Origin of the sequence: Dietzia sp. CQ4, from assembly GCF_014145125.1 — a bacterium.
In the GTDB taxonomy this organism is placed as follows: Bacteria; Actinomycetota; Actinomycetes; order Mycobacteriales; family Mycobacteriaceae; genus Dietzia; species Dietzia natronolimnaea.
Window position 1 is genome coordinate 1 of record NZ_JAALDZ010000033.1, and the last position, 42273, is coordinate 42273.

At 70.0% G+C, this 42273-nt stretch carries 40 protein-coding genes and 2 pseudogenes; 21 read left to right on the forward strand and 21 right to left on the reverse strand.

Going from position 1 to position 42273, the window contains the following annotated elements:
• Positions 1-180, reverse strand: a pseudogene (locus G6031_RS02265) (hydrolase); the annotation flags it as partial.
• A gap of 53 nt (positions 181-233) precedes the next feature.
• On the opposite strand from G6031_RS02265, the gene G6031_RS02270 reads away from it, so the two are divergent.
• The gene (locus tag G6031_RS02270; protein ID WP_182652311.1) at positions 234-1226 is read left to right on the forward strand and encodes a pseudouridine synthase; all 993 of its coding nucleotides are present in this window, start codon (positions 234-236) and stop codon (positions 1224-1226) included.
• Here G6031_RS02270 and G6031_RS19150 read toward each other — a convergent pair.
• From G6031_RS19150 to G6031_RS02290, 3 genes are all read right to left on the reverse strand, one after another.
• Complete coding sequence (locus G6031_RS19150; RefSeq protein ID WP_347238430.1) at positions 1165-2361, reverse strand: SRPBCC domain-containing protein; 1197 nt, start codon at positions 2359-2361, stop codon at positions 1165-1167. The genes G6031_RS02270 and G6031_RS19150 overlap by 62 nt on opposite strands.
• A gap of 3 nt (positions 2362-2364) precedes the next feature.
• The gene (locus tag G6031_RS02285) at positions 2365-2706 is read right to left on the reverse strand and encodes a metalloregulator ArsR/SmtB family transcription factor (RefSeq protein ID WP_182652312.1); all 342 of its coding nucleotides are present in this window, start codon (positions 2704-2706) and stop codon (positions 2365-2367) included.
• Between the two features lie 65 nt (positions 2707-2771).
• Entirely contained in the window at positions 2772-4535 is a 1764-nt protein-coding gene (locus G6031_RS02290) for a lipase family protein (RefSeq protein WP_241737149.1), read from the reverse strand.
• Positions 4536-4707: 172 nt separating this feature from the next.
• On the opposite strand from G6031_RS02290, the gene arfB reads away from it, so the two are divergent.
• Complete coding sequence (gene arfB, locus G6031_RS02295) at positions 4708-5151, forward strand: alternative ribosome rescue aminoacyl-tRNA hydrolase ArfB (protein WP_182652314.1); 444 nt, start codon at positions 4708-4710, stop codon at positions 5149-5151.
• Positions 5152-5194: 43 nt separating this feature from the next.
• On the opposite strand, the gene G6031_RS02300 is transcribed toward arfB, so the two are convergent.
• On the reverse strand, positions 5195-5971 hold the full coding sequence (locus G6031_RS02300) for an isocitrate lyase/phosphoenolpyruvate mutase family protein (protein WP_182652315.1): 777 nt from the start codon (positions 5969-5971) through the stop codon (positions 5195-5197).
• A 327-nt stretch (positions 5972-6298) separates the two neighbouring features.
• On the opposite strand from G6031_RS02300, the gene G6031_RS02305 reads away from it, so the two are divergent.
• The 4 genes and pseudogenes from G6031_RS02305 to G6031_RS02320 form a co-directional block, all read left to right on the forward strand.
• Positions 6299-8533, forward strand: coding sequence for an NADP-dependent isocitrate dehydrogenase (locus tag G6031_RS02305; RefSeq protein ID WP_182652316.1), 2235 nt, complete (start codon positions 6299-6301; stop codon positions 8531-8533).
• Between the two features lie 149 nt (positions 8534-8682).
• Positions 8683-8889 (forward strand): dodecin, encoded by a 207-nt coding sequence (locus G6031_RS02310; protein ID WP_182652317.1) that lies wholly within the window; start codon positions 8683-8685, stop codon positions 8887-8889.
• Positions 8890-9109: 220 nt separating this feature from the next.
• Positions 9110-10225: a N(5)-(carboxyethyl)ornithine synthase gene (locus G6031_RS02315; RefSeq protein ID WP_241737151.1), complete on the forward strand. Its 1116-nt coding sequence runs from the start codon at positions 9110-9112 to the stop codon at positions 10223-10225.
• A gap of 33 nt (positions 10226-10258) precedes the next feature.
• Positions 10259-10753: pseudogene (locus G6031_RS02320) on the forward strand (nucleoside deaminase); the annotation flags it as partial.
• Positions 10754-10812: 59 nt separating this feature from the next.
• Here G6031_RS02320 and G6031_RS02325 read toward each other — a convergent pair.
• Positions 10813-11481 (reverse strand): mismatch-specific DNA-glycosylase, encoded by a 669-nt coding sequence (locus G6031_RS02325; RefSeq protein WP_182652319.1) that lies wholly within the window; start codon positions 11479-11481, stop codon positions 10813-10815.
• Positions 11482-11566: 85 nt separating this feature from the next.
• Here G6031_RS02325 and G6031_RS02330 point away from each other — a divergent pair, with 85 nt between their 5' ends.
• On the forward strand, positions 11567-12139 hold the full coding sequence (locus G6031_RS02330) for a YdeI/OmpD-associated family protein (RefSeq protein WP_182652320.1): 573 nt from the start codon (positions 11567-11569) through the stop codon (positions 12137-12139).
• A 166-nt stretch (positions 12140-12305) separates the two neighbouring features.
• Here the strand turns inward: G6031_RS02330 and G6031_RS02335 are convergent, their stop codons facing one another.
• Both G6031_RS02335 and G6031_RS02340 read right to left on the reverse strand, forming a co-directional pair.
• Positions 12306-12833 carry a DUF1877 family protein gene (locus tag G6031_RS02335; RefSeq protein ID WP_182652321.1) on the reverse strand — a complete coding sequence of 176 codons (528 nt, stop codon included), beginning with the start codon at positions 12831-12833 and terminating at the stop codon, positions 12306-12308.
• Positions 12834-12972: 139 nt separating this feature from the next.
• A complete protein-coding gene (locus G6031_RS02340; RefSeq protein ID WP_182652322.1) occupies positions 12973-13920 on the reverse strand; it encodes a LysR family transcriptional regulator in 948 nt (315 codons plus the stop codon).
• 125 nt (positions 13921-14045) lie between these two features.
• Between G6031_RS02340 and G6031_RS02345 the strand changes: the two genes are divergently transcribed.
• Together G6031_RS02345 and G6031_RS02350 are read left to right on the forward strand one after the other, a co-directional pair.
• Positions 14046-15038, forward strand: coding sequence for a putative oxygenase MesX (locus G6031_RS02345; protein WP_182652323.1), 993 nt, complete (start codon positions 14046-14048; stop codon positions 15036-15038).
• Between the two features lie 20 nt (positions 15039-15058).
• Entirely contained in the window at positions 15059-16096 is a 1038-nt protein-coding gene (locus tag G6031_RS02350; protein WP_182652324.1) for a methionine synthase, read from the forward strand.
• Positions 16097-16166: 70 nt separating this feature from the next.
• On the opposite strand, the gene ychF is transcribed toward G6031_RS02350, so the two are convergent.
• Positions 16167-17246 (reverse strand): redox-regulated ATPase YchF, encoded by a 1080-nt coding sequence (ychF, locus tag G6031_RS02355; RefSeq protein WP_182652325.1) that lies wholly within the window; start codon positions 17244-17246, stop codon positions 16167-16169.
• Between the two features lie 99 nt (positions 17247-17345).
• Between ychF and G6031_RS02360 the strand changes: the two genes are divergently transcribed.
• Together G6031_RS02360 and G6031_RS02365 are read left to right on the forward strand one after the other, a co-directional pair.
• Complete coding sequence (locus G6031_RS02360; protein ID WP_182652326.1) at positions 17346-18860, forward strand: AI-2E family transporter; 1515 nt, start codon at positions 17346-17348, stop codon at positions 18858-18860.
• 11 nt (positions 18861-18871) lie between these two features.
• A complete protein-coding gene (locus G6031_RS02365) occupies positions 18872-19363 on the forward strand; it encodes a DUF6542 domain-containing protein (protein WP_179525648.1) in 492 nt (163 codons plus the stop codon).
• Positions 19364-19393: 30 nt separating this feature from the next.
• Here the strand turns inward: G6031_RS02365 and G6031_RS02370 are convergent, their stop codons facing one another.
• Complete coding sequence (locus G6031_RS02370; RefSeq protein WP_179525649.1) at positions 19394-20374, reverse strand: 4-hydroxy-3-methylbut-2-enyl diphosphate reductase; 981 nt, start codon at positions 20372-20374, stop codon at positions 19394-19396.
• A 72-nt stretch (positions 20375-20446) separates the two neighbouring features.
• Between G6031_RS02370 and G6031_RS02375 the strand changes: the two genes are divergently transcribed.
• The 3 genes from G6031_RS02375 to G6031_RS02385 are packed head-to-tail and all read left to right on the forward strand — an operon-like array spanning position 20447 to position 22364.
• Positions 20447-20830, forward strand: coding sequence for a hypothetical protein (locus G6031_RS02375; protein WP_182639912.1), 384 nt, complete (start codon positions 20447-20449; stop codon positions 20828-20830).
• Complete coding sequence (gene xseA / locus G6031_RS02380) at positions 20827-22134, forward strand: exodeoxyribonuclease VII large subunit (RefSeq protein WP_182652327.1); 1308 nt, start codon at positions 20827-20829, stop codon at positions 22132-22134. Before G6031_RS02375 ends, xseA begins: the two co-directional genes overlap by 4 nt.
• Positions 22134-22364 carry an exodeoxyribonuclease VII small subunit gene (locus G6031_RS02385; protein WP_179525652.1) on the forward strand — a complete coding sequence of 77 codons (231 nt, stop codon included), beginning with the start codon at positions 22134-22136 and terminating at the stop codon, positions 22362-22364. Before xseA ends, G6031_RS02385 begins: the two co-directional genes overlap by 1 nt.
• A gap of 77 nt (positions 22365-22441) precedes the next feature.
• Here G6031_RS02385 and G6031_RS02390 read toward each other — a convergent pair whose 3' ends face one another.
• Positions 22442-23005, reverse strand: a complete 564-nt coding sequence (locus tag G6031_RS02390; RefSeq protein ID WP_179525653.1) for a DUF4245 domain-containing protein — start codon at positions 23003-23005, stop codon at positions 22442-22444.
• Between the two features lie 147 nt (positions 23006-23152).
• Here G6031_RS02390 and glpX point away from each other — a divergent pair, with 147 nt between their 5' ends.
• Both glpX and G6031_RS02400 read left to right on the forward strand, forming a co-directional pair.
• A complete protein-coding gene (gene glpX / locus G6031_RS02395; RefSeq protein WP_179525654.1) occupies positions 23153-24163 on the forward strand; it encodes a class II fructose-bisphosphatase in 1011 nt (336 codons plus the stop codon).
• A 65-nt stretch (positions 24164-24228) separates the two neighbouring features.
• Positions 24229-25632, forward strand: coding sequence for a class II fumarate hydratase (locus G6031_RS02400; protein WP_179525655.1), 1404 nt, complete (start codon positions 24229-24231; stop codon positions 25630-25632).
• Positions 25633-25734: 102 nt separating this feature from the next.
• Here G6031_RS02400 and G6031_RS02405 read toward each other — a convergent pair whose 3' ends face one another.
• The 4 genes from G6031_RS02405 to G6031_RS02420 form a co-directional block, all read right to left on the reverse strand.
• Positions 25735-27090, reverse strand: a complete 1356-nt coding sequence (locus G6031_RS02405) for a PhoH family protein (RefSeq protein ID WP_179526279.1) — start codon at positions 27088-27090, stop codon at positions 25735-25737.
• Positions 27091-27336: 246 nt separating this feature from the next.
• Entirely contained in the window at positions 27337-28578 is a 1242-nt protein-coding gene (locus G6031_RS02410; protein WP_182652338.1) for an acetyl-CoA C-acetyltransferase, read from the reverse strand.
• Positions 28579-28594: 16 nt separating this feature from the next.
• A complete protein-coding gene (locus tag G6031_RS02415; RefSeq protein WP_182610334.1) occupies positions 28595-29047 on the reverse strand; it encodes a MaoC family dehydratase in 453 nt (150 codons plus the stop codon).
• Positions 29044-30198 (reverse strand): acyl-CoA dehydrogenase family protein, encoded by a 1155-nt coding sequence (locus tag G6031_RS02420; RefSeq protein WP_179525657.1) that lies wholly within the window; start codon positions 30196-30198, stop codon positions 29044-29046. Before G6031_RS02420 ends, G6031_RS02415 begins: the two co-directional genes overlap by 4 nt.
• A gap of 113 nt (positions 30199-30311) precedes the next feature.
• Here G6031_RS02420 and G6031_RS02425 point away from each other — a divergent pair, with 113 nt between their 5' ends.
• Entirely contained in the window at positions 30312-31331 is a 1020-nt protein-coding gene (locus tag G6031_RS02425; protein WP_182652328.1) for an acyl dehydratase, read from the forward strand.
• Between the two features lie 8 nt (positions 31332-31339).
• Entirely contained in the window at positions 31340-32098 is a 759-nt protein-coding gene (locus G6031_RS02430; protein ID WP_182652329.1) for an FCD domain-containing protein, read from the forward strand.
• 34 nt (positions 32099-32132) lie between these two features.
• On the opposite strand, the gene fabG is transcribed toward G6031_RS02430, so the two are convergent.
• Genes fabG through G6031_RS02445 form a run of 3 tightly spaced genes read right to left on the reverse strand, consistent with a single transcriptional unit; the run spans position 32133 to position 35237 of the window.
• On the reverse strand, positions 32133-32873 hold the full coding sequence (gene fabG / locus G6031_RS02435; RefSeq protein WP_182652330.1) for a 3-oxoacyl-ACP reductase FabG: 741 nt from the start codon (positions 32871-32873) through the stop codon (positions 32133-32135).
• Entirely contained in the window at positions 32860-34044 is a 1185-nt protein-coding gene (locus G6031_RS02440; protein WP_182652331.1) for a CaiB/BaiF CoA-transferase family protein, read from the reverse strand. Before G6031_RS02440 ends, fabG begins: the two co-directional genes overlap by 14 nt.
• Positions 34041-35237, reverse strand: coding sequence for an acyl-CoA dehydrogenase family protein (locus tag G6031_RS02445; RefSeq protein WP_182652332.1), 1197 nt, complete (start codon positions 35235-35237; stop codon positions 34041-34043). The genes G6031_RS02440 and G6031_RS02445 overlap by 4 nt, the downstream gene beginning before the upstream one ends.
• A gap of 124 nt (positions 35238-35361) precedes the next feature.
• Between G6031_RS02445 and G6031_RS02450 the strand changes: the two genes are divergently transcribed.
• From G6031_RS02450 to G6031_RS02460, 3 genes are read left to right on the forward strand one after another with little or no spacing between them, the layout of a single operon-like run.
• Positions 35362-36612: a CoA transferase gene (locus G6031_RS02450; RefSeq protein WP_182652333.1), complete on the forward strand. Its 1251-nt coding sequence runs from the start codon at positions 35362-35364 to the stop codon at positions 36610-36612.
• A complete protein-coding gene (locus G6031_RS02455) occupies positions 36609-37796 on the forward strand; it encodes an acyl-CoA dehydrogenase family protein (protein ID WP_182652334.1) in 1188 nt (395 codons plus the stop codon). The genes G6031_RS02450 and G6031_RS02455 overlap by 4 nt, the downstream gene beginning before the upstream one ends.
• Before the next feature lie 14 nt (positions 37797-37810).
• Positions 37811-38914, forward strand: coding sequence for a zinc-binding dehydrogenase (locus G6031_RS02460; protein WP_182652335.1), 1104 nt, complete (start codon positions 37811-37813; stop codon positions 38912-38914).
• A 213-nt stretch (positions 38915-39127) separates the two neighbouring features.
• On the opposite strand, the gene G6031_RS02465 is transcribed toward G6031_RS02460, so the two are convergent.
• From G6031_RS02465 to G6031_RS02475, 3 genes are all read right to left on the reverse strand, one after another.
• A complete protein-coding gene (locus G6031_RS02465) occupies positions 39128-40270 on the reverse strand; it encodes a thiolase family protein (RefSeq protein WP_179525666.1) in 1143 nt (380 codons plus the stop codon).
• A gap of 73 nt (positions 40271-40343) precedes the next feature.
• Positions 40344-41549, reverse strand: coding sequence for an acyl-CoA dehydrogenase family protein (locus G6031_RS02470; protein WP_182610103.1), 1206 nt, complete (start codon positions 41547-41549; stop codon positions 40344-40346).
• Between the two features lie 39 nt (positions 41550-41588).
• The coding region (locus G6031_RS02475; RefSeq protein WP_182652336.1) for an SDR family oxidoreductase at positions 41589-42273 on the reverse strand (685 nt) is incomplete at its 5' end.

Genomic DNA, 42273 nt, shown 5'->3' on the forward strand with positions numbered 1-42273 from the left:
GAGCGCGCGGACCGCGGGGGCGCGCCGGCTCCACCGGTCCGGCGGGCGGGCCACCAGGGCCGGGACCGGACGGCGGACGTTCCAGCTCATCACGTGGATGTCCGGTTCGGTCACCGGTCCGATGAGGTACGAGGGCTCGGGCCGCGCGGCCGGGGCGACGCCGGGGTCGTGCGGTGCCATCGTGCGGTCCTCGAATCCGGGGCGGGTGGTGGATCCCCAGTGTATTGGGGAGGATGGCGGTCGTGCCGATGCCCTCGCCCCTGCCCGTGAGGGACGGGGTCGGCCCGACGCGGCTCCGCGTGCCGACGGCCGGGCCGTGGGCGACGATCGCCGAGTACGTGGTCGAGAGGTTCGATCACCTCGACGCTGCCGACCTGCTCCGCCGCTTCGCCGACGGCGATGTCGTGGGCGCCGACGCCCGCCCGGTCGGCCCCGCGACGGCCCTCGGTTCACACGAGTTCATCTGGTATCACCGCGAGGTGCCGGCGGAGGACCCGCTCCCCGTCCACGAGGAGATCGTCCACGTCAGCGACGATCTGGTCGTGATCGACAAGCCCCACTTCCTCCCCACCACCCCGACGGGCAGGTTCCTGCGCGAGTCCGCGCTCGTCCGTCTCCGCGTCCGGCTCGACAATCCCGACCTCACCCCGGTCCACCGCCTGGACCGCGCCACCGCCGGGCTGGTGATGTTCTCGGCACGCCCGTCCACTCGGGGCGCCTACCAGACACTGTTCGAACGACGAGAGGTCGCCAAGGTCTACGAGGCGGTCTCGGCGCGGCCGTCGGGCTGGGATCCGAGCACGCCGGAGATCTCCGGACGCCCGGTCCCCCTCGTCCACCGCGATCACCTCGAGAGACTGCGCGGCCACCGACGGGTCGCCGTCCGCCCCGACCTCCCGCCCAACACCGAGACCCTCGTCGACGTTCTCGGTGCCGGCAGGAGCGCTGCCGGGCGCCCGGTGCTGCACACGATCCTGCGCCCCCGGACCGGCCGGTTGCACCAGCTGCGGGTGCACCTGGCGGCACTGGGGATCGCGATCCTGGGTGATCGCCGGTACCCCGACCTGCTACCGGAGATCCCGGATGATCACTCCCTGCCTCTCCAGCTGCTCGCGAGGGAGCTGGCGTTCACCGACCCGCTCTCGGGTGAGCCCCGGCGATTCGTCACACGCCTGAGGTTGTCCGAGGCCCCGGTGTACGGCGACGCCAGAAGCTCAGGTGGATGACCCCACTGGGCGAGGTGGTGGACTCGATGTGGAATCGCTCCTCGAGCCCCTCCACCCCGTCCCACAGCCGTTCCCCCCGGCCCAGGATGACGGGCACCACGACGATGTGCATGTGGTCGATCAGGTCCGCCCGGAGGAACTGGCGGATCGTGCTCGCTCCCCCGCCGATGCGGACGTCCAGGCCACCTGCCAGCTCGCGCGCGGCGTCGAGCGCCGCGGCGGGGTCGGCGTCCATGAAGTGGAACGTGGTGCCCCCGTCCAGCTCCAGCGTCGGCCTGGGGTGATGGGTCAGGACGATCACCGGGGTGTGGAAGGGCGGGGTGTCCCCCCACCAGCCACGCCACGTCTCGTCCGCCCAGGGGCCCCGGGTGGGGGAGAACTTGTTGCGGCCCATGATCTCCGCGCCGATACCCGTGTTCCACCGGCTCGCGAACGCCTCGTCGACCCCCACCGAGGCCTCGCGGTCCCCGTGGAATCCCATGTCCTGGAAGGTCCGTGTCGGTAGCGCCCACTCCAACAACCGGTGCCCGGCGTGACCGAAGGGCGCCTCGAGGCACTGCCCCTCCCCCGTACCGAACCCGTCCAGCGAGACGGAGAAGTTGTGGACCCGGACCAGTTGCCTCCGCACTCCCGCTTCCCCTTGCGCGTCGGCGAGCTCGGCGACATGGGCCGCCAGGTTGGCCAGGGTCTGCTCGCCACCCTCGACGGCGTGGTACTCCTGCGCCGCGCGATCGCGGAGCTCCCTCGTCGGGAACACCGTGCGGAACTCGACACGGGTCCCCCCGCCGTCGATTCGGAAGTCCAGGACGGACTCGAACGCCTCCGGATCCTCCGCGGACTCGCCGTGCAGTAGCGCGATCCGCTCCGGGGGGACGATCTCGCGCCAGGTGATCCACTCCTGGTAGTCGGTTCCGTCCGGGCCGTGCATGACGAAGTCCCACACGCCGCCCTCGCGGAACTCGAAGGACCGGGTGGTGGTGGTGAACCCCTCCGGTCCCCACCACCGCGCCAGGTGCTTCACCTCGGTGAACGCGCGGAACACCAGCTCTCGCGGCGCGTCGATGTACCTGGTGATGGCGATCTCGCGGTCCGCGGTCTCCGGCCCTGTCGGGTCACCCCGCCTGCTGTCCCCCATGGTCTACTCCTCCTCCTCGGCCCGCGCCATCTCGCGGACGTAGTCGTCCAACCTGTCGAAGCTCTCGTTCCAGAACCGCTCGAACCCGCCGACCCACTCGTGGACGGACCGGAGCCCGCCGGGGTCGAGGTGGTAGATGCGCTGCTTGCCCTCACGTCGGTCGCGCACCAGGCCGACCTCGCGGAGCACCCGCAGGTGCTTGGAGGCACCGGGCTGGGTGATCCCCAGTTCGAGCGCGACCTCGGTCGCCGGCCGCTCGCCCTCTCGCAGCAGGACCAGGATCTCCCTGCGCTGGGGTTCGGCGATCGCGTTGAACACGTCCGAGGTCGTCGCTGCCCGTGCCATGGGCGCAAACATATTCCTATATAGGAAACTGTCAATGGGGAGCCTGTTCCCCCGCCTGCGCCCGCTCAGCAGGTGGGTGTGGGCGCCGCCCGGTTCCAGCGATCGAGGGTCCAGCTCACGAGTTGCGGGGTCAGCGGGGAGTCCGCGGCGACCAGCCCGTTGTGATCGCGGCCGGGGTAGGTCCGGTAGTCGAGCGGCTCGCCGTCCGCGCACCGGTCGTCCACCCAGTCCTGCTGCATCGCCGGCTTGACCAACGGGTCGGCCAGCCCCTGGGCGATCAGCACCGGCGCGGGCCACGGCCCGGTCGGCGAGTTCTCCTTCAACGTCGCCCCCAGGTCGCCGTCGAGGACCGCGTCGGGGAACACCTGCTCAGGGATCTGGGTGCCCCGCACGAGGGCGGCGATCGCGTCCTTCTCGTTGAAGCACAGGTCGCCGATCCTCTCCACGCCGTGCGCGGTGCCCGGGTTGAGGTGCCCGGCCAGATCCAGCTCCGGGTAGACCTCGTTCCACGACTGCGCGATGTAGGCGGAGACCGTCTTGCCCCCCACCTCGTCCTTGCTCAGCTCGGCGAGCGTGTAGAGGTCCGTGGCGGGAGCCATCCCGGCGATGCCCAGCAGGGTCAGCTCGGGAGCGTAGTCCTCGGCGATCTGACCGGTCCACAGCGCACCGTGCCCGCCCTGCGAGTGCCCCCAGACAACGGTGTCGCTGCTCAGGGTCACCCCGTCGAGTTGCTGTGCCGCACGGGAGGCGTCGAGGACGTTGCGCGCCTCCACCTGTCCCACCAGGTACGGGTGCATCCCCGGGGTTCCCAGACCCACGTAGTCCGAGATCACCCCCGCCCACCCGTGCTCGGTCACCATCTCCGTGAGCGCGGCGCCCGCACCGTCGGAGAACGGGGTGGGGCTGAGGGACGGCGCGCAGCGCGGGACGATCCCGGTGGTCCCGTGCGCCACACTGAGCAGCGGGAGCGCATCCGTGCCCCGGTCGGCCGGCGCGATGACCGTGCCGCTGACGGCCACCACGGTGTCGTCCGGCGCTGTGCTGGTGTAGAGGATGCGCCAGGCGTCGGCTCCGGCGGGGACCCCGACGCCGAGCGTCTCGGCCCGCAGCAGCACACCGGGCTCGGCGGGCAGCGGTTCGGTGGAGGTGTAGAAGTCATCGGGCGCCGGGCGGTCGTCACCGCGCAGCAGCAGGGCGCTGCCGACGGCGAGCGCGGCCACCAGCAGGAACACCGTCACCGCGAGGATGGTCCGCCCCCACCTGCGGAGACGGCCCGATCCGGCCCGCGCGGCGGCGCGTTCCCGGCGGCGGTGGAGCAACGGGTCCAGGAGGCCGCGGAGCCCCACGAACACCAACCACGCACCCACGCCGAACGCGATCAGCTCGATGGCCAGCACCGGCCAGACCAGGCAGAGCACACCCAACAGCCCCGCGGCGGCGCCACTGAACACCCCCGCCACCCGGCGGTCGGTCTCGCTGCGGATCGCCGCGACGACCGTGTGGACACCGTGCACGATCAGCGCGGTGACCATGACCCACAGCAGGCTGCGGATACTCGCCGACTGCCAGACGAGCACCACGATCCCGGCCGCAGCCGTGGCGACTCCGGTGAGGATCCGCGCCCACCACCGCGAGTGTCCGGCGCCGTCGACGCCGAGCACCGTCGCCAGTCCGACGACGACGAGGCCGGCACCCGCCAGCCTGACGATCTCCGGGAGGGCGAGGTGGGCGAGGATCAACACCGAACCCGCGGCGATCGACACCATCGCCAGGACGATCCCGACGACCCGCCTGGTCCGACCGGACCGATCGTCACCCATCTCGCTCATCGTCATCCCCTCGCGGTGGGCTCAGGTCGTCGCACCGACGGCGCGGACCGCCCCCGAGTGAAGATATCCGTTATCCCGGCCCGTCCTGCCGGAACCGGCTGACACTCCTCGGACGACCCCACCCGTGCGGTGGAGCGGACCGGCGTGGGGCCGCGGGGGCAGACTGGGCGCCATGGACGACCTGAGAGTGGCGCCCGGCCCGGGCATCCCCGACGGCCTCCGCGTGCCCGCGGGAGAACTCCTCGAGCAGTTCTCGCGCTCCTCGGGGCCTGGCGGGCAGGGCGTCAACACCGCGGACTCCCGCGTGCAGTTGAGCCTGGACCTGGCCAGCACCACGGCGCTGAGCGACGTCCAACGCACCCGTGCGCTCGGCCGACTCGCCCCGTCACTCGCCGGCACCGTCCTCACCATCGCGGCGTCGGAGCACCGGTCCCAACGGCAGAACCGTCGGGCCGCCCGGGACCGGCTCGCGACCCTGCTCCGTGACGCACTGGCGCCGGAGGCCGTCCGGCGGCCGACACGGCCCACCTACGGATCGAGGCTGCGGCGCCTCGACGCCAAAAGCCGGCGCTCGCAGGCCAAGGACGGCCGCAGGCGCCCGAGCGCCTCGGACTGAACTCTCGACGCACCGCCTGCCGGGGCGGTCGCTCCGCTGCGACCTACTGGTCGGAGGTCATCCAGTGGGACAGCTGCTCGGTGGACACCTTGGTGAGCCACATCTGCCACAGCGGTCCGAAGGACACCCGCCGCACCCCCAGGTTCCTGAGGACGGCCAGGTCCCCTGCGCCGTGGCCCTTCACGGGATGAGCGGTCACGTTGACCGGGATCGAGACCGCCCCGACGAGTCTGGTCACCTGGTCGGCGGACGTCAGCCCCACCGGGTAGACCGAGCGCGCGCCGGCCTGCTCCATCAGCACGATCCGCTCGGCCGCCTCGGCGAGCGGATCGGAGAAGACCTCTCCGCCCAGCTTGACCGCGTCGGTGCGGCCGTTGATCACGAACGGCACACCGGCGTCGTCCGCCGCGCGGCGGGCGCCGGCGATGTAGTCGGCGTGCTCGTGCTTGTCCCGGACCCGGTCGCCCTCGCCGTGGACCACATCCTCGATGTTGGCCCCCACCGCCCCTGCCTCGAGCAACCGCGAGATCAACTCGTCCGGACCGAGCCCGTACCCGGACTCCACGTCCGCGCTCACGGGGATGTCGACCGACTCGGCGATCCTGCGCACCACCCCGAGGTACTCGCCGAAGTCCATCCGCTCACCGTCGGCGCTCCCGATGGCGTCGGCGACCGGGTGACTTCCCACGGTGAGTCCGTGGAACCCCACGTCCGCGGCGGTCCGGGCACTCCAGGTGTCCCAGACGGTCGGGAGGACCACCAGGTCGCCCGAGTCGTGTAGAGCGGCCAGTTCCTGTGCCCGTGCACCCACATCGGTCATCGTCGACGCCTCCTCGGCAGTAGCGGTCGTCCCTCGACACTAGGCCTGATGGGACGGACGCGACACCGCCGGAACGCGCCCGCCCCGCGGGGACGGCCCGGCCCGGGACGCCCCGGTCGGGGTCCCCGCCGCCGGAAAACGCCGCGGACGCGTGCGTCGTGGGCCACAGTGCAGGGTGACGCCGAGACGATCACACAACCGCGCACGTGCACCGATCGACCACACCGGGGGGTTCTGGCCACGCCGGCCCGACTCGGGTGATGATGGTGCAGGCGTGCTGATGCCGTTCCACAAGAACACGATCAGCCTGAAAAGAAAAGAGCCGACATGACCCCAGGCAGAACGACGATCATCTACACCCTCACCGATGAGGCCCCACGACTGGCGACGGAGGCGTTCCTCCCGGTCGTCCGCACCTTTACCGACGCCGCCGACATCGATGTCACGACGAGCGACATCTCGGTGGCCGCCCGCATCCTGGCCGCCTTCCCGGATCGGTTGACCGACGAACAGAAGGTTCCCGACAACCTGGCCGAACTGGGACAGATGACCCAGGAACCGGGCACCAACATCATCAAGCTTCCCAACATCAGCGCCTCGGTCCCCCAGCTGAACACCGCCATCGCGGAACTCCAGGCCAAGGGCTACGACATCCCCAAGTACCCGTACGACCCGCAGACCCCCGAGGAGATCGAGGTCGCCGAGCGACTCTCCGCGTGTCTGGGCAGCGCCGTGAACCCGGTGCTCCGCCAGGGCAACTCGGACCGCCGCGCCCCGAAGGCGGTCAAGGAGTACGCCCGGGCCAACCCGCATTCGATGGGCAAGTGGTCGATGGCGTCGCAGACCCACGTCGCACACATGACGCACGGCGACTTCTACGCCGGCGAGAAGTCGATCATCCTCGACCGCGCCTGCGATGCGCGCATGGAGGTGGTGACGCCGGACGGCGAGACCCACGTCCTCAAGACGGTGCCCCTCGAGGCCGGCGAGGTCGTCGACTCCATGTTCATGAGCAAGAAGGCGCTCCTGGAGTTCTACGAGGAGCAGCTGAACGACGCCAAGGAGACCGGCGTCATGTTCTCGCTCCACGTCAAGGCGACCATGATGAAGGTCAGCCACCCCATCGTGTTCGGCCACGCGGTGAGGGTCTTCTACAAGGAGGCCTTCGACAAGCACCACGACCTGTTCGACGAGCTCGGGATCAACGTCAACAACGGCATGGTCGACCTGTACGACAAGATCGAGACGCTCCCGTCCTCCAAGAAGGAGGAGATCATCGAGGATCTGCACCGCTGCCACGAGCACCGGCCGGAACTGGCGATGGTCGACTCCGCCCGCGGCATCACCAACTTCCACTCGCCCTCGGACATCATCGTCGACGCGTCGATGCCCGCGATGATCCGCATCGGCGGGAAGATGTACGGCGCCGACGGCCGCAAGAAGGACACCAAGGCGGTCATCCCGGAGTCCACGTTCGCGCGGATCTACCAGGAGATCATCAACTTCTGCAAGACCAACGGGGCGTTCGACCCCACCACGATGGGCACCGTGCCGAACGTCGGACTCATGGCACAGAAGGCCGAGGAGTACGGCAGCCACGACAAGACCTTCGAGGTCCAGTACGACGGCGTCGCCAACATCGTCGACTCCGCCACCGGCGAGGTCCTGCTCTCCCAGGACGTCGAAGCCGGCGACATCTGGCGCATGTGCACCGTCAAGGATGCGCCGATCCGCGACTGGGTCAAGCTCGCCGTGGACCGTGCCCGTGCCTCGGAGATGCCGGCCGTCTTCTGGCTCGACCCGTACCGCCCGCACGAGAACAACCTCATCACCCTGGTCAAGAAGTACCTCGCCGACCACGACACCGAGGGCCTCGACATCCAGATCATGTCGCAGGTGCGTGCCATGCGGTACACCCTCGAGCGCGCGTGGCGGGGCCTGGACACCATCTCCGTGACCGGCAACATCCTGCGCGACTACCTCACCGACCTGTTCCCGATCCTCGAGCTCGGGACCAGCGCCAAGATGCTGTCGATCGTGCCGCTCATGGCGGGCGGCGGGCTCTACGAGACGGGCGCGGGTGGATCGGCGCCGAAGCACGTCCAGCAACTGGTGGAGGAGAACCACCTGCGCTGGGACTCACTCGGCGAGTTCCTCGCGCTCGGGGCCAGCCTGGACGACCTGGGGCGCAAGGATGGCAACCCCAAGGCCACGATCCTGGCCAAGACGCTCGACACCGCGACCGGCAAGCTGCTGGAGAACCGGAAGGGGCCGTCCCGCGTCACCGGTGAACTCGACAACCGGGGCAGCCAGTTCTGGCTCGCGCTGTACTGGTCTCAGGAGCTGGCCGCGCAGACCGAGGACCGGGACCTGGCGGCGCACTTCGCTCCGCTGGCGGAGAAGCTGACCGCGGACAAGGACACCATCCTCGAGGAGCTGCTGTCGGTCCAGGGCTCCAAGGTCGAGCTGGGAGGCTACTTCCAGCCCTCCGTCGACAAGCTGCGGGAGGCCATGCGCCCGAGCGAGACGTTCAACTCCGCGCTCGCGAGACTCGGCAACTGATCCGACCCGCCCGCCTCACCGCACCCATCGGCCGCGCGCCGGTGGGTGCGGTGTCATTCGGCCCGGTGTCGTCGGGTCCGGTGTCATTCGGCCCGGTGAGGGCACGCGCCGCGATAGAGTGAGCCAGGTCACACAACCTGGAGGGCACCATGAACCACGTCTACAGCGTCACCGAGATCGTCGGCTCCTCCCCCGACGGAACTGATGCCGCGATCGCCAACGCGGTCGCCGAGGCCTCCAAGACTCTCCGCAACCTCGAGTGGTTCGAGGTGCAGTCCGTCCGCGGGAAGCTGGACGGCGACCGGGTGGCCCACTGGCAGGTGACCATCAAGGTCGGGTTCCGGCACGAGTCCTGAGCGTCATCGGACCTATCCCGCGGGCCGCTCCCGCTCGGCGCCGGGCCGCTCCCCGGTCCGGCCGCATATAGTCGGACCAGGAGCTGGATTCGGTTCCCTGATGATGGGAGTCCGGATGACCGGAACCGCTCACCCGCCCGCCACCACCTCCGCCGCCACTGGCGATGGTGTCTCCCCGGGAGGCGAACTCCTCAGCCTCGGTCTGCTCGCGAGCTCCACCATGGAGAACGAGCGTCGACTCCCGATACATCCCCGGCACCTGGACCGGATCGAGCCGGACCTCCGCGCACGCATGATCGTCGAACGCGGCTACGCCGCCGACTTCCAACTCGATCCCGGCTATCTCGAGTCGCGCGTGGGGAGGGTGGCGGAGCGCGCCGAGGTGATCGACTCCGCTGACGTGCTGCTGCTCCCGAAACCCCAGCTGGGAGAGATGGCCGAGATCCCGGAGGGTCGCGTCCTGTGGGGCTGGCCGCACTGTGTGCAGGACACCGGGTTGACGCAGACCGCGATCGACCGCCGGCTCACCCTCATCGCCTTCGAGTCGATGAACCACTGGACCCGGCAGGGCGACTTCAGTCTGCACGTGCTCCACAAGAACAACGAGCTCGCCGGGTACTGCTCGGTCCTTCACGCCCTGAGCCTCACGGGGTCCACCGGCAACTACGGGCCCCGGCTGAGCGCGGTGGTGATCGGGTTCGGCGCCACAGCGCGCGGGGCCGTCACCGCCCTGAACGCCCACGGGATCCACGACATCCAGGTCCTCACCCAGCGGGGGGCCACGGCGGTGGGCTCGCCGATCCACAGCGCCCACATCACCCAGCTCAACACCGACGAGGGCGCGACCCACCTCAGCACGGTTCCCACCGAGGACGGCGACGTCCTGCTCCCCACGTTCCTCGCCTCGCACGACATCGTGGTGAACTGCACTCTCCAGGACGTCACGGCCCCGTTGACCTACCTGCGGACCGTGGATCTCGAGGAGTTCGCTGCCGGCAGCCTCATCATCGACGTCTCGTGCGACGCCGGCATGGGCTTCGAGTGGGCCGTGCCCACGGGGTTCGAGGACCCGATGTTCACCGTCGGGCAGGGTGTGCACTACTACGCCGTCGACCACAGTCCGTCCTACCTGTGGAACTCGGCCACGTGGGAGATCAGCGAGGCGCTCCTGCCCTTCCTGCGGACGGTCATGGAGGGGCCGGCCGCATGGGATGAGGACCTCACCATCTCCCGCGCCATCGAGATCCGCGAGGGAGTCATCGAGAACCCCCATATCCTGGCGTTCCAGGGGCGTGCCGCCGACTTCCCGCACGCGCGCGTCGGCGGCAGCTCGTAACCCCGCGGGGAGCAGACCTTTCCAGGAGGCACCGTGACCACCACGTCCGACCCCCGCCCCGTCGGGGCCGACGACCTCGTCCATCTCCGCACCTGTGTGGACCTCGCGGGGCAGGCGCTGGCGGCGGGGGACAAACCGTTCGCCTCTGTGCTGGTGGACGAGGCCGGCGAGGTGCGGTTCGCGGACCGTAACCGCGAATCGAGTGGGGACGCCACCAGACATCCGGAGTTCGCGATCGCCCGCTGGGCGGCGGAGAACATGCAGCCCGAGGAGCGGGCGTCCAGTGTCGTGTACACCTCGGGCGAGCACTGCGCGATGTGCAGCGCCGCCCACGCGTTCGTGGGCCTCGGGCGCATCGTCTTCGCCTCCAGCGGGGCCCAGTACGCGGGCTGGAAAGCCGATCTCGGCGTGGCACCCGGGCCGCTCGCCCCGCTCGGGATCACCGACGTGGTCCCGGGACTCCCCGTCTCCGGTCCGGTCCCCGCGCTGGCGGAGGAGATCAGAGTGCTGGTCGAGAAGTCCTTCCGGGCCGATCGACGGAGTAACGACGGCTCACGTCGCCGGAAGTCGGGTGACGACGGGCCGGTTCAGCGTGCACCGGGGTCCCCGGTCCTCTCCACCGCACCCCAGACCTCCCGCCAGTGCGCGGCCAGGGAGTCGAGGGTCTCGTGCGCGTTCAACCCGCTGGGTTGCGGCAGCACCCACAGCACCACGCCGCTGGGCCACCCCGGTACCTCCGAGGTGTCCTGCTCCCCGTAGCCGGCCTTCGGTCGCGCGAAAGCAGTCCGGAAGGCGGTGATCCCCGCGACGGCGACGACCGCCGGGCGCAGCTCCCCGGCGAGCGTGGCCACGCGCACCGCACCCGCACGCAGCTCCTCACGGGTGAGCTCGTCGGCTCGGGCGGTCGCGCGGCCGACGAGGTTCGTCATCCCGATGCCCCGCGAGAGCAATTGCTGTTCGTCCGCGGCCGAGAACCCGGTGGCGGCATCGATGACGTGGTCGGTCAACCCCGCCCGGTGCAGTGACGGCCAGAACCGGTTCCCGGGTCTCGCGAACGGCGCGTTGACGGCCGCCGTCCACAAGCCCGGGTTCACCCCGACGATGAGCAACCGCAGGCTCTCGGCGTCAGTGGGCAGGACATCGTCGACCCCGTGCGGATCCTTGGTGGCGAACCGGGCGAGCTCGTCGCGCTTCGGGCGGCGCCCGCCCGACGGAGAGGGACGCCGCGGGATGCCGGTCACGACGATCTCAGCCATGGTGCGAGGCTAGCGCGGCACCCGACCGGGCGGGCGCGACGCATAGAGGACACCGCCGGGCCTCTTCACCTGACAGGCTCAAACCATGAGCGCGACGGACAGGCCTGACGCACCACTGATCGTGGCGAACATCGACCGGTGGCGCGAGTGGCTGATCACGAACGACGAGAGCTGCGACGGGACCTGGCTGATGCTCGCCAAGAAGGGGGTCACCTCCCCCACCTCGCTCTCCTATCAGGAGGCGCTCGAGGAGGCGCTGTGCAGCGGGTGGATCGACGGGCAGCGCAGGTCGCACGACGAGAAGACGTTCGTGCAACGGTTCACCCCCCGCCGCGCGCGTTCCATCTGGTCACTGCGGAACGTCGAGATCGTCGCCCGCCTCGCCGAGGACCGGAGGCTGCGCCCGCGGGGCGTCGCCGAGATCGAGCGGGCGAGGTCCGACGGCCGCTGGGACCGCGCCTACGCCGGCTCCGCGACAGCACAGCTCCCCGAGGTCCTCGTGACCGCGCTCGAGGCGACGCCGGCCGCCGGGGCCGCCTTCGCCCGACTCACCCGCGCCGAGCGCTACAGCGCGATCCACCCACTCCTGATCGCCCGGGACGACGCCACTCTCGAGCGACAGGTCGGACGGCTGATCTCGCGGCTCACGTCACCGTGATCAGGTCCCCCACGCGACATGATGTGACGACGACGAGGGCGGCAGTCGCCACGGCGAGACGCCCCGCGCACGGGATGCGATCCCTCTCCGCAGGGATCTGGGAGGATCTCCACTCCCAGTGTTCGGGGCCGGCCGACGGTTGCAGCCGATGACGCTCGAGCTCTCGCTAGCCGATCATGTAGGCGAAACCCCGGCCCGATTTCTCTAGTGCGCGGAGGAAACGTCTCGCCCGGCCCAGGTGGAACTTCACGTACTGCGCTTCCGATTCCACTTCTTCGACCGAGTCACTGTTGTGGCGGGTGAACCAGGGGACAAAGTCCGCGCGGGTGATCGCGTCCAGATGGTCGGCTATCCGGGCGACGTCTCCGGGCGGGATCGCTCTCACCCACGGCAGCCACGCCTCCCAGCCGTCTAGAGGTGTCACCTCGCCTTCGAACATCCGGTATGCCGGCCTGGGCTCTCCGGCTGGGTCGGACGGCTCCGACATCCTCTGGAGATTTCTCCACGCCTTGTCGAGGTAGAGCATGTCTTCCTCCGCAGGCCCCTGCTGAAAGTCGGTCGTACCCATGGTGAAGCCGTGGGGCAGACCGACGGCGTCCGCGAACGGGTCCGGACTGATGTGAGCCCGTGGGTCGGAGAGCACCGCCTGCGTGATCTCGGCGTCGAAGGCGTATGCGTAATAGCGGATTCCCATGTGTCCAGCATCCAACCGCCACCAGGGATCCGGTAAGCCCTCCACATCGATCTGTGGACAACAATCGCGGATGATCTTCGCCTGTGGGAAACCTCCGAAGTATCTCGGCGACGGTGTAGAGGCATAGCGTCAGCCCGATTCACGGGGAGTCGAGCAGCTCGATCCCGTAGTCGGCGACAACGGCCCGCACCTCGGCGAGGTAGCGCTGCGCCTGCGCAGTGAGGGGGATCCCGGAATGGCTGATCCAGCCGATCTCGATGCTCTCGTCCACGTCGAGCGGGATGGCGACGATCTCCGGATCGAGGTCGTCGCTGATGATTCCGGTGGAGATCGTGTACCCGTCGAGACCGATCATGAGGTTGAAGATGGTCGCGCGGTCGGAGACCCTGATCTCTCTCTTACTCGACCGGGTGGAGAGGATCTCCTCGGCGAAGTAGAACGAATTGTTCGCGCCCTGGTCAAAAGTGAGCCTGGGCAGGTCCGCGAGATCGTCGAGGGTGACGCGTTCCCGGGATGCCAACGGGTTCTGCCTGGAGATGAAGATGTGCGGCACCGCTGCGAAGAGTGGGTGGAAGGCCAGGCCGGAATCGCGGAGGAGCTTGTCGATGACCTTCCGGTTGAAGTCGTTCCGGTAGAGCACACCCACCTCGCTGCGGAGGGTCCGGACATCCTCGATGATGTCCCAGGTTCGCGTCTCACGAAGCGAGAACTCGTACTGTTCCGCCTCGCCTGATCGCACCATCCGGATGAACGCCTCGACCACGAACGAGTAGTGCTGCGCCGACACCCCGAGCAGTCGGCGGGACGGCGGCTGACCGAGGTAGCGCTGCTCCAGTAGGGACATCTGCTCGACCACCTGCCTGGCGTAGCCGAGGAACTCCGCTCCCTCGTCGGTCAGCGTCACTCCTCGGGCGGATCGGACGAGGAGGGTGCGCCCCACTCTGTTCTCCAGGTCCTTCATGGAGGCGGACATGGTCGGCTGGGCGACATAGAGCAGCTCCGCAGCGCCGGTGATCGAGCCTTCCGCCGCGACCTCGATGAAGTAGTGCAGCTGCTGGAGGGTGATTCCCCTGGATTCTCGACGCATAGCTCAAGGCTATACAACTCCATACCAAATGGTAGTTACCCGATAACTGAACTGGGACTGCAGGATGGGGGCACAGACTTTCCGCCGAGCCGAGCCCGGCCGATCACGACCCGAATGGGACGCACATGTCGAACGAATTCACGTATCGCATCACCACCACCCGCTTCGACGAGAACTACTCACCGTCGGAGAACTCCCGAACCACCACGAATTTCGCGAACCTGGCCCGAGGCGAGCACCGTCAGCAGAACCTCCGCCGAACCCTGTCCATGATCAACCACCGGTTCAATGACCTCGCACGCCGGGACAATCCGACCGGGGACCGCTACTCCGTCGAGCTCGAGATCGTCTCCGCCGAGCTGCAGTTCCACTCGAAGGGCGCGGACCACCGGTTTCCCCTGATCGAGGTACTGGACATACAGATCGTCGACCGGGACACCGGTGTTCGCATCCCCGGGATCGTCGGGAACAACTTCTCGTCCTACGTCCGCGATTTCGACTTCAGCGTTCGGCTGCCAGCGGTCAACGAGGGACGCTCCGAGTTCATCGTGCCCGGCGACTTCGGCGACCTGCACGGCAAGTTGTTCCAGCACTTCCTCGACTCCGAGGCCTACCGGGAGCGCTTCGAGGTGAATCCCGTGATCTGCATCAGTGTGTCCACGAGCCGGACCTACCGTCGGACCGGACACCACCATCCGACCCTCGGTGTCGAGTACCAGCAGGACGACTATTCGTTGACCGACGAGTACTTCCGCAAGATGGGGCTCCAGGTCAGGTTTTTCCTGCCGCCCGGCGGGGTCGCCCCGCTCGCGTTCTACTTCCGAGGCGATCTGCTCAGCGACTACACCGACCTGCAGCTCATCGGCACGGTGAGCGTCATGGAGACGTTCCAGCGGATCTATCGGCCGGAGATCTACAACGCGACCTCCCCCGCCGCAGAGATCTACCGACCGACCCTGGAACAGAAGGACTACTCGCCCACCCCGATCATCTACGACCGTGTCGAGCGCAGTCAGCTCGCGACGAAGCAGGGCAAGTACACCGAAGACCACCTTGTGGAGCCCCACCGCGAACTCCTCGAGCAGTGGGCCGCCCGCTACCCCGTCCTCGTCGGATGACCACCGGAGGAGAGTCGACCATGAACCAGATACTGCCCACGTCCATCGTCGGCAGCCTGCCCAAGCCCTCGTGGCTCGCCCAGCCTGAAACCCTCTGGGCGCCCTGGAGGTTGCAGGGCGATGAGTTTGTCGAGGGTAAGCAGGACGCTCTGCGTATCGCCGTGAACGAGCAGAGCGATCGCGGAATCGACATCGTCAGTGACGGCGAGCAGACCCGTCAGCACTTCGTCACGACGTTCATCGAGCATCTCGACGGGGTCGACTTCGAGCAGCGCGAGACGGTTCGGATCCGCGATCGCTATGACGCGAGTGTGCCTACCGTCGTCGGTGACGTGAGCCGCTCCACGCCGGTCTTCGTCGACGACGCGAAGTTCCTACGACAGCAGACCGATCGGCCGATCAAGTGGGCACTCCCCGGCCCCATGACGATGATCGACACGCTCTACGACGGCCACTACTCCAGTCGCGAGAAGTTGGCGTGGGAGTTCGCGACGATCCTCAACCAGGAGGCACGAGACCTGGAGGCTGCGGGGGTCGACATCATCCAGTTCGACGAGCCCGCGTTCAACGTCTACTCCGATGAAGTGAAGGACTGGGGCGTGGCGACGCTGGAAAGGGCGGCGGAGGGATTACGCGCGGAGACCGCGGTGCACATCTGCTACGGCTACGGGATCAAGGCGAACACCGACTGGAAGGCCACCCTCGGTTCGGAATGGCGCCAGTACGAGGAGTCGTTCCCCCTCCTGCAACAGTCCAGCATCGACATCATCTCCCTGGAGTGCCACAACTCCCGTGTCCCGATCGACCTCGTCGAACTGGTCCGCGGCAAGAAGGTCATGCTCGGGGCGATCGACGTGGCCAACGAGAAGGTCGAGACTCCGGAGGAGGTCGCCGCCACGCTCCGCAACGCCCTGCAGTTCGTCGACGAGGACAGACTCCTGCCGAGCTCCAACTGCGGCATGGCGCCCTTATCCCGGGACATCGCACTGGCGAAGTTGAGCTCGCTCAGCGCGGGTGCGCGCGTAGTTCGTGAGGAGCTCTCCGCCGCCAAGGCCTGACCTATCGGTCTGAGAACGCCGGCGGCCCCGCCTGCCAAGGCAGACGGGGCCCTCGCTGAAGCGCCGAGGATCACACGTTGAAGCGGAACTCCACCACGTCGCCGTCGGCCATCACATAGTCCTTGCCCTCCATGCGCACCTTGCCGGCGGCCTTGGCGGCGGCCATCGAACCGGCGGCGTCGAGGTCGTCAAAGGAGACGATCTCGGCTTTGATGAAGCCCTTCTCGAAGTCGGTGTGGATCACGCCGGCGGCCTTGGGGGCGGTGTCGCCCTTGCGGATCGTCCAGGCACGCGACTCCTTGGGCCCGGCGGTGAGGTAGGTCTGTAGGCCCAGGGTGTGGAAACCGGCTCGGGCCAGCGCGTTCAGGCCCGGCTCGTCCTGACCGATCGACTCGAGCAACTCCATGGCATCCTCTTCCTCCAACTCACGGAGCTCGGACTCGACCTTGGCGTCGAGGAACACGCAGTCGGCGGGGGCCACGGCGGCGCGCAGCTCGGCCTGACGCTCCGCGTCGGTCAGCACGGCCTCGTCGGCGTTGAAGACGTAGAGGAACGGCTTGGCGGTCATCAGGTGCAGGTCTCGCAGCAGGGTGCGGTCGACCTCGTCCTGCGCCTTGAACAGGGTCCGGCCGTCCTCGAGCACGGCCTGCGCCTTGCGGATCTCCTCGAGCTGCGGAAGCAGGGACTTGTCCTTGCGGGACTCCTTCTCCAGGCGCGGAACGGCCTTCTCGAGGGTCTCCATGTCGGCCAGGATCAGCTCGGTGGCGATCACCTCGATGTCGGCCATCGGGTCGACCCGGCCGTCCACGTGGATCACATCCGGGTCGTCGAACACCCGCACGACCTGGCAGATGGCCTCGGCCTCGCGGATGTTGGCGAGGAACTTGTTGCCCATGCCCTCACCGGTGCTGGCGCCCTTGACGATGCCGGCGATGTCCACGAACGACACGACCGCCGGCAGGATCCGCTCGGAGCCGAAGATCTCGGCCAGGCGGGCCAGGCGGGGATCCGGCAGGTCCACGACCCCGATGTTGGGCTCGATCGTGGCGAACGGGTAGTTCGCGGCTAGCGCGTCGTTGTTCGTCAGGGCGTTGAACAGGGTCGACTTACCGACGTTGGGCAGTCCGACGATTCCGAGTGTGAGGCTCACGAGGCCCGAGTGTACGTCCCGCCCCGACCGTGCCCCCTGCCCGCCACCCCGGCCGGTCACAGGGAGCGCGCCCGCGTGACCTCTGACATCATGTGTGACATGAGTGACGAGCCGAAACCGCCTCCTCCAGTCGGGACAGAAGAGGAGCACGTCGACCGGTCCGTCCTCATCGGTCTCGGCGGACGATGGGTCACCGACTGGGCGCTGCGCCTGGCCATCCTGCTCATCGCGGGGTGGCTGCTGAGCCAGATCGGTGGCGCGCTGTGGGTGGGCATCCTGCCGATCCTGCTCGCGCTCATCGTGGCGACGGTCCTCTGGCCCCCCACGGGATGGATGACCCGCCACGGCGTCCCCAAGGCCCTCGCCGCACTCATCTCGCTCCTCGGGTCCCTCGGAGCTGTCGCGGGCGTTCTCGCCCTGATCGCCCCGTCGATCATCGATCAGAGTGTCCAGCTGGCGGATCAGGCCTCGGAGGCGATCGTCGAGGTCCAGGACTGGCTCCGGGGTCCGCCACTGAACATCCGGGACGAGCAGCTCGACAGCGTGCTGGGCCAGCTCAGCTCGACACTGCAGGACCGCGGTGACCAGATCGCCAACGGCGTGTTCACCGGCGTGACCGCGGTGGGGTCGCTCCTCATCACCTTCGTCCTGGTCCTGGTCCTCACGTTCTTCTTCATCAAGGACGGCCCGCGGTTCCTGCCGTTCGTGCGCCGGATCGCCGGCCGCAATGCCGGCCGCCACCTCACCGAGGTCCTCACCCGCAGCTGGAACACCCTCGGCGGCTACATCCGGGCCCAGGCGATCGTCTCGTTCGTCGACGCCTTCTTCATCGGTCTCGCGCTGGTCCTCCTGGGTGTGCCGCTGGCGTGGGCGCTGGCGGTCATCACCTTCCTGGCCGGGTTCATCCCCATCGTCGGTGCGTTCACCGCCGGTGCGCTGGCGGTGCTCATCGCTCTGGTGGCCAACGGCCTGACCACCGCGATCATCGTGTTGGTCGTGATCATCGCGGTGCAGCAACTCGAGAGCAACATCCTCCAGCCGATCCTGCAGTCCAAGGCGATGAACCTGCATCCGGTGGTGATCCTGCTCGGGGTGGCCGCGGGCGGAACCCTGTTCGGCATCGTCGGGGCGTTCCTCGCGGTGCCGATCCTGGCGGTGGTCGCCGTGATGCTCCGCTACCTGGGCGAGCAGATCGATCTCCGGACCGGGGACGTCACCGCGTCGGACCTCGCGTCCGCCACCGACGAGGGACGTCTGACGGCCTGGCTCGGCGAGATGTCGAGCTCGCGGTTCGCGCCGCTGCGCAAGAGCAGCAGCGCCATCATGGCGGGGATCAAGGACACCCGACCGGGACCGGTCCACGGGGCCCCGGACAGCGGGTCCGTCGGTGCGACCGGGCCGGGCGATTCGGTCGTGGGAACCCTCGAACTCGACGACGACGAGGTGGTCCCGCCGGATCCGGATGCCGACGATCCGTCCGCCGACCAGGCGAATCCTCCCACGGGGCCAGTCGACCCGAAGGCCGTGTACGGTAACCGACCCTCGCCCTCGGAGAGCAAGCCCAACGCGCTGCGGCGCTTCGGCAGATTCCTCGCTCGCCGACTCGAGAGTTAGAGTCTCATCCTGTGAGCACACGGAGGAGCGGACGGGTCCCGGCGGACGAGAGGTCCGTCGTATCGACCGTTCGGGGCCTGCCGGCCTGGTCCGCGGTCCTGCTCGCGGTGGCCGTCACCCTCACCGGGGTGGCGATCGACTCGCTCTCCGGGGGCCTCGGCACCGGCTTCACCGTGGGCTACTTCCTCGGGTGTCTGATCGCGGTGCTGGCGGTGTCCCGCCGGGCGCTGTTCGTCGCCGGCATCCAACCGCCGCTCATCATGTCGGTGCTCGTCCCGATGGCTTCGGTGATCGCCGGAGCGGGGCTGACCGCGGCGGCCTTCTCCCGTTCCCAGATGATCTCGCTGGTGCTGCCGCTGGCGACCAGGTTCCCGCTGATGCTCACGACCACCCTGGTCGTGGTGGCGATCGCGCTGATCAGGGCGTTCGTCCTCGAACCCCGCAGCCCGCGACCGGTGGCCGTCCGCCGCCAGCGGGCGGCCCCTGCGCACGCCCGCCGCTGAGGCTTCCGCGGATCCCGGGGCTCCCGCGGATCAGACCTTCTTGGGAACCCGCAGCTCGCGCGGCAGCGAGAACGTGATGGTCTCCTGGGCGGTCCGCACCGAGGAGACGTCGTTGAAGCCGTGGTCGGCCAGCAGGTCCACCACACCTCGGACCAGCAACTCCGGCACCGAGGCGCCCGAGGTCACCCCCACCGTGGTGACGCCCTCGAACCAGGACGTGTCGATCTCCTTGGCGTAGTCCACCAGGTGCGCGTCGCGCGCACCGGCCTGCAGGGCCACCTCGACCAGGCGGACAGAGTTGGACGAGTTCTGGGAGCCCACCACGATCACCAGGTCGCACTGCGGCGCCATCGTCTTGACCGCGACCTGCCGGTTCTGGGTGGCGTAGCAGATGTCGTCCGACGGCGGATCGATCAGCGTCGGGTACTTCTCCTTGAGCCGCCGCACCGTCTCCATCGTCTCGTCCACGCTGAGCGTGGTCTGCGAGAGCCAGATCAGCTTCTCGGTGTCGACGGGGATGTCGAGGGCGTCGACGGACTCCGGGCCGTCGACCAGGGTCACCACATCGGGGGCCTCGCCCGCGGTCCCCTCGACCTCCTCGTGGCCCTCGTGGCCGACCAGGAGGATCAGGTAACCCTCCCGGGCGAAGCGCTTGACCTCGGTGTGGACCTTGGTCACGAGCGGGCAGGTGGCGTCGAAGGTGTTCAGCTCCAGCTGCAGGGCGCTCTCGCGGACGGCCGGCGAGACGCCGTGAGCGGAGAACACCAGGTTCGACCCGTGCGGGACCTCGTCGGTCTCGTCGACGAAGATCACGCCCTGGTCGGTGAAGGACTCCACGACGTGCTTGTTGTGGACGATCTCCTTGCGGACGTACAGCGGGGCACCATGCTTGGCCAGGGCCTTCTCGACCGTCTCGACTGCCCGGTCGACGCCGGCGCAATAGCCGCGCGGTTCCGCGAGGAGCACTCGCTTGGTTGCCGGTTCGGCGATCATGTCGGTCTGCTCGGTCATGTCACCAGGGTACGGTTCATACTGGATTCCGACCATCACGCCTCCCGGACGCCCCCCGGCAGAGAGGTTCCCATGCTCCGTCCGTTCTTCCTCACCCGTGTCTCCATCGGGGTCGCCGCCTCCGCGGTGGAGCTCGCCGTGGAGCTCCCCGGTCGCGCGCTCCAGGCGGCGGTCTCGCTGCCCGCGGTCCCCGTGAAGGTCGCCGGCAGCCTGGTGCAGTCGTACCTGCACGCCGGCCAGACCGTCGCCGGTCTCGCGGTCAAGGGCGATCGGGTGATCGCGACGGTGTTCCCCTCCCGGTCGGACAAGCCGGAGTGGGCGACCTTCGACGAGGACCTCGACGACGACGGGGCCGGGGGCGGGGCTGACACCGCCGTGGGCCCGGGCGGGGACCGCGGTCCCGGCGGCGACGAGCCCGACGTTCCGACCGGCCGCGTCGCGCCACGCACCACGTGACCGCCGGATCGACGAGGTCCCCCAGCAGCCCCGAACAGCCGTGGCCGGTCCGGGTGGTCTCGGACCAGATCGCCAACTGGATCCACCGTCTCGGCCCCGTCTGGGTCGAGGGGCAGATCACCCAGCTCAGCCTGCGCCCGGGCACACGGACGGCGTTCCTCACCCTGCGCGACCCCTCGGTGGACAATTCGCTGACCCTCACCTGCCCGCCCCGCCTCATCTCCGAGGCGCCCGTGCCGGTCACCGAGGGCAGCCGGGTCGTGGTCCGGGGAACGCCCCGCTTCTACACCGGTCGTGGATCGTTCTCGCTCCAGGTCTCCGAGATCCGCCCGGTGGGCATCGGCGAACTCCTCGCCCGCATCGAGAGGCTCAAGCAGGCCCTGGCCGCCGAGGGGCTGTTCGACCCTCGTCTCAAGCGCCCGCTGCCGTTCCTGCCGACCTGTGTCGGGCTGGTGACCGGCCGCGCGAGTGCGGCCGAGCGCGACGTGGTCGAGGTGTCCCGGGGTCGGTGGCCCGACGTGCGGTTCGCCGTCCGCAACACCGCGGTCCAGGGACCGTCGGCCGTACCGCAGATCCTGGAGGCGTTGGCGGAACTCGACGCCGACCCGGTCGTCGACGTGATCATCCTGGCCCGAGGCGGGGGCTCGGTCGAGGATCTCCTCCCGTTCTCCGACGAGGCCCTGGTGCGGGCGATCTCGCGGTGTCGCACGCCCGTGGTCAGCGCGATCGGACACGAGCCGGACTCCCCGCTCTCCGATCTGGTCGCCGACCTGCGCGCGGCCACCCCCACCGACGCCGCCAAGCGCGTGGTCCCGGACGTCGCCGAGGAGCGTCGCCGCATCGTCGAGGCCCGCGCCCGGACCGCACGCGCCCTGCGGGGATGGGTGGAACGGGAGCGCGGGCAACTCACGGCGATCCGCTCCCGCCCGGTGATGGCGAACCCGTACGGACTCGTGGACTCACGGGCCGAGGTGGTGGCCGAGGCGCTCCGGGCGGCCCGGCGGGACATCACCCGGATCGTCCAGACCGAGTCCACGTCCCTCGGCCATCTCGCGGCGCGGCTGACCACGCTCGGACCGGCGGCCACGCTGGCGCGCGGGTACGCGGTGGTCCAGTCCGTCGCCGGGGACCACGACGGCCGGGTGGTCTCCTCCATCGCCCACGCCCCGCCCGGGTCGCAGCTGCGCATCCGGGTATCGGACGGCGCACTGTCCGCCGCCGTCCTCGGCACCACCCCCGCCGCGGGACGGCCCGCGGCCACCACCACACCGCCCGAGCCCGCCACACCCGAGGAGCAGTCCTGATGTCCGACGAGCAGACCCCCGTCTCCCAGCTCGGCTACGAGGAGGCCCGCGACGAGTTGATCGAGGTGGTCCGCATCCTCGAGGCCGGAGGCCAGGACCTGGACGCGTCCCTGGCGCTCTGGGAGCGGGGCGAGGAGCTCGCCGCGCGGTGCACGGAGCACCTGGACGGTGCGCGTGACCGGATCGATGCGGTGCTGGGCGACGACGACGACGCCGGAAGCCGTACCTAGGAGGCCACACCCCCCGCGCGCCCGGCCGGCCAGGGTCGATCTGGCGGCGGTCGAACCGGTGGCGGTCGAACCGCTGGCTACCGGCTGCTCGGGAGCGGTTCGGCGTCCTGGACGGCCGCGGCCAACGCCTCGAAGTCCGAGGTGGTGGCCGACCCGGTCACCGCCACGCGGACGTCGTCCAGGTCCAGCACCCACACCGGGCGGACGTCGTCGCCGGTGTACACGGTCCACTCCTGCCCGGTCACCGGCACGATGGTCCGGCTCGGTCGCGGTCCGCCGTTCAGTGACCGGAACGCCTCCTCGGGGGCGTCGGACTGGACCAGTTCGACGAAGCTCCGCTCGCCCGTCACCCAGCCGACGTGACTCGAGGTGGTGTCGGCGAAGCTCTCGACCCGCCCCGAGTTCGAGGTCCACTCCTCCGGGACGTCCGGGGACCGGACCGGGAAGCCCAGGCTGCGCGCGTCCTGGCGCAGGGAGGCCTCTGCGTCGAACTCGGGGATGGCGCCCTGCTGTGGTCCGGACGGGCTGAAGGTGCACTGGCCCGCGACTCCGGCGAAGATCCCGACGATCGCCATGAGCACCACCACCGACCAGAACATGTCGCGGTTGCCCTGCAGGATTCTCGGTTTCGGCTCGGCCACGGCGTCCAGTATCCCACCCACCCGGGGCATGTCGGGCGCCTGGCCCCCGGCGGGCGTCGGGAGGTGCAACAATGAGCGCCGACACCCCATCGTGCGGCGAGTGGCCACGTCTGTTCGCGCGCAGCTATCCGAGGAGCCCGACGCCACATGTCAGACGCCCTACGCCCCGACCGTAACCTCGCCATGGAGCTCGTCCGAGTCACCGAGGCCGCCGCGCTCGCGGCCGGCCGGTGGGTGGGCCGGGGCGACAAGCTCGGGGGTGACGGCGCGGCCGTGGACGCCATGCGCGAGCTCATCGGCACCGTCGACATGGACGGCGTCGTGGTGATCGGCGAGGGCGAGAAGGACGAGGCGCCGATGCTGTTCAACGGCGAGAAGGTCGGCACCGGGCACGGTCCCGCGGTCGACGTGGCCGTGGACCCGATCGACGGGACGCGCCTCATGGCCGAGGGCCGGCCCAACTCGATCGCCGTCATCGCGGTCGCCGAGCGTGGCGCGATGTTCGACCCCTCCGCGGTGTTCTACATGCGCAAGATCGCCGTGGGGCCGGACGCGGTCGGTCACATCGACCTGTCCAAGTCCACCGAATGGAACATCCTGTCCGTGGCCAAGGCCAAGAACATCGACGTCGGGGACATGACGGTCTGCGTCCTCGACCGCCCCCGGCACGCCGAACTCATCGCGGAGATCCGCGCGGCCGGCGCCAAGGTCCGGCTGATCATGGACGGGGACGTGGCCGGCGGCGTCGCCGCCGCCTCGGACGACAGCTCGGTGGACATCCTCATGGGCATCGGCGGCACCCCGGAGGGGATCATCACCGCCTGCGCCATGAAGTGCATGGGCGGGGAGATCCAGGGGCAGCTCTGGCCGCAGGACGACGCCGAGCGCCAGAAGGCCGTGGACGCCGGCCTCGACGTGGATGCGTTCCTCGGCACCGACGACCTGGTCAAGGGTGACAACTGCTTCTTCGCGGCGACCGGTATCACCAACGGCGACATGGTCCGTGGCGTCAGCTACCGCTCGAACGGCGCCGTCACCAGGTCGCTGGTCATGCGATCGAAGTCGGGCACGGTCCGGCACGTCGAGGCCCGCCACCGCATGGAGAAGCTCCGCGAGTTCTCGGCGGTCGACTACGGCCAGGGGACGCGCGACAGCTGACCCCACCCGGGCCCGCCGCGCCGAGAGCGCCTGCACGGTGCGGCGTGCCCGCCTACTCTGACCGTATGGCTGACCAGAGTGGATTCCGTATCGAGCACGACACCATGGGCGAGGTCCGGGTACCCGTCGACGCGCTCTGGCGGGCCCAGACCCAGCGGGCGGTGGAGAACTTCCCGGTCTCGGGCAGCGGTCTCGAGCGAGCACAGATTCGCGCCCTCGGCCTACTCAAGTCCGCCTGCGCGACCGTCAACGGCCGTCTCGGTCTCCTCGAGAAGACCAAGGTCGACGCCATCGTGTCCGCGGCCGGACGGATCGCGGAGGGTGAGGTCGACGACCACTTCCCCGTCGACGTGTTCCAGACCGGCTCCGGAACCAGCTCGAACATGAACGCCAACGAGGTCATCGCCTCGATGTGCGCGGCCGAGGGCGTCACGGTCCACCCGAACGACGACGTCAACATGTCGCAGTCCTCCAACGACACCTTCCCCACCGCCACGCATGTCGCCGCGACGGAGTTGGCGCTGACCGAGCTCGTCCCCGCGCTGGGGGTGCTGGCCGGGTCGTTCGAGCGCAAGTCCGTCGAGTGGCGGGAGGTGGTCAAGTCCGGCCGCACCCATCTCATGGACGCGGTGCCCGTGACCCTCGGCCAGGAGTTCGGGGGGTACGCGCGCCAGATCCGGGCCGGGGCCGAGCGCGTGTGCGCCACCCTGCCCCGGGTGGGCGAGCTCCCGATCGGTGGCACCGCGGCCGGCACCGGACTCAACGCGCCGGACGGTTTCGGCTCCGCGGTGGTCGAGGAACTGCGCTCACTCACGGGGCTCGAGGAGCTGCGCCTGGCGGAGGACCCGTTCGAGGCGCAGTCCGCCCGCGACGGTCTCGTGGAGCTCTCCGGTGCGCTGCGCACGATCGCCGTCTCGCTCACCAAGATCGCCAACGACGTCCGGTGGATGGGGTCCGGTCCCATGACGGGGTTGTCCGAGATCCACCTGCCGGACCTGCAGCCCGGGTCGTCGATCATGCCCGGCAAGGTCAACCCCGTACTGTGCGAGACCATCTCCCAGGTCGCCGCCCAGGTCGTGGGCAACGACGCGGCCGTGGCCTGGGCCGGCGCCACCGGGGCCTTCGAGCTCAACACGGCGATCCCGGTGATGGCCCGCAACGTCCTGGAATCCGCCCGGATCCTCACCACGTCCACGACCCTGTTCGCCGAACGCTGCATCGACGGGATCGAGCCCGACGTCGAGCGGATGCGCCGGTACGCCGAGTCCTCGCCCTCGATCGTCACCCCGCTCAACTCGGCGATCGGCTACGAGGAGGCCGCCCGGGTGGCCAAGCACGCCCTGGCGGAGGGGTTGACGATCCGCGAGGCCGTCATCGCCCTGGGCTTCGTCCCCGACCCGCTGAGCGAGGACGAGCTGGACCGCCGCCTCGACGTGTTGGGGATGACGGGCCTCGACCGCGAGCGCTGACCCCGGACGCGGTCTGCCGCACGGGGCCGACGAGACCCGGTGAGGAACACCGCGCTGCGTGCCCGGTCCGGGCACGCAGCGCGGTGTCTGCTCACCCGTTGGTCATGCCGCGGTGATCCGGCGCAGCTCCCCCGGCTCGGCGTCCGGGTGGAACTCCTCGAGCATCGTGGTGACCAGTTCGGCGATCGCCGAGCGCTCCGAGCGGTTGAGGGTGACGTGTGCGAACAACGGATGCCCCTTGAGCTTCTCCACCACGGCCTGGATCCCGTCGTGACGGCCGACCCGCAGGTTGTCCCGCTGGGCCACGTCGTGGGTGAGCACCACGCGCGATCCCGTCCCCAGCCTGGAGAGCACCGTGAGCAGGACGTTGCGCTCGAGTGACTGCGCCTCGTCGACGATCACGAACGAGTCGTGCAGGCTCCGGCCGCGGATGTGGGTCAGCGGCAGCACCTCCAGGATCTCCCGGTCCATCACCTCGTCGATCACGTTCTCGCTGACCAGGCCCTCGAGGGTGTCGAACACCGCCTGGGACCACGGCGACATCTTCTCCGTCTCGCTCCCCGGCAGGTAGCCGAGCTCCTGTCCGCCCACGGCGTAGAGGGGCCGGAACACCACGATCTTGCGGTGGCGGCGACGCTCCAGTACCGACTCGAGCCCCGCGCACAGGGCGAGCGCGGACTTGCCCGTCCCCGCCCGGCCACCGAGGGAGACGATCCCGATCGACTCGTCCAGCAGGCAGTCGATGGCGATGCGCTGCTCGGCGGAGCGACCGCGCAGTCCGAACACCTCGATGTCGCCGCGGACGAGCTTGAGGCCGCCGCCGTCGGTGACGCGGGCCAGCGCCGAGGACGACTCGGTCTGGACCCGGATCCCGCAGTGCACCGGCGTCTCCACGTCCAGGCCGGCCGCCCGGGCCGCGAGGGGCGAGGCCCCGCCATCGGAGAACAGGGTGTCCACGAGGTCCTGGGTGGCGGGCAGGTTCGCGACCCCGCTGTAGCCGGTCAGCACCACGTCCTGGGCGTGGTACTCGTCGGCGGGCAGTCCCACGGAGCCCGCCTTGACCCGCAGCGGCACGTCCTTGGAGACCAGGACCGTGTCGAGGCCCTCGGCGCGGAGGTTGAGCGCGCACGCGAGGATCCGGGAGTCCTCCCCCGTGTTCCGGAACCCGGCGGGCAGGATCGCCTGGTCGGTGTGGTTGAGCTCGACCCGCAGAGTTCCCCCCTGGTCGGTGATGGGCAGGTCGCCGTCGAGCCGCCCGTGGCGGAGGCGCAGATCCTCGAGGAGTCGGAGCGCCTCGCGGGCGAAGTAGCCCAGCTCGGGGTGGTGTCGCTTGCCCTCCAACTCCCCGATCACCGCGATGGGCAGCACCACGCGGTGCTCGGCGAAGCGGGTGACGGCCCACGGGTCAGAGAGCAGAACCGAGGTGTCGAGGACGTAGGTGCGTACGGTGTCGGTCACGGCGGACTCCTGGCCCGCGGCACCCGCGGGCGAGCTGGGGGTGGACCGGTCGGCCCAGGTCACCTGGTGGTGACGGGGCCGGGTGCCGGCCCCCTCCCGATCGAGTGGATCGATCATCGGCTGGGACCTCCCGACGGTCGGCTTCCCCACCGACCGTTGTGACCCACGCTACGCCCGAATCACACGAGTGTGAGTTAACTCATCGTGAATTCGTCGGTCTCGCCGGGGTCCGTGACGCACACCGGGTCACGGCACCCTCTCGAACGCGGCGGCCAGGCCCTGTCCGCCGCCCAGGCACATCGTCTCCAGGGCGAGCCGGCCCTGCCGGCGGGCGAGCTCGCGGGCCATCGTGGTGAGGATGCGGGTCCCCGTGGCCCCGACGGGGTGGCCGAGCGAGATCCCCGAGCCGTGCACGTTGAGCCGCTCGCGGTCGGCCGCCGTGAAGCCGAACCCGCCCTCCCACTCCCGCAGGCACGCCAGGACCTGGGCGGCGAAGGCCTCGTTGAGTTCGATCAGGTCGAAGGCGGCGAGACGCAGCCCGAGATCGTTCAGGAGCCCGGCGGTGGCGGAGACGGGACCGATCCCCATCCGGGCGGGATGGACCCCGGTCACCGACCACCCGAGGGGCCTGACGTACGCGCGCAGCCCGAGGCTCTCCGCGCGATCGCGGGTGGTCACGACGCACACCGCGGCGCCGTCGTTCTCCCCGCTGGCGTTGCCGGCGGTCACGGTCGCGTCGGGGTCGAGCCGGGAGCGCACGGGGCGCAGCGCGGCGAGTGATGCCGCGGTGACACCGCGGCGGGGGTGCTCGTCGGTGTCGACGACGACGTCGTCGTCTCCCCCGCCCCGGGGGACCCGCACCGGCACGATCTCCTCGTCGAACACCCGCCCGTCCTGCGCCGCGACGGCGCGCCGCTGGCTCTCGGCCGCCAGCTCGTCCTGCTCGGCTCGGGAGATCGAGTACTCGGCGCGGAGGTTCTCGGCGGTCTCGAGCATGCCTCCGGGGATCGGGTGGTCACGGCCGCCCGACGTCACCCGGCCCCGCGCGATGCGGTCGACGAACTCGACGCGGTCACCGCGGACACCGCCGCGCAGGCCGAGCGAGTAGAACTCGCTGTTCGACATCGACTCCGCCCCGCCCGCGATCACCACCTCGCTCGCGCCCACCGCCACCTGCATCGCGGCGTTGAGCACGGCCTGCAGTCCGGATCCGCACCGGCGGTCGATCTGGATCCCGGGGGTGCGGATGTCCAGGCCGGCGTCCAGTGCCGCGACGCGCCCGATCGCCGGAGCCTCCCCGTTCGGGTAACACTGCCCGAGGATCACGTCGTCGACGTCCGTGGCGGACAGACCGGTGCGGTCGACCAGACCGGAGATCGCGGCCGCGGCCAGATCGGCGGCCGCGAGCGGGGCGAGGGCGCCGTGGCGGCGACCCACCGCGGTGCGCACGGGTTCGCAGACCACGACGTCGGCGAGGGCCCGCGACATGCGGGAACTCACCGACTCATTCCACCATCATCCGGACGGTCTCGGCGACGACCGCCGGACGGTCGGAGCCCTCGACCTCCACGGTCACCAGACTGCCTAGCTGGACCCCGGAGGCCCTGCGCTGGAGCGAGGTGAGCTCGATCCCCGCCCGGATGCGCGATCCCACCGGGACCGGTGCCGGGAACCGGACCTTGTCGACGCCGTAGTTGATCATCATCCGGAACCCCCGGATCTCCATGACCTCCGCGCCCAGCACGGGCAGCAGGGAGAGGGTCAGGTAGCCGTGGGCGATGGTGGCACCGTAGGGCCCCTGCGCCGCCCGGACCGGGTCGACGTGGATCCACTGGTGGTCCCCGGTCGCGTCGGCGAACGCGTCGATGCGGTCCTGGGTGATCTCCATCCAGTCGCTGTACCCCACGTGTCGCCCGAGTTCGGCCTCGAGCTGCTCCAGTCCCTCGAACACCCTCATGACAGTCCTCCTCGCTGCACCAGCTGCGATGCGATGACGTTGCGTTGGATCTCGTTGGTCCCCTCGCCCACGATCATGAGCGGGGCGTCGCGGAAGTACCGCTCCACGTCGTACTCCGTGGAGTAGCCGTACCCGCCGTGGATCCGGACCGCGTCGAGCGCGATCTCCATGCCGACTTCGGAGGCGAACAGCTTGGCCATCCCGGCCTCCATGTCGCAGCGCTCGCCGGCCTCGGAACGCTCGGCGGCGTGGAGCGTGAGCTGGCGCGCGGCGGACAGCTTGGTGGCCATGTCGGCCAGACGGTGACCGACCGCCTGGTGCTTCCAGATGGGCTGCCCGAACGACTCCCGCTGCTGCGCGTAGGCGAGAGAATCCTCGAGGGCGGCGGCCGCCACCCCGAGGGCACGGCCGGCCACCTGGATCCGTCCGGTCTCCAGGCCCTTCATCATCTGGGCGAAGCCACGTCCGGGCTCGCCGCCGAGCACCTGCGTGGCGGGCGTGCGATAGCCGTCGAAGGCCAGCTCACACGTCTCGACGCCCTTGTACCCGAGCTTGGACAGGTCCCTCGAGACGGTCAGCCCGGGACCGTGCCCGACCAGGACGATCGAGATCCCCCTGTGCGCGGGCGTCGCCGACGGGTCAGTCTTGCAGAGCAGGGCGATGAGGCCGGAGCGGCGCGCGTTCGAGATCCACGTCTTGGCCCCGGTGATCACCAGGTCGTCTCCGTCGGGTGTCGCGACGGTGCCCATGGCCTGGAGGTCCGACCCCCCGCCGGGCTCCGTGAGGGCCATGGTCGCCCGCACCTCACCCGTGGCCATCGTCGGGAGGTGGGTGGACTTCTGCTCCTCGGTGCCGAACTCGGTGAGGAGCTTCGCCACCACCGTGTGCCCGCCCATGGCGCCCGCCAGGGACATCCAACCGCGGGCGAGTTCCTCGGTGACGCGCACGAAGCAGGGCATCGAGACCGGCATCCCGCCGTACTCCTCGGGGACGGCCAGGCCGTAGATCCCGATCTGCTTCATCTGCTCGATCCAGCGTTCCGGGTACTCGTCCGCGTGCTCCATCTCGCGCACGGACGGCCTGACCTCGCGGTCGATGAACCGGCGCACGGTCGCGACGAGGTCGGCCTCGTCCTGGTTCAGGTCCGGCACCGGTGACACCTCGTCGTCGTCTCGATCCGCCCGTCGGGCGGGGTCCGGACATCATCGCAACCCTCCATCCGATAGTCAATAATCATGCGCATGGTTTGGTTAGGATGCCGGTCATGGACACTCGCGACGCCCGGCCCGTCGGCGGACCCTACTTCGACCAGCTGGCGGTGGGTCAGGTCGTCGTCGACGCCCCGTCCGTCACCCTGACCGACGGTCTCGCCGCCGCACACCAGGCGATCCTCGGCGACCGGCTGCGGCTCCCCCTGGACCGTCGTCTCGCCCACGCCGTCACCGGCGGCACGGTGGCCCACCCGGGCCTCGTCGTCGACGTCGCGATCGGCCAGTCCACCCTCGTCACCCAGCGCGTGCGGGCCAACCTCTTCTACCGCGGCCTGCGTCTGCTCACCGCACCCCGGATCGGTGACACCCTGACCACCCGGACGGAGGTCGTGGCACTCAAGACCAACAGCCACTCACCGGGCCGCACCCCCACCGGGCTCGCCGCGCTCCGCATCTCCACCACCGACCAGGACGGACGGACCGTCCTGGACTTCCACCGATGCGCCATGCTGCCCCTGGCTCCGGGCGTCGACCCGGACTCGTGCGCCCACACCGACGACCTGGCGGCGGTCGGGACCGCCACCTCCCGGCCGTGGGCGACACCCGACGCCTGGGACCTGGCCGCCTACCGCGCCGCGGTCCCCGGGGCGGGTGACCCCCTCCCCGCCGAGGGCACCGTCCTGCGCCCGGGCGCCGACGTGGTCTCGAGCGCCCCGGAACTGGCCCGGCTCACCCTGAACATCGCGCAGACCCACCACGACGCCCGCGTCTCGGGCGCCGGCAGGTTGGTCTACGGCGGCCACACCATCGGACTCGCGCTGTCGCAGGCCACCCGGGCGCTGCCGACGATGCTCACCGTGCTCGGCTGGCACTCCTGCGACCACGTGGGCCCGGTCCGCGAGGGCGACACCCTGAGCAGCGAGCTCGTGATCGGGGCCTCGATCGATCTCCCGGACGGGGGGACGGCGCTCGATCTGCGGTCGCTCGTCACCGCCCACCGGGCGGACGGTGACGCTCCCGTCCTGGACTGGTCGTACACGGTACTCATGCCCGGACGCCCGGATCGGGGATAATGGTTGTCATGAGTTCAGAAGGCGGCACGCGGCCGGGGGTGGGCCGTCCCAAGAAGACGGCGCTCCTGGTGGCCCAGCAGATCGTCGAGGACATCTCCCGTCGCGGGAACACCGTCGGCGACCGGCTGCCCCCGGAACACCTCATGCTCGAGCAGTACGGGGTCGGTCGCGGGACGCTCCGCGAGTCGCTGCGCTACCTGGAGCTGCAGGGCGTGCTCATGCTCAAGCCCGGGCCCGGTGGCGGGCCGATCGTGCAGCAACCGGACGGGGGGACGCTGGCCGCCACGTTGAGCCTGCTCCTGCAGTTCGAGAACGCCCCGTTCTCCACGATCATGGAGGCCCGCACGGCGTTGGAGCCCACCATCTCCCGTCTGGCCACCTCGCGGATCGACGACGCCGGACTGGCCGGACTCGCCGAGAACCTCCGCCAGACGCGGGATCAGATGGGCGACCAGGCCGCGTTCTCGGCCCACTCCGAGCGATTCCACGAGCTGATCGCCTGGAGCTCCGGGAACGCGCTCTTCGGCTACCTCTTCGATGCGCTGAGCGGCCTGATCGCCGGAGCCTCGATGGGCATCACCTACCCCAGGCGGCAGCGCGAGTTGACGTGCGACATCCACGAGGAGATCTACGCCGCGATCGCCGACCGGGACGGCGACACCGCGTCCCGGTTGATGTCGGTCCACATCCACGAGCACACCACGTACCTGGAGAAGCGGTTCCACAGCGCGCTCGCGAGGCCGATCCGGTGGGACCTCGACGGTTGACCCGGGTCACCGGGCCGTGCCCGTCCGAGGCGGATCAGATGTGGCGGCCGCCGGTGATCTCGAGGACCGTACCGGTCATGTAGCTCGACATGTCGCTGGCCAGGAACAGCACGACCTGCGCGACCTCGGAGGGCTCGCCGGCCCGGCCCAGGGGGATCTCGGCCATCTTCTCGTCCCAGACGTGCTGCGGCATCGCCAGGGTCATGGCGGTGCGGATGAGCCCCGGTTGGATCGCGTTGACGCGCACGTTCTTTAACGCGACCTCCTTGGCGGCGGCCTTGGTCAATCCGATTATCCCCGCCTTGGCGGCGGAGTAGTTGGTCTGACCCTTCAGCCCGACCTTGCCGGAGATGGAGGAGACGTTGACGATCGCCCCTCCCCCGTGCTCCCGCATCCGCCCGGCGGCCGCGCGGGTGCCGTTCCACGTTCCCTTGAGGTGGATCGCGATGATGTCATCGAACTGCTCCTCGGTCATCGTGCGCATCGTGGCGTCGCGGGTGACACCGGCGTTGTTCACGAACACCCCGAGCGGCCCGAACGCCTCCTCGGCCACGTCGATCAGGTGCTCGATCGCCGCCCCGTCACGCACGTCGCAGTTCACGTACCGTGCGGCGTCCTCGCCGCCCAGCTCGGTGACCGCGGCCGCGCCCGCCTCGTCGTCGATGTCCCCGATCACGACGCGCGCCCCGCTGTCGATGAACGTCCGCGCGATCTCCAACCCGATCCCGCGCGCGGCTCCGGTGACGACCGCGGTCCTACCCTCAAGAAGTCCCATGACGTGTGTCCTCTCCTCGTGCCCGCCCGGCCAGTTCGGCCAGGATCGCATCGGTGTGTCGGCCCAGTGACGGCACGGGCCCCATCGGTAGCTTTACGTCCGCGTAGGTGACCGGCGGGAGCAGGCCGCGGACGGGTCCGGCCGGGGTGTCGACCTCGCGCCACCGGTCCCGCGCCTCGAGCTGCGGGTGGTGGACCAGTCCGGCGACGTCGTTGAGCCGGGCCGCCGGGACACCGGCGTCGTCGAGTCGCGCGGCCAGCTCCTCCGAGTCGTACTCCCTGGTCAGGGACCCGATCAGCGCGTCCACCTCGGCCCTGCGCGCCACGCGGGCGATGTTGGTCGCGTACCGCTCGTCGTCGACGAGACCCGGCCGGTCCAACACGTCGCGGACCAGCGCCGCCCATCCCCGGTCGTTCTGCACCCCGATGAGCACCTGTCCGTCCCTGGTGGGGAAGGCGTCGTACGGGCAGATCGAGGCGTGCGACAGGCCCATGCGCCCGACCTGCCGGTCCGCGTACATCCGGATGTACATGGGGTGGCCCATCCACTCGGCTGTCGCCTCGAACATCGACACCTCGATCGTGGCACCGAGCCCGGTCCGCTCCCGACGGAACAGCGCCGACTGGACCGCCGAGAGCGCATACATCCCGGTCGCGATGTCGGAGACCGGGACGCCGGTCTTGGTGGCGGTCTCGGGGGTACCGGTGATCGAGCACAACCCCGACTCGGCCTGGACGAGCATGTCGTAGGCCTTGCGGCCCGAGTACGGCCCCGCGTCGCCGTACCCGGACAGGGTGACGACGACGAGCTCGTCCTTCCTCGACCGGAGCGCAGCGGCCCCCAGACCCAACCGGTCCATCGCCCCGGGTGCCAGGTTGCTCAGGACCACGTCCGCACGGTCGGCCAGCTCGAGCGCGACCCGCCGCCCGTCGTCGGAGGCCAGGTCGAGCTCGATCGACTCCTTGCCCCTGTTGAGCCAGACGAAGTGCGAGGCCAGGCCGTGGACGGTGTCGTCGTAGGACCGGGCGAAGTCACCCTCCCCCGGCCGCTCGATCTTGATGACGCGGGCGCCGAGGTCCGCGAGGTGACGGGTGGCCAACGGGCCGGCGACGGCCTGCTCGACCGCCACGACCGTGATCCCCTCGAGAGGGAGCGGCCCGCCTCCCGTCATCGTGCGGTGGCCTCGCGTGTCGCACCGCGCATGAGGCCGCCGCCGATGATCAGCCTCTGGATCTCGCTGGTCCCCTCGTAGAGGCGCAGCAGGCGGATGTCCCGGTAGATCCGCTCGACCACCACGCCCCGCATGTACCCGGTGCCGCCGTGGATCTGGACGGCCAGGTCGGCGACCTTCCCCGCCATCTCCGTGCAGAAGAGCTTGGCGACGGACGGGGCGATGCGTCGGTCCTCTCCCGAGACGTACTTGGCCGCGACCTCCCGGACCAGCGCCTGTCCGGCCATCACCCCGACCTGCTGGTCGGCGATCATGGCCTGGACCAGCTGGAAATCGCCGACGGCCGTGCCCCCCTGCGTGGTGGTGGCCGCATGGGCCAGCGACTCGTCGAGCGCCCTTCTCGCCGACCCCACGGCGACGGCGGCGATGTGCACGCGACCGCGGGCCAGGGACGTCATCGCCGCGCGGTACCCGGCGTCCTCGTCTCCCCCCACCAGCGACGAGGCGGGGACCCGGACACCACTGAAGTCCACCTCTGAGGTCGGGGCACCCTCCTGGCCCATCTTGCGGTCCTTCGGTCCCACCGTGACCCCGGCCGCGTCGGCGGGGACGAGGAACACCGCGATCCCCGGGCCACCGGCGTCCGCGGGGCGGGTCCGGGCGAACACGACGAACAGATCCGCCACCGGCGCGTTGGTGATGAAGCGCTTGGTGCCGTCGATGACCCAGTCGTCGCCGTCTCGGACGGCCCTGGTCGCCAGCCCGGCGGGATTGGACCCCGCACCGTCCTCGGTCAGCGCGAAGGACGCGATCACCTCGCCGGACGCGATCCGCTCCAGCCACTCCGCCTTCTGCTCGTCGGTGCCGAAGTTCACCAGGACCTGCCCGGCGATCCCGTTGTTGGTGCCGAACAGCGACCGCATGGCCAGGCTGGTGTACCCGAATTCCATCGCCAGCTCGACGTCCTGGGTCAGGTCCAACCCCAGGCCACCCCACTGCTGCGGGATCGCGTACCCGAACATCCCCATCTCGGCCAGCCCGGCCCGGATGTCGTCGGGGACGGCGTCGGCGTCGGCGATCTCCCGCTCCCGGGGCATCACCACGGTCCGGATGTAGTCGCGGGTCGTGGCGAGGATGGCCGCGAAGTCCTCCGCGTCGACCTCGGGCCCCACCGAGTCCGCCTGATCGCTCATGACTGTGTCCTCTGTCGTCCGTGATGGCCCTCGCGGAACCACGATCCGGTGAAGTATGCTTCAAACTATTATCATCAATTACGGAGCGGGGCAATAGTCACCGCCGGACCCCCGGGAGCCACCGATGGCCGAATCCAGCGAGTCGCGACCGCTCAGCGGCATCCGCGTGGTCGAACTCTCCAGCTTCGTGGCCTCTCCCCTGTGCGGGCTCACGCTCGCCCAGCTCGGCGCCGAGGTCATCCGCGTCGACCCGGTGGGCGGCGCGGCGGACGTGCACCGCTGGCCGCTCGCCCCGGGCGGAACCTCGATCTACTGGACCGGCCTCAACAGGGGCAAGTCCTCGGTGACCCTCGACCTCCGTTCCGACGAGGGCCGGCAGTCGTTCCGGGACCTCGTCACCGCTCCCGGGGAGGGCTCGGGAATCCTCGTGACCAACTCCGCCGGCCGGGAGTGGATGAGCCATGAGCGTCTGGCCGCGGTCCGACCCGATGTCATCACCCTCGAACTGCTCGGACGTCGCGACGGCCGCCCCGGGGTCGACTACACCGTCAACGCCGCCCTCGGGTTCCCCGCGATCACCGGACAGGACGGCGGGCAGGGCGGTGGACAGGGCGGTGGACAGGGCGCCGGGCAGGTGGTCAACCACGCCCTGCCGGCCTGGGACGTCGCCGCGGGACTCCACGCGGCGCTGGCGGTGGTCTCCGCCGTCCGCGAGCGGGAGAGGACCGGCCGGGGCCGACGCATCGTGCTCCCGCTGGACGACGTCGCACTGGCCACCGCCGGCGCGCTGGGCTACCTCACCGAGCCGCAGCTCGACGGGTCCACCCGGCCCGCCGTCGGCAACTACGTCTACGGCACGTTCGGCAGGGACTTCACCACCGCCGACGGGGGCCGTGTAATGGTGGTCGCCCTGACCACCAGGCATTTCCACGACCTGGCGCGGGTGACCGGGACCCGGGACGCCGTCGACGCCCTCGAGTCGGCCACCGGCGCCGACTTCGGTACCGAGGCCGACAGGTACTCCTACCGGGAGGTCCTGGCCGCACTGTTCGCCCGATGGTTCTCCGCCCACACCACGGCGGAGGTCACCCGGGCACTGGAGGACTCGGTGGTACTGCACGAGCGGTACCGCACGTTCGGCCAGGTGGTGACGGAGGGCGATCTCGAGGCCAACCCGCTGTTCGCTGCACTGGATCAGCCGGGGATCGGCTCGTACCTCGCCGCCGCGCACCCCGCGACCTTCGACGGCCGGCACCTGGCCACCGGTCCCGCGCCGGACCTCGGCGCCGACACCGATCGCCTCACCGCCGATCGCCCCCGCGCTCCGATCGACTCACCGCCGATCGCCCCACCACCGCAGGGACCTGAGTCATGACCCACAAACCCGCCGCCCGCGACGGTGTCCCCGTGTACCTCACGGAGGAGCGGCTCGCGATCCGCGATCTGGCCCGCGACTTCACCGCCCGGGAGGTCCTGCCGGTCGCGAACCGCCTCGACCCGGAGAAGGGAGACATCCCCGACGAGCTCCGGCAGAAGATGGCCGATATCGGCTTCTTCGGCATCATGATCGGCGAGGAGCACGGCGGGCTCGGCCTGGGCGTGTTCGAGTACTGCCTGGTCGCCGAGGAGCTCGCCCGCGGGTGGCTGTCGGTCTCCGGTCTCCTCGCCCGTGGCAACGGGATGGGCGGCGGGTTCACCCCCGATCAGGAGGCGCGCCTGCTCCCCCGCGTCGCCCGCGGCGAGTGGCTGGGCGCCTACGCGTTGTCGGAGGCCGAGGCGGGCTCCGACGTCGCCAACATCTCCTGCCGAGCCGTCCGCGACGGCGACGAGTGGGTGGTGAACGGCACCAAGATGTGGTGCACCTATGCCGACCAGGCGGACTACCTCGTGCTGTTCGCCCGTACCGACCCGGTCCGGGACCCGGCCAAGCCCCACCGCGGGATCTCCGCCTTCCTGGTGGAGAAGGATCGCGGCGTGTTCCCCGCGGGCATCACCGGCAACCCCGTCCGCAAGATCGGATACTTCGGCTGGCAGACCTGGGAGCTGTTCTTCGACGACTTCCGGTTGCCCGCCTCTGCGTTGCTCGGCGGGGAGGGCAGGGGCTTCTACCTGGCGGTCTCCGGCCTGGAGGTCGGTCGCGCCCACACCGCCGCCCGCGCGATCGGCCTGGCCCGCGCCGCGCTGGAGGACTCGATCGCCTACGTCGCCACCCGCGAACAGTTCGGCCGACCGATCGGCGAGTTCCAGTACCTCCGCTTCGAGATCGCCCGGATGGCCGCCGACATCGAGGCCGCGCGCCAGCTCATGTTCTCGGTGGCCACGGCCATCGACTCCGGGCGTCGCTGCTCGCTCGAGGCCGCCATGTGCAAGCTCGTGGCCACCGAGATGGCCGAGCGGGTGACCTCCCAGGGCGTCCAGATCCACGGCGGGGCCGGGTACACGACCGACTTCCAGGTGGAGCGGCACTGGCGCGACGCCCGGCTGACGCGCATCTTCGAGGGCACCAGCGAGATCCAGATGCGGATCATCTCGGATGAACTCCTCGGCCGCGACCACTGAGTACAGTCGCCACCATGAAGGCTGCGGTGTGCGTGGACACGGAATCCCCCCTGGTGCTCGAGGACATCCCGATCCCCGAACCCCGGGAGGGCGAGGTCCTGATCCACAACACGGCCTGCGGGGTGTGCCACACCGACCTCCACGTGATGAAGGGCGAGGTGGGGTTCCCGCTCCCCGGGGTCCTGGGGCACGAGGTCTCCGGAGTCGTCGCCGAGGTCGGCCGTGGCGTGACGGCGGTCCGCCCGGGTGACCGCGTGGTGGGCTCGTTCATCATGCCGTGCGGGTGGTGCGAGAACTGCGCCCGCGGGATGGAGGACCTCTGCGCCACCTTCTTCGAGTACAACCGCCTGCGCGGGACCCTGTACGACGGCGAGACCAGGCTTCACCGCGCCAACGGAGAGCCGCTGTCCATGTACTCGATGGGCGGCCTGGCGGAGTACAGCGTCACGCCCGCCACCGCGGTGTTCACCCTCCCCGAGGAACTGGATCTGGCGGATTCGGCGATCCTGGGGTGCTCGCTGTTCACCGCCTACGGTGCCGTGCGGAACGTCGGGGATGTCCGGACCGGTGAGTCGGTCGCGGTCGTGGCCGTGGGCGGCGTCGGGCAGAACATCGTCCAGCTGGCCGCGGTGAGTGGCGCCGAATCCGTCATCGCCGTCGACGTGGACGAGGAGAAGCTCGCCCTGGCGCGGCGCATGGGTGCGACCCACACGATCAACTCGCGCGAGATCGATGCGACCGAGGCGGTCATGGAGATCACCGGGGGCCGGGGCGTCGACGCCGCCTTCGAGGCGCTGGGCTCGGCCGCCACCACCCGCCAGGCCACGGACATCACGCGGGAGGGCGGCAGGGTCGTCGTGGTGGGCATCCCGCCGGCCGGGACGGTGCTGGACGTCGACCTCGCGCGGGTCGTGCGCCGCAAGATCCAGATCAAGGGATCCTACGGCGCCCGCGCACGTCAGGACGTACCCGCGCTGATCCGGCTGCTCGCCGCGGGGAGGCTCGACCTGAGCAGTGTGATCTCCCGGCGTGTGGGCCTGGAGCAGGCACCGGAGACCTACCAGGCCCTCGATCGCGGTGAGGTCCTGGGCCGGGCCGTCGTGCTCACCGGGGCCTGACCCGCAGCACAGCCCCCGCCGCAGCACAGCCCCCGCCGCGACGCCCCCCTCGCCGGGCATCCGCACTCGCGCACGTACGCCCACAACGCAGCCGCCCCCGACGATGGCGTCTGGCGTGCGCAGATGCGCAGGCCGGAGTTCATCGCGGGGGGCGGCTGTGAGTCACCGGGCAGCCGCTCGCGCGGATGCACGCCGGCTGGGGATGCTGGGCCGTCAGAGCAGTTCGATGATGGTGGCGTTGGCCTGGCCGCCGCCCTCGCACATCGTCTGGAGGCCGTACCTGATGCCGTTCGCCTTCATGTGGTGGACCATGTCCGTCATGATGCGGGCCCCGGAGCCGCCGAGCGGGTGGCCGAGGGCGATCGCGCCACCGTTGGGGTTGAGCTTGGCCGGGTCGGCGCCGGTCTCGGCGAGCCACGCCATCGGCACCGAGGCGAAGGCCTCGTTGACCTCGAACACCCCGATGTCGTCGATCGTCAGCCCGGAGCGCTCGAGAGCCTTGGCCGTGGCCGGGATCGGGGCGGTGAGCATGATGACCGGATCGTCCCCGGCGAGCGTGGCGGTGTGGACACGCGCGATCGGCGTGCATCCGTACCTGGCGGCGGCCTCCTCGCTCATCACCAGGATCGCGGCGGATCCGTCCGAGATCTGCGAGGCGTTGCCGGCGTGGATCACGCCGTCGGACTTGAACGGGGTCTTGAGCCCGGCCAGCCCCTCGACGGTGCTGCCCCGGCGGATGCCCTGGTCGGCGTCGAAGACCCCGTCCGGGGTGGTCACCGGGACGATGTGCCCGGCGAAGAACCCGGCGTCCTGCGCGGCGGCGGCCTTCTCGTGCGAGGCCACGGCGAACTCGTCGAGCTGCGTGCGGGACAGCCCCCACCGCTCGGCGATCATCTCGGCGCCGACGCCCTGGTTGGGCATGGTGCCGTCGTAGCGGCCCAGGAAGTCCTGCCCGTACGGGATGCCCTCGCCGGTGATCGAGCTGCCCATCGGCTGACGGGTCATGGACTCGACGCCGCCGGCCACCACCACGTCGTGGTAACCGGATTCGACCACCGCGACGGCGAAGCTCAGCGCCTGCTGCGAGGAACCGCACTGGCGGTCGATGGTCACGCCGGTGACGGTCTCGGGCCACCCGGCGGAGAGCACCGCGGTACGCGCGATGTCCCCGGTCTGCTCGCCGGCCTGGGTCACGCACCCCCAGATCACGTCCTCCACGATCCCCGGGTCGACCCCGGCGCGCTCGACCAGAGCGTTCAGCACCGTGCCCGACAGATCGGCCGGATGCACCCCGGCCAGTCCACCCTTGCGCTTGCCCACCGCGCTGCGCACGGCCTCCACGATCACTGCACCCATGTGCGTGTCCCTCTCTCGAACGGTGAGTATCCGGTCTCGTCCGACCGGGTCTTGTCAGTGTTGCGCATCACGTTCAGCCGACGTACGGCGGCGTGCGCCTGAGCTCGCCACGCGCGATGGTGCGGCGATGCACGGCGTCCGGGCCGTCGACGATCCTCAGGGCCCGCGCCCAGGCGTAGAAGTAGGCGAGCGGGGTGTCGTCCGAGACACCGGCCCCACCGAAGACCTCGATCGCCCGGTCGATCACGGTGCACGCGACCTGCGGCGCGATCACCTTGATGGCCGAGATCTCGAACCGGGCCTCCTTGGCGCCGACGGTGTCGATCATCCACGCGCAGTGCTGGACCTGCAGGCGTGCCTGGTCGATCTCGATGCGGGAGTTGGCGATGTGCTCCTGGACCACGCCCTGCTCGGACAGGTACCCGCCGAAGGCGTGCCGCGACTTGGCGCGGTCGACCATCAGGGCCAGGGCCCGCTCGGCCATCCCGATGGCGCGCATGGCGTGGTGGATGCGGCCCGGCCCGAGACGCGCCTGCGCGATCGCGAAACCGGCGCCCTCCTCGCCGAGCAGGTTCGACGCTGGCACCCGGACGTCCGAGAAGACGAGCTCGCAGTGACCGTGCTGGTCCTGGTAGCCGAACAGCGGGAGGTTGCGCTCGATGGTGAGCCCCGGGGTACCGCGCGGGACCAGGACCATCGACTGCTGACGGTGCGTCTCGGCGGTCTCGTCCGTCTTGCCCATGACGATGAAGATCTCGCAGCGCTCGTCGGCCACTCCCGTGATCCACCACTTGCGGCCGTTGATCACGTACTCGTCGCCCTCGCGGCGGATGACGGTCTGGATGTTCGTCGCGTCGGAGGAGGCCACGTCGGGCTCGGTCATGGCGTAGGCCGACCGGATCCTCCCCTCCTTGAGCGGCTCGAGGTACGCGGCCTTCTGCTCGTCGGTCCCGAACAGGTGGAAGGTCTCCATGTTCCCGGTGTCGGGAGCCTGCGAGTTGATGGCCTCGGGGGCGATCACCGGCGACCAACCGGAGATCTCCGAGACCGCGGCGAACTCGAGATTGGAGATGCCGGACCACTCGGGCAGGAAGAGGTTCCACAGCCCGCGACGCCGCGCCTCCGCCTTGAGGTCCTCCATGACGGGCGGGTGCTCGTGGTCACCGTGCGTGCGCAGGTACTCGGCCCACACCGGCTCGGCGGGGAACACATGCTCGCGCATGAACTCCCACATGTTCTCCTGCAGCTCGACGCTGCGCTGGCTGTGCGCGAATTCCATGGTGATGTCTCCTGGGTCGAGAACTGGTGAGGTAGAGGACTAGTGAAGGGTCATGCCGCCGTCGACGGTGAGGGTCGACCCGGTGATGAACGACGAGGCGTCGGAGGCGAGGAAGAGAAGGGCGGAGTCGAGCTCCGGTTGCAGACCGAGCCGACCGAAGATCGTCCGTCCGGTGATGTCGGCGAGCATCGTCTCGGGGATCTCGTCGGTCATCTCCGAGGCGAAGTACCCGGGGGCGAGCGCGTTGACGCGGATCCCCCGCCGGCTCCCCCACTGGGCCGCCAGGTCCCGGGTCAGTCCCAGGACGGCCGCCTTGGAGGCGGAGTAGGCGGCCTGCGGGGCGAATCCTGCGGTCAGGCCCAGGACGCTGGCCACGTTGACGATGCTCGAGCCGGGCTCCATGACGGTCGCGCACTCCTTGGCCGCCCAGTAGGCGCCGTGGAGGTTGACGTCCACCACGCCCCGGAACTGCTCCGGGGTCTCCTTGAGCGCGGGCACGGCGGTGCCGATGCCGGCGTTGTTGACCAGGACGTCGATCCGCCCGTGGGAGTCCATGGCCGAGCGGACCATGGCCGCACACGCCTCGGGGTCCGCGACGTCACAGGCCACCGTCGACGCCGTTCCGCCGGCCGCGCGGAGCTCCTCGGCGAGTGCGTCGAGGCGCTCCCGTCGGCGGGCGGCCAGGACGACCGTCGCGCCGGCGGAGGACAGGGCGCCCGCCGAC

What these genes read in the sequence shown, in the direction of transcription:
- G6031_RS02460 (WP_182652335.1), top strand. Translation starts at nt 37,811, where the DNA reads ATGAAGGCTGCGGTGTGCGTGGACACGGAATCCCCCCTGGTGCTCGAG.
- G6031_RS02290 (WP_241737149.1), bottom strand. Translation starts at nt 4,535, where the DNA reads ATGAGCGAGATGGGTGACGATCGGTCCGGTCGGACCAGGCGGGTCGTC.
- G6031_RS02400 (WP_179525655.1), top strand. Translation starts at nt 24,229, where the DNA reads ATGGCTGACCAGAGTGGATTCCGTATCGAGCACGACACCATGGGCGAG.
- G6031_RS02425 (WP_182652328.1), top strand. Translation starts at nt 30,312, where the DNA reads ATGGACACTCGCGACGCCCGGCCCGTCGGCGGACCCTACTTCGACCAG.
- G6031_RS02430 (WP_182652329.1), top strand. Translation starts at nt 31,340, where the DNA reads ATGAGTTCAGAAGGCGGCACGCGGCCGGGGGTGGGCCGTCCCAAGAAG.
- G6031_RS02310 (WP_182652317.1), top strand. Translation starts at nt 8,683, where the DNA reads ATGAACCACGTCTACAGCGTCACCGAGATCGTCGGCTCCTCCCCCGAC.
- G6031_RS02325 (WP_182652319.1), bottom strand. Translation starts at nt 11,481, where the DNA reads ATGGCTGAGATCGTCGTGACCGGCATCCCGCGGCGTCCCTCTCCGTCG.
- G6031_RS02345 (WP_182652323.1), top strand. Translation starts at nt 14,046, where the DNA reads ATGTCGAACGAATTCACGTATCGCATCACCACCACCCGCTTCGACGAG.
- G6031_RS02305 (WP_182652316.1), top strand. Translation starts at nt 6,299, where the DNA reads ATGACCCCAGGCAGAACGACGATCATCTACACCCTCACCGATGAGGCC.
- G6031_RS02360 (WP_182652326.1), top strand. Translation starts at nt 17,346, where the DNA reads ATGAGTGACGAGCCGAAACCGCCTCCTCCAGTCGGGACAGAAGAGGAG.
- G6031_RS02375 (WP_182639912.1), top strand. Translation starts at nt 20,447, where the DNA reads ATGCTCCGTCCGTTCTTCCTCACCCGTGTCTCCATCGGGGTCGCCGCC.
- G6031_RS02410 (WP_182652338.1), bottom strand. Translation starts at nt 28,578, where the DNA reads ATGTCGCGGGCCCTCGCCGACGTCGTGGTCTGCGAACCCGTGCGCACC.
- glpX (WP_179525654.1), top strand. Translation starts at nt 23,153, where the DNA reads ATGTCAGACGCCCTACGCCCCGACCGTAACCTCGCCATGGAGCTCGTC.
- G6031_RS02470 (WP_182610103.1), bottom strand. Translation starts at nt 41,549, where the DNA reads ATGGAATTCGCGCACAGCCAGCGCAGCGTCGAGCTGCAGGAGAACATG.
- G6031_RS02315 (WP_241737151.1), top strand. Translation starts at nt 9,110, where the DNA reads ATGGAGAACGAGCGTCGACTCCCGATACATCCCCGGCACCTGGACCGG.
- G6031_RS02340 (WP_182652322.1), bottom strand. Translation starts at nt 13,920, where the DNA reads ATGCGTCGAGAATCCAGGGGAATCACCCTCCAGCAGCTGCACTACTTC.
- G6031_RS02440 (WP_182652331.1), bottom strand. Translation starts at nt 34,044, where the DNA reads ATGACGGGAGGCGGGCCGCTCCCTCTCGAGGGGATCACGGTCGTGGCG.
- G6031_RS02445 (WP_182652332.1), bottom strand. Translation starts at nt 35,237, where the DNA reads ATGAGCGATCAGGCGGACTCGGTGGGGCCCGAGGTCGACGCGGAGGAC.
- fabG (WP_182652330.1), bottom strand. Translation starts at nt 32,873, where the DNA reads ATGGGACTTCTTGAGGGTAGGACCGCGGTCGTCACCGGAGCCGCGCGC.
- G6031_RS02450 (WP_182652333.1), top strand. Translation starts at nt 35,362, where the DNA reads ATGGCCGAATCCAGCGAGTCGCGACCGCTCAGCGGCATCCGCGTGGTC.
- arfB (WP_182652314.1), top strand. Translation starts at nt 4,708, where the DNA reads ATGGACGACCTGAGAGTGGCGCCCGGCCCGGGCATCCCCGACGGCCTC.
- G6031_RS02335 (WP_182652321.1), bottom strand. Translation starts at nt 12,833, where the DNA reads ATGGGAATCCGCTATTACGCATACGCCTTCGACGCCGAGATCACGCAG.
- G6031_RS02455 (WP_182652334.1), top strand. Translation starts at nt 36,609, where the DNA reads ATGACCCACAAACCCGCCGCCCGCGACGGTGTCCCCGTGTACCTCACG.
- G6031_RS02370 (WP_179525649.1), bottom strand. Translation starts at nt 20,374, where the DNA reads ATGACCGAGCAGACCGACATGATCGCCGAACCGGCAACCAAGCGAGTG.
- G6031_RS02330 (WP_182652320.1), top strand. Translation starts at nt 11,567, where the DNA reads ATGAGCGCGACGGACAGGCCTGACGCACCACTGATCGTGGCGAACATC.
- G6031_RS02270 (WP_182652311.1), top strand. Translation starts at nt 234, where the DNA reads ATGGCGGTCGTGCCGATGCCCTCGCCCCTGCCCGTGAGGGACGGGGTC.
- G6031_RS02300 (WP_182652315.1), bottom strand. Translation starts at nt 5,971, where the DNA reads ATGACCGATGTGGGTGCACGGGCACAGGAACTGGCCGCTCTACACGAC.
- G6031_RS02385 (WP_179525652.1), top strand. Translation starts at nt 22,134, where the DNA reads ATGTCCGACGAGCAGACCCCCGTCTCCCAGCTCGGCTACGAGGAGGCC.
- G6031_RS02415 (WP_182610334.1), bottom strand. Translation starts at nt 29,047, where the DNA reads ATGAGGGTGTTCGAGGGACTGGAGCAGCTCGAGGCCGAACTCGGGCGA.
- G6031_RS19150 (WP_347238430.1), bottom strand. Translation starts at nt 2,361, where the DNA reads ATGGGGGACAGCAGGCGGGGTGACCCGACAGGGCCGGAGACCGCGGAC.
- G6031_RS02465 (WP_179525666.1), bottom strand. Translation starts at nt 40,270, where the DNA reads ATGGGTGCAGTGATCGTGGAGGCCGTGCGCAGCGCGGTGGGCAAGCGC.
- G6031_RS02285 (WP_182652312.1), bottom strand. Translation starts at nt 2,706, where the DNA reads ATGGCACGGGCAGCGACGACCTCGGACGTGTTCAACGCGATCGCCGAA.
- G6031_RS02350 (WP_182652324.1), top strand. Translation starts at nt 15,059, where the DNA reads ATGAACCAGATACTGCCCACGTCCATCGTCGGCAGCCTGCCCAAGCCC.